42 protein-coding genes and 1 riboswitch are annotated in these 57671 nt (G+C 46.7%); of the genes, 16 read left to right on the forward strand and 26 right to left on the reverse strand.

Going from position 1 to position 57671, the window contains the following annotated elements; all coding sequences use genetic code 11:
- Positions 1-248 precede the first annotated feature (248 nt).
- Positions 249-782, forward strand: a complete 534-nt coding sequence (locus tag JT717_RS05740) for a DUF922 domain-containing protein (protein WP_205509245.1) — start codon at positions 249-251, stop codon at positions 780-782.
- 25 nt (positions 783-807) lie between these two features.
- Here JT717_RS05740 and JT717_RS05745 read toward each other — a convergent pair whose 3' ends face one another.
- Both JT717_RS05745 and trpS read right to left on the reverse strand, forming a co-directional pair.
- Positions 808-1443 (reverse strand): deoxynucleoside kinase, encoded by a 636-nt coding sequence (locus JT717_RS05745; protein WP_205509246.1) that lies wholly within the window; start codon positions 1441-1443, stop codon positions 808-810.
- Positions 1444-1542: 99 nt separating this feature from the next.
- Complete coding sequence (trpS, locus tag JT717_RS05750) at positions 1543-2550, reverse strand: tryptophan--tRNA ligase (protein WP_240347856.1); 1008 nt, start codon at positions 2548-2550, stop codon at positions 1543-1545.
- A gap of 246 nt (positions 2551-2796) precedes the next feature.
- Here trpS and gatC point away from each other — a divergent pair, with 246 nt between their 5' ends.
- The 3 genes from gatC to JT717_RS05765 all read left to right on the forward strand — a co-directional run bounded on the left by gatC (position 2797) and on the right by JT717_RS05765 (position 4710).
- Positions 2797-3093, forward strand: coding sequence for an Asp-tRNA(Asn)/Glu-tRNA(Gln) amidotransferase subunit GatC (gene gatC / locus JT717_RS05755; protein WP_205509247.1), 297 nt, complete (start codon positions 2797-2799; stop codon positions 3091-3093).
- 123 nt (positions 3094-3216) lie between these two features.
- On the forward strand, positions 3217-3918 hold the full coding sequence (locus tag JT717_RS05760) for an ABC transporter ATP-binding protein (protein ID WP_240347857.1): 702 nt from the start codon (positions 3217-3219) through the stop codon (positions 3916-3918).
- Between the two features lie 231 nt (positions 3919-4149).
- On the forward strand, positions 4150-4710 hold the full coding sequence (locus JT717_RS05765; protein ID WP_205509248.1) for a cob(I)yrinic acid a,c-diamide adenosyltransferase: 561 nt from the start codon (positions 4150-4152) through the stop codon (positions 4708-4710).
- Between the two features lie 68 nt (positions 4711-4778).
- Here the strand turns inward: JT717_RS05765 and JT717_RS05770 are convergent, their stop codons facing one another.
- Positions 4779-5432, reverse strand: a complete 654-nt coding sequence (locus JT717_RS05770; protein WP_205509249.1) for an ABC transporter ATP-binding protein — start codon at positions 5430-5432, stop codon at positions 4779-4781.
- A gap of 247 nt (positions 5433-5679) precedes the next feature.
- On the opposite strand from JT717_RS05770, the gene JT717_RS05775 reads away from it, so the two are divergent.
- A complete protein-coding gene (locus JT717_RS05775; RefSeq protein ID WP_014221625.1) occupies positions 5680-5901 on the forward strand; it encodes a DUF2795 domain-containing protein in 222 nt (73 codons plus the stop codon).
- 264 nt (positions 5902-6165) lie between these two features.
- Here JT717_RS05775 and JT717_RS05780 read toward each other — a convergent pair whose 3' ends face one another.
- The 5 genes from JT717_RS05780 to JT717_RS05800 all read right to left on the reverse strand — a co-directional run bounded on the left by JT717_RS05780 (position 6166) and on the right by JT717_RS05800 (position 12955).
- Entirely contained in the window at positions 6166-6978 is an 813-nt protein-coding gene (locus JT717_RS05780; RefSeq protein WP_205509250.1) for an enoyl-ACP reductase FabI, read from the reverse strand.
- Positions 6979-7302: 324 nt separating this feature from the next.
- Positions 7303-8961 carry a DNA repair protein RecN gene (recN, locus tag JT717_RS05785; protein WP_205509251.1) on the reverse strand — a complete coding sequence of 553 codons (1659 nt, stop codon included), beginning with the start codon at positions 8959-8961 and terminating at the stop codon, positions 7303-7305.
- A 155-nt stretch (positions 8962-9116) separates the two neighbouring features.
- The gene (locus JT717_RS05790; RefSeq protein ID WP_205509252.1) at positions 9117-10613 is read right to left on the reverse strand and encodes a tetratricopeptide repeat protein; all 1497 of its coding nucleotides are present in this window, start codon (positions 10611-10613) and stop codon (positions 9117-9119) included.
- A 363-nt stretch (positions 10614-10976) separates the two neighbouring features.
- Positions 10977-11732 (reverse strand): zinc ribbon domain-containing protein, encoded by a 756-nt coding sequence (locus JT717_RS05795; RefSeq protein ID WP_205509253.1) that lies wholly within the window; start codon positions 11730-11732, stop codon positions 10977-10979.
- 122 nt (positions 11733-11854) lie between these two features.
- On the reverse strand, positions 11855-12955 hold the full coding sequence (locus JT717_RS05800) for a Nif3-like dinuclear metal center hexameric protein (protein ID WP_205509254.1): 1101 nt from the start codon (positions 12953-12955) through the stop codon (positions 11855-11857).
- 164 nt (positions 12956-13119) lie between these two features.
- On the opposite strand from JT717_RS05800, the gene JT717_RS05805 reads away from it, so the two are divergent.
- A complete protein-coding gene (locus JT717_RS05805) occupies positions 13120-13695 on the forward strand; it encodes a hypothetical protein (RefSeq protein WP_205509255.1) in 576 nt (191 codons plus the stop codon).
- A 247-nt stretch (positions 13696-13942) separates the two neighbouring features.
- Here JT717_RS05805 and JT717_RS05810 read toward each other — a convergent pair whose 3' ends face one another.
- The 3 genes from JT717_RS05810 to JT717_RS05820 all read right to left on the reverse strand — a co-directional run bounded on the left by JT717_RS05810 (position 13943) and on the right by JT717_RS05820 (position 20211).
- Positions 13943-16432, reverse strand: a complete 2490-nt coding sequence (locus tag JT717_RS05810; protein ID WP_205509256.1) for a hypothetical protein — start codon at positions 16430-16432, stop codon at positions 13943-13945.
- A 281-nt stretch (positions 16433-16713) separates the two neighbouring features.
- Positions 16714-19083 carry a ribonucleoside-diphosphate reductase subunit alpha gene (locus JT717_RS05815; protein WP_205509257.1) on the reverse strand — a complete coding sequence of 790 codons (2370 nt, stop codon included), beginning with the start codon at positions 19081-19083 and terminating at the stop codon, positions 16714-16716.
- 156 nt (positions 19084-19239) lie between these two features.
- On the reverse strand, positions 19240-20211 hold the full coding sequence (locus JT717_RS05820) for a ribonucleoside-diphosphate reductase small subunit (protein WP_205509258.1): 972 nt from the start codon (positions 20209-20211) through the stop codon (positions 19240-19242).
- Positions 20212-20352: 141 nt separating this feature from the next.
- A riboswitch (cobalamin riboswitch) is annotated at positions 20353-20591 on the reverse strand.
- A 258-nt stretch (positions 20592-20849) separates the two neighbouring features.
- Between JT717_RS05820 and JT717_RS05825 the strand changes: the two genes are divergently transcribed.
- The 4 genes from JT717_RS05825 (at position 20850) to JT717_RS05840 (ending at position 28619) form a co-directional block, all read left to right on the forward strand.
- Positions 20850-22358, forward strand: coding sequence for a carboxypeptidase M32 (locus JT717_RS05825; RefSeq protein WP_205509259.1), 1509 nt, complete (start codon positions 20850-20852; stop codon positions 22356-22358).
- 84 nt (positions 22359-22442) lie between these two features.
- Positions 22443-22808 carry a hypothetical protein gene (locus JT717_RS05830; RefSeq protein ID WP_205509260.1) on the forward strand — a complete coding sequence of 122 codons (366 nt, stop codon included), beginning with the start codon at positions 22443-22445 and terminating at the stop codon, positions 22806-22808.
- 336 nt (positions 22809-23144) lie between these two features.
- The gene (locus JT717_RS28725) at positions 23145-27545 is read left to right on the forward strand and encodes a PKD domain-containing protein (RefSeq protein WP_205509261.1); all 4401 of its coding nucleotides are present in this window, start codon (positions 23145-23147) and stop codon (positions 27543-27545) included.
- A 30-nt stretch (positions 27546-27575) separates the two neighbouring features.
- Positions 27576-28619 (forward strand): PorP/SprF family type IX secretion system membrane protein, encoded by a 1044-nt coding sequence (locus JT717_RS05840; RefSeq protein WP_205509262.1) that lies wholly within the window; start codon positions 27576-27578, stop codon positions 28617-28619.
- A 10-nt stretch (positions 28620-28629) separates the two neighbouring features.
- On the opposite strand, the gene JT717_RS05845 is transcribed toward JT717_RS05840, so the two are convergent.
- The 6 genes from JT717_RS05845 to JT717_RS05870 all read right to left on the reverse strand — a co-directional run bounded on the left by JT717_RS05845 (position 28630) and on the right by JT717_RS05870 (position 37482).
- Positions 28630-29865 carry a purple acid phosphatase family protein gene (locus JT717_RS05845; protein WP_205509263.1) on the reverse strand — a complete coding sequence of 412 codons (1236 nt, stop codon included), beginning with the start codon at positions 29863-29865 and terminating at the stop codon, positions 28630-28632.
- Between the two features lie 170 nt (positions 29866-30035).
- Positions 30036-31685, reverse strand: coding sequence for a RagB/SusD family nutrient uptake outer membrane protein (locus tag JT717_RS05850; RefSeq protein WP_205509264.1), 1650 nt, complete (start codon positions 31683-31685; stop codon positions 30036-30038).
- Positions 31686-31724: 39 nt separating this feature from the next.
- Entirely contained in the window at positions 31725-35057 is a 3333-nt protein-coding gene (locus JT717_RS05855; RefSeq protein WP_205509265.1) for a TonB-dependent receptor, read from the reverse strand.
- Positions 35058-35163: 106 nt separating this feature from the next.
- On the reverse strand, positions 35164-36141 hold the full coding sequence (locus JT717_RS05860; protein ID WP_205509266.1) for a FecR family protein: 978 nt from the start codon (positions 36139-36141) through the stop codon (positions 35164-35166).
- Between the two features lie 150 nt (positions 36142-36291).
- Positions 36292-36891: an RNA polymerase sigma factor gene (locus tag JT717_RS05865; RefSeq protein WP_205509267.1), complete on the reverse strand. Its 600-nt coding sequence runs from the start codon at positions 36889-36891 to the stop codon at positions 36292-36294.
- Positions 36892-37002: 111 nt separating this feature from the next.
- A complete protein-coding gene (locus JT717_RS05870) occupies positions 37003-37482 on the reverse strand; it encodes an alpha-amylase family protein (RefSeq protein ID WP_205509268.1) in 480 nt (159 codons plus the stop codon).
- 323 nt (positions 37483-37805) lie between these two features.
- On the opposite strand from JT717_RS05870, the gene JT717_RS05875 reads away from it, so the two are divergent.
- The 3 genes from JT717_RS05875 (at position 37806) to JT717_RS05885 (ending at position 39512) form a co-directional block, all read left to right on the forward strand.
- The gene (locus JT717_RS05875) at positions 37806-38378 is read left to right on the forward strand and encodes a hypothetical protein (protein ID WP_205509269.1); all 573 of its coding nucleotides are present in this window, start codon (positions 37806-37808) and stop codon (positions 38376-38378) included.
- 194 nt (positions 38379-38572) lie between these two features.
- Entirely contained in the window at positions 38573-39028 is a 456-nt protein-coding gene (locus JT717_RS05880) for a peroxiredoxin (protein ID WP_205509270.1), read from the forward strand.
- Between the two features lie 148 nt (positions 39029-39176).
- A complete protein-coding gene (locus tag JT717_RS05885) occupies positions 39177-39512 on the forward strand; it encodes a T9SS type A sorting domain-containing protein (protein ID WP_205509271.1) in 336 nt (111 codons plus the stop codon).
- Between the two features lie 345 nt (positions 39513-39857).
- Here the strand turns inward: JT717_RS05885 and JT717_RS05890 are convergent, their stop codons facing one another.
- The 3 genes from JT717_RS05890 to JT717_RS05900 form a co-directional block, all read right to left on the reverse strand.
- Positions 39858-41030 carry a class I SAM-dependent rRNA methyltransferase gene (locus JT717_RS05890; protein ID WP_205509272.1) on the reverse strand — a complete coding sequence of 391 codons (1173 nt, stop codon included), beginning with the start codon at positions 41028-41030 and terminating at the stop codon, positions 39858-39860.
- Positions 41031-41129: 99 nt separating this feature from the next.
- Positions 41130-42968 (reverse strand): RagB/SusD family nutrient uptake outer membrane protein, encoded by a 1839-nt coding sequence (locus JT717_RS05895; protein ID WP_205509273.1) that lies wholly within the window; start codon positions 42966-42968, stop codon positions 41130-41132.
- An 18-nt stretch (positions 42969-42986) separates the two neighbouring features.
- Positions 42987-46232 (reverse strand): SusC/RagA family TonB-linked outer membrane protein, encoded by a 3246-nt coding sequence (locus JT717_RS05900; RefSeq protein ID WP_205509274.1) that lies wholly within the window; start codon positions 46230-46232, stop codon positions 42987-42989.
- A gap of 842 nt (positions 46233-47074) precedes the next feature.
- On the opposite strand from JT717_RS05900, the gene JT717_RS05905 reads away from it, so the two are divergent.
- Positions 47075-47641 (forward strand): nucleotide exchange factor GrpE, encoded by a 567-nt coding sequence (locus JT717_RS05905; protein ID WP_205509275.1) that lies wholly within the window; start codon positions 47075-47077, stop codon positions 47639-47641.
- Positions 47642-47860: 219 nt separating this feature from the next.
- Positions 47861-49018: a molecular chaperone DnaJ gene (dnaJ, locus tag JT717_RS05910; RefSeq protein ID WP_205509276.1), complete on the forward strand. Its 1158-nt coding sequence runs from the start codon at positions 47861-47863 to the stop codon at positions 49016-49018.
- A gap of 194 nt (positions 49019-49212) precedes the next feature.
- Here the strand turns inward: dnaJ and JT717_RS05915 are convergent, their stop codons facing one another.
- The 5 genes from JT717_RS05915 to JT717_RS05935 all read right to left on the reverse strand — a co-directional run bounded on the left by JT717_RS05915 (position 49213) and on the right by JT717_RS05935 (position 55743).
- Positions 49213-50970: a vWA domain-containing protein gene (locus tag JT717_RS05915; protein ID WP_205509277.1), complete on the reverse strand. Its 1758-nt coding sequence runs from the start codon at positions 50968-50970 to the stop codon at positions 49213-49215.
- Between the two features lie 113 nt (positions 50971-51083).
- The gene (hpt, locus tag JT717_RS05920) at positions 51084-51620 is read right to left on the reverse strand and encodes a hypoxanthine phosphoribosyltransferase (protein WP_205509278.1); all 537 of its coding nucleotides are present in this window, start codon (positions 51618-51620) and stop codon (positions 51084-51086) included.
- Positions 51621-51623: 3 nt separating this feature from the next.
- The gene (locus JT717_RS05925; RefSeq protein ID WP_205509279.1) at positions 51624-52844 is read right to left on the reverse strand and encodes a glucosaminidase domain-containing protein; all 1221 of its coding nucleotides are present in this window, start codon (positions 52842-52844) and stop codon (positions 51624-51626) included.
- Positions 52845-52856: 12 nt separating this feature from the next.
- On the reverse strand, positions 52857-53495 hold the full coding sequence (locus tag JT717_RS05930) for an O-methyltransferase (RefSeq protein WP_205509280.1): 639 nt from the start codon (positions 53493-53495) through the stop codon (positions 52857-52859).
- Positions 53496-54183: 688 nt separating this feature from the next.
- Positions 54184-55743, reverse strand: coding sequence for a sodium:solute symporter (locus tag JT717_RS05935; RefSeq protein WP_205509281.1), 1560 nt, complete (start codon positions 55741-55743; stop codon positions 54184-54186).
- Between the two features lie 262 nt (positions 55744-56005).
- Between JT717_RS05935 and JT717_RS05940 the strand changes: the two genes are divergently transcribed.
- On the forward strand, positions 56006-56545 hold the full coding sequence (locus tag JT717_RS05940; protein WP_205509282.1) for an LOG family protein: 540 nt from the start codon (positions 56006-56008) through the stop codon (positions 56543-56545).
- A 195-nt stretch (positions 56546-56740) separates the two neighbouring features.
- Here JT717_RS05940 and JT717_RS05945 read toward each other — a convergent pair whose 3' ends face one another.
- Positions 56741-57307 (reverse strand): hypothetical protein, encoded by a 567-nt coding sequence (locus JT717_RS05945; RefSeq protein ID WP_205509283.1) that lies wholly within the window; start codon positions 57305-57307, stop codon positions 56741-56743.
- Between the last annotated feature and the right edge of the window lie 364 nt (positions 57308-57671).

Consider the following 57671-nt stretch of genomic DNA (forward strand, 5'->3'; position numbering starts at 1 on the left):
ATATTTTCATCTAATATCAACTTTTTTATTGAAATTAGAACGCTTTTTAACTAAAGCATTACGGTCTCAACGATTACTTTGCCATAGAAAGGGTTGTCTCATAGAATGGGACAACCCTTTACATTTTACACCTTCGCTTTATTTTGATCAATTTTTAGGAAATAGATTCCGCCAATTTGATTTAAGTTGCCATTATATTTATACGCTTTTCCCGGGCCTTGGCCCCATAAACCAGCCGGGAACCAACTATGAGCAAAGCCCTTATTTCATTATTACTCGTGTGGATCGCCGTTATACAATCGAACAACCTGATCCCCTGGAACGCTTCAAGAAAGCTTAGCTGGAGCGATTTTAAAGGCGAACCGGATCCGCATTCCTCCAACGCCGCCCTTACCAGCAGCAATATCAATATTGAGTTTGGTTACAACGAAAAGGGGTTTACCTATTCCATCAAATGCAGCTTTGATAAAAACCGCTCGTGGGTACGTATAAAGAACAACGACGTACTGATACACGAACAGGGCCATTTTGATATTGCAGAAATATATGCCCGCAAGCTGAACCAACTCATGAAGGCTTACCGCTTTGATATAAAAACAGCCAGCCAGGATATTAACCAGCTATATGAGAACGCCATGAAACAGCACCGGCAAACCCAGCTGCTGTATGACCAGGAGACCGACTATTCGCGGAACAAACCAAAACAGGAAGAATGGCTGAAAAAGATCACCAGTGATCTGAACAGCCTGCAACCTTTTGCCAACTACCAGCAGGAAAACTAAGGGATGGACAGAAGAAGAAGAATCCTTAGAACAATCCGTATAACTGGGAATCTATCTTGCGGATAATTTCACCAAGGTGTTCATCGTTTTCAGGGAATTTGTTCTTATCAATATCTATTACCAACAAGGGACCTTCTTTGTAACCGTCGATCCATTTATTATAAAAATCATTCAGGCGTTTCAGGTAATCGAGCCGGATATTCTCCTCGTATTCGCGGCCGCGTTTCTGAATTTGTGCAACCAGGGTAGGCACCGATGCTTTGAGGTATATAAGCAGGTCGGGGGGCTGCACCATTGTTTTTAAGGTTTCGAAGAACATGAAATAGTTATCGAAATCCCGTTTGCTCATCAGGCCCATTTCATGCAGGTTGGGCGCGAAGATATAAGCGTCTTCATAAATGGTTCTGTCCTGAACCACGGTTTCGGTACCCCGAAAAATATCATTCAGCTGTCTAAGCCGGCTATTGAGGAAATAGATCTGCAGGTTAAAACTCCACCTGGGCATGTCTTCATAAAAATCGAACAGATAGGGATTGTGGTCTACATCTTCAAACTGGGGTATCCAGCGATAATGTTTGCTGAGCAGCTCAGTGAGCGTAGTTTTGCCCGCGCCGATATTACCCGCTACAGCAATATGCTTCGGTTTCTTAGTTTTTGCCATTATTTAGAGTTCTATCCCGTTTTACCCCGACTGTGTCGGGACAATCAAAAATTTAAGATATTAATTCTTTCCGGTTTTAAACTGCCTGAACGCTGATTTTTAATAATAATTCAGCCCCATGGCCTCACGTACTACTTTCATGGTAGCCTGTGCGCTGCTCCGGGCTTTTTCGGCGCCCTGGATCATTACTTTTTTCAGGTATTCGGTATCCTGCTGAATGGCTTCGGCTTTTTCGCGTATCGGCGCGATGAACCTTACCATGTCTTCGGCCAGTTGTTTTTTCATATCACCATACCTGATGGTACATGCGTTGTAGTCTTCTTCAAACTTCTGAAGGGTATCCGGCGCACTTACCAGTTTCATCAGTAAAAACAGGTTCTCAATGTAATCGGGTTTGGGCGAGTTCGGTGCTGTGGGGCCAGTATCGGTTTTGGCCTTCATTACCTTTTTGCGTATGAGGTCGTCGGGATCGCTGAGGTATAATGTTGCGTATTGGTTTTCGCTTTTGCTCATTTTACCGGCGCCATCGAGGCTCGGCACTTTTATGAGTTCACCACCATAATTGAAGGCGACCGGTTCGGGAAATACTTCGCTGTAACGGTGATGAAAACGCACTACGATATTGCGGGCCATTTCCAGGTGTTGCTCCTGGTCTTTACCCACGGGTACCAGTTTGGCGCGGTGTAATAATATATCAGCCGCCTGTAAAACCGGGTAGGTCAACAGGCCGGCATTTACGTTCTGTGGATGCTGACGCACCTTGTCTTTAAAAGTGGGGGTCTTTTCCAGTTCACCCACCATCGATAAGGTACTCAGGTACAGGTAGAGCTCAGAAGTTTCATAAACATGGCTCTGGCAGTACAGGGCGCTTTTATCGGGATCGAGGCCACAGGCCAGGTGTTCGGCAAGTACCCGGTGAATATTGGTCTTTAGCTGGGATGTATCGGGATGGGTGGTGAGAGAATGCAGATCGGCCAGCATAAAAAAGCAGGGATATTCATCCTGCATACGCACAAAATTGCGCAAGGCCCCAAAATAGTTACCGAGGTGCAAAAACCCGGTGGGGCGGATGCCGCTCATTACGATTTCTTTCTTAACACTTTGCATAAGGAGGGCGAAGATAAGAAATTCAGAATGAGCTGATGTGCTAATGTGCCAATTTGCTAATGCCGCCCTCACTGTCACCGTCATGGGCTCATTTACAACAAGTTACCATCTTTCCAGGTTCTCAGGACTACGTTCCCGGTTTGCATTTTATCCGTGTGCTGCAAATCCGATTGCCGATCATGTATTCATTAGCACATCAGCAAATTAGCATATTAGCATATTGGCATTTGGCCTATTTTTGTTCGTATGGAAGTAAATGATGCATTGGTACAGAACCTGGCCAACCTGGCCCGCCTGCAGTTCAACGATCAGGAAAAAGAAATAATTAAGAATGATCTGCAACGAATGATTCAATTTGTCGACAAACTGAATGAATTGAATACCGAGGGCGTGGAACCGCTGTTACATATGACAGATGCCATCAATGTGTTGCGCGAAGATGAGGTGAAAGGTTCCATTTCCCGGGAAGAAGCGCTTAAAAATGCACCCGACTCAGATGGTACATTCTTCAAAGTGCCCAAGGTTATAAAAAAACAGGACTGATCAGGCAGAGCGGTCGAATGAGTCAAATGAGTCAAAACAGTCAAATGGGTCAAAGGGTAAAATGAGTCAAAAGGCGCTAAATGATTTATGTGACTGATATGACTGATCATCTAAACTTTTTCTATGAATTCAATCATTCATCTGGAAGGTATTCGTAAGAGCTACCATATGGGTAAACAGGAATTACAGGTGCTGAAAGGCATTGACCTGGATATTTATAATAACGAATATGTAGCCCTCATGGGGCCCTCGGGTTCCGGCAAAAGTACCCTGATGAATATTCTCGGCTGCCTCGATTCGCCATCGGCCGGCCGGTATGTACTGAATGGCCAGGACGTAAGTAAAATGCCCGACGATAACCTGGCCGATGTACGTAATAAGGAAATAGGTTTTGTATTCCAGCAATTTAACCTGCTGCCACGACTCACCGCCCTTGAAAATGTAGCTTTACCGCTCGTTTATGCCGGCATTTCGCGCAAACAACGCAATGACATGGCGATGGATGTGATAAAAAAGGTTGGGCTCGAAGAAAGAAGCCATCACAAACCCAATGAGCTATCGGGCGGTCAATGCCAGCGGGTGGCCATTGCCCGGGCCCTGGTCAATAATCCTTCCCTCATTCTGGCCGATGAGCCCACCGGCAACCTCGACACCAAAACTTCCAAAGAGATCATGGAAATCTTCAGCCAGATACAGGCGGCCGGTAATACCGTAGTGCTGGTAACCCATGAAGAAGATATTGCCAATTACGCAAAAAGGATCGTGCGCTTGCGCGACGGCCTGATCGAAAGCGATAAATTGCGCGAAGAACTGGTGATTGCTTAGGTAGTTGCCGGTTACCGGGTACCAGTTACCGGATACCAGTTGCCGGTTACCCCGGGTACCAGTTACCGGTTACAGGTCGCCAATTACCAGCTCACTGGTTGCCCGTTGCCGCGAATAATACCGGCGCCCAAACAAGCCCCCGGCAAGCGGTATCCCGTAACCGGAAGCTGTTTGTCCATTGACCATTTATTAGCAAATCAGCGCATTAGCAAATTAGCACATTGACCAATCATGGCTCAAAAAATATACACTAAAACCGGAGATAAGGGTTCTACCTCATTGATCGGCGGAACAAAAGTTCCCAAATCGCATTTGCGTATTGAAGCGTATGGAACCGTTGATGAACTAAGCTCATGGATCGGCCTCTGCCGTGACCTGCTTACCGATGAAGCCGCCAGATCGCTTTTACAGGAAGTGCAGGACCGCCTCTTTACCATGAATGCTTCGCTGGCCTGCGACCCCATGAAGGAACCCAAAATGCGCATACCCGACTTGCGGGAAGAAGATATCACCTTGCTGGAAAAAGAAATGGACCGCATGAACGAGCTCATTCCGCCCATGAAAAGTTTTATATTACCCGGTGGTCACCCGGTGCTTTCCCAATTGCATATAACCCGCTGCGTTTGCCGCCGGGCCGAACGATGCTGTGTCCGGCTCGATCAGGAAAGCCTGGAAGTAGATGCCGTTATCTTGAAATACCTGAACCGCCTCAGCGATTATTTGTTTGTGCTGGCCCGTTATACCGGCCACCAAATGAATGTGGAAGAGATTGCGTGGAAAGCAAGGATCTGATTAACTAATTTGCTAATGTGCTGATGTGCTAATGGAAAAAATCAGCACATTAGCTAATCAGCACATCATCACATTACGATCTTCCCGTCTTTCATATGCAGGATCCGGTCGCTCATTTGCGCCAGCTCTTCGTTGTGCGTGACTATTAAAAAAGTTTGATTGAATTGTTGCCGCAGGGTAAAGAACAGCTGGTGCAGCTCCCGGGCATTGGCCGAATCGAGGTTTCCCGTTGGTTCATCGGCAAAAATAATGGCCGGTTTATTGATCAGGGCGCGCGCTACAGCTACCCGTTGCTGCTCGCCACCCGATAATGCATTTGGTTTATTATCGATGCGTTCCCCCAATCCCAACATTTGTAAAAGCGATAAAGCATGCTCCTCCACTTCCTTCTTGCGGCGCCCGGCCATCCAGCCGGGAATACAAACATTTTCCAAAGCCGTAAACTCAGGCAACAGATGGTGGAACTGAAACACAAAGCCCACACGTCGATTACGAAAAGCGGCCATTTGCTTCTCGTTCAGGAAATCGATGCGTTGGGTTCCCACCCTTACCTCTCCTTTATCAGGCTTATCGAGTGTGCCCAGGATGTGCAACAACGTACTCTTGCCAGAACCAGACGGACCTACAATAGAGGCAATTTCGCCCTGTTTTATTTCCAGGTCAACCCCTTTCAAAACCCATAACTGGCCATAATATTTTTGAATATTTGTCGCTGTTAACATGTGTCGTGAATTACTAATATAGCCGTCAAGATACTACAAACCATTGGCTTCCCGTTCATAGTGCCCGTTTGGGGAAACTTTTTAAGAAAACCTTCCATTATCTTTCAAAGATAGATTTGGTTTTTTCGTTAGGAAGGTTACTTTTGCGAAAAATTGAGGGGTAAATGGGGACAGGAACTACAGCATTTTCTCCGACCCTGAATTCAGTAACTGTTCATGGATTTAAAACTTTAAACAGGCTAATCACATGTTTTGGACATTAGAACTTGCATCCTATCTCGAAGATGCACCGTGGCCTGCCACTAAAGATGAGCTGATTGACTACGCGATCCGTAGCGGTGCACCCATTGAAGTGGTAGAAAATCTTCAGGAACTGGAAGATGAAGGAGAGATATATGAAGGTATAGAAGACATCTGGCCGGACTATCCAAGCCAGGATGATTTCTTCTTCAATGAAGATGAGTATTAAAAGCCCATGGCTAAAAAATAGTGAAACCGGTCGCATTACAGCGGGCGGTTTTTTTGTTTCCGGTTGCAGGTTACAAGTTACCGAGCAAAAGCTTCATAGACTTATATGAGCTGTCATTAAGCGATCAGCTTTCCGTATCTAAATGCAAAAAGGCGAGGCACGCCGGTCAGGAGTGCCCCACCTTTAAGATAATTTTTTACTTATCACCTCTGTTAACTTTATCAACTTGTCGACGCAGTAACCCCTCATTTTCTCAACCAACCCTTACTTCTCCATCTGCTCAATAACAGCCTGCGTTACGCCGGTGAAAGAGAAACCTCCATCATGGAAGAGATTCTGCATGGTAACCATTTTGGTAAGATCGCTGAATAAGGTAACACAATAATCGGCACACTGATCGGCTGTTGCATTGCCCAGCGGACTCATTTTTTCGGCATAGGAAATAAAACCATCAAAACCTTTAACGCCGCTGCCAGCTGTGGTTTTCGTAGGTGACTGTGATACTGTATTTATGCGCACTTTCTTTTTAACGCCATAGTGGTAACCGAAATTACGGGCTACACCTTCCAGCAATGCTTTCGCATCTGCCATTTCGTTATAATCAGGGAATACGCGTTGCGCAGCAATATAAGTAAGGGCCACTACGCTGCCCCAATCGCTAATGGCATCCAGATCCCAGGCTGTACGCAGCACGCGGTGCAGCGACATAGCCGATATATCGAGGGTCTTTTGATTAAAGCCGTAATCTATTTCTGTATAATGTTTGTTCTTGCGCACGTTCAGGCTCATGCCAATAGAATGCAGAATGAAGTCTACCTGGCCGCCAAAATGCTTCATGGCCTCTTCAAACAATTTCTTCAGATCGTCCATGCTGGTTACATCAGCACCAATTACCGGCGCATTCACCGCTTCCGCCAGTTTGTTGATCTCCCCCATCCGCAAAGCCACCGGTGCATTGGTTAAAACCAGTTGTGCGCCTTCTTCATGACAACGCAAAGCCGTTCTCCAGGCAATTGACTTTTCGTCCAAAGCACCAAATATGATTCCTTTCTTTCCTTTAAGCAGGTTATATGCCATTGAATTTTGTTTTTTAAATTAGAAGGCGCAAAATAACATCATTTTGTCTTCCCGTTAAAAATAACCGGTTACTGCACCTTCCAAATATATTTTAAAAGTATCCAACTTATTATAAATGTATATAAAAATGCCGCCGCCACTATGACAATCAAAAACGCCACAAACCGGTAGATCGATTGCCTGGGTTGTATCAACCGCAACAGATACCTGTTTATAAAATAGGCAGGTATGCCTGCCATGACCAGGTAAAAAACGAAATTCAGATTAAACATATAAACAGAGCGCCGCGGGATTATCGAATTATCACATTATCACATTATCACATTAGTTCATCACCATTTCCCGCGCATTCTCCAATGCAGCGGCAGTGGGCTTTTCGCCACTGAGCATCTTCGCAATGGCCGTAATGCGCTCGTCCTGCGACAGCAACCTGATATTGGTTTTAATAGCGCTGCCCTTGCTTTCTTTATGCACGTAATAATGGGCATCGGCCTTGCCGGCAATTTGCGGCTGGTGGGTAATGCTGAACACCTGCCGTTGGCGGGCCAGGTCTTTCATAATAACACCCACCTGCCGGGCCGCTTCACCCGAAATACCGGTATCAATTTCATCAAAGATGAGTGTGGGCAGGTCGAGCGACTGCGCCACCAGCGATTTAATACATAACATCAGGCGGCTTAATTCACCACCCGAAGCCACTTTACGAATGGGCTCGTAGCGATTGCTTTTATTGGCATCAAATAAGAATTCAATATCGTCGATACCCGTTACCTGCAGGTTCGCTAAAGGCGAAACCGCTACCTGCAGACGGGCATTGGGCATTCCCACCTGGGCCAGTAATTTGTTCACTTTATCCTGCAATGGCTTTACCTGTTTAACGCGGTTAGCCGTTAGCTTCGCCGCCAGGTCGGTAGCCTTTTGTAATAACTGCTGTACCGCTTTTTCCCGGCTTTGTATGGCCTCATCGATATTCAGAACGGCTTGTAATTTTTGTTCAAGATCATCTTTAATGGCCAGCAATTCGTGCGTGGTATGTACGCCATGTTTCTTCAGCAGTTTATAGCCAATGGAAATGCGGTCGTTCAGCTGTTCAATCTTTTGCGGATCATACTGTACCTGGTCGTTTATGCGCTCTACTTCGTCGGCAATATCCTGCAGTTCGATTTGCGCGGATACCAAGCGTTGCACTAAAGCCGGCAAGGCCGTATGATGATCGGTAAAAGCGCTCAATTGATTACTCAGCGTTTTCAATTGTTGCACCAAGGGCGCCTCGCCTTCACTTAATTCATACCCTACTTTGCTCAGTGCTGTTTTGATGCCTTCCGCATTGCTGAGCAGGCGGAGCGCAGCATCAGCGTCTTCGAGCTCATTTTCTTTGAGGCCCGCCTCCTGCAGCTCATCAAATAAGAATTTATTGTAATCATATTCTTTCGTGAACTGATCTTTCTGTTGCAGTAAGGTGGTCAATGCCTGTTGGGCCTGCTGCCACTGCTGATAGGCGGCCTGGTATTGCTGTAATACATCTGCATGACCGGCCAGTGCATCGAGCACCTGGCGCTGAAAATCACTTTCCCCCAATTCCAGCGTATCGAACTGGCGGTGCAGGTCAACCAGCATGGAGCTTAACCGGCGCAATTGTTCCAGGTTCACCGGCGTATCATTTACAAATGCCCGCGATTTACCATTGCTGCCAATCTCGCGGCGAATGACCAGCTCTTCTTCCACATCGAGATCCTGCTCACGTAAAAATGCCTTCACCCCTTTCTTCTCTCCTATGGCAAAAATGCCTTCAACAAAGCATTTCTTATCGCGGCTTTGCAATACCGATGTATCTACGCGGTCACCCAGGATCAATGACAGCGCGCCCATGAGAATGGATTTACCGGCGCCGGTTTCTCCCGTGATGATATTCAGCTTTTGCGAGAATTCGATCTCTATCTCGTCAATAATAGCGTAATTCTGTATGAATAGTTTTTTAAGCACGTTTCAATTTTGAGCGTAACAAATATAATTGGCGGCGGGCATTAATTATAATGCGATTTTCCCCAATCACCAATTGGCAGTTTCCAGTTGGCAGTTGGCAGTTGGCAATAACTGCCAATTGCCCGTTCTTCTCCAAACTGCATTGACACTTCAGGCTATTCATTTTTACACCTTGCAATTCCGGCTTTGGCCCTTTGATCGAGGCTGTTCTTAAAATCATGGTCCTTCATGCTCATACATCTTTCGAACCATTCGATGGCGTTTTGCTTTTCACCCCGCTTTTCGAAGATATACCCGATCTGTAATGCCGCCCGGGCTGCAAAATGCTCCTTACGTTGTTCACCAAGCCCGATGGCCTGCTGGTAAAAGGTGATGGCCACACTGTCATTCTCTACATCATCGTAAAGGCGGCCGGCCCGGTATGCGAATTCCAGTTTTTCTTCCGGCAAGGAAAAACTCGCGGTATTTTTTCCATGTAACAAGGCAAGGGCCTGGCGATAATAACCGCCATCGTTCAATAAACGGGCCTGCAATAATATCTTGTTAGGCCATACACTGGTATTGGCTTCTTTTTGCGCCTGCTTATCTGCCTCCGTATCGGTACTGCCACTGTTAAGTATTTTCTGCCGGAAGGCCTTGGCTTTGGCCATATCGCCCTGCAGGTAGTAATGCCAGCTTAACTTTTGTAAAACATCTTTTACATAGAAGCGGCCTTTGAAGGTGGCTATAAATCGTTCCAGGTATAAAGCAGCGGCCGGATCAAGGTGATGCACCTTCGCATAACCCATTTCCATATCCCATAGGGGCATAACCAAATAGGCCGGAGCGGGATTTTTGTTCAAAATGATCTGTTCGGCGATCTCTGCCTGCTGATTACTTAGGTGCAGATTGACTGCCAGGTAAGTAAACAAATGGTGGTTCACCAGGTCGAGCTGCTGCTGTTCTATAAACTTAAATACACCTACGCGGTCGTTCTCGATATAGAACTTCAGGTAACAATAATAGAATATCGCTTCCTCGCGGAACAGCAAGGCCCACTCGTCTTTCGCCTGTAAAAAGTTATTGATGCGGGCCATGCCTTTTTTGATACTGCCATTGATACCCATTAAACTGCTCAACCACTTATAACCCTCAGGAATAGTGCCCGCCGCTACCTGCATAGCGCCAGCATATAATGCATTCGGGGTAAAATGAGGGAAGGACCTCATATTAGTTTTCACCTGCAGGAAAGAACGGCGGAACTCCCAGCCTGCATCCCAGTTATTGCCAAATTTTATTCGCACGGCGGCCCATTGAAAATGGATTACGGAGCGGGTGAATAACAGGAAAGGCGAACTTTCCGGTCCCTCATTCAACAGCTTGAGCCTTGCTTCCCTGTTGGGCAGACGCTTTTTATATTCTTCCGGGTCTTCATTGAAGAAGAGTGTAAAGAAATCAATATAATTTTCGAGGAAATAAGGAATGAGGTTATTGGGGTGCTGTGCTTTTTCGGCATTCAGCAATTGTTGCCCGCTGCCCAATTTCAACTGGATGATCTCATGATAAGCCTGGCGGCAGCGCTCGTTAAAATCAAATACTTTCTGTGCCCTGGCAGGCACATACGATAAAACCAATAATAAGACCGCCAACGAGGTTGGCCTCAGCCGATTCATGGCGCAATATAAGCAGTTAAAGGCAGAAGGCATAGCTAAAGGCAACCAGGCAAAAGGCAATTGGCAATACCCCAAAAGGCAATAGGCAATAAACACAAAAGGCAAAAGGGCAATAGGCAATACCCACAATTGGCAATAGGCAATAACCGCAATTGGCAAAAAGCAATACCCCAACAAGCCGGCAAGGCCACCTAGGCAAAAGGCAAAAGCAACAGCCTGCAGCAACTGCGGGACAAAGAAGGCTTAGCCCTGCGCGCAGGCACAGCCTCGCCCATTGCAGGCGTAGCAGCGTGCGCGGCACAATCATAAAAACAAAAGCCTCCCGGATTGAACCAGGAGGCTGCTCAGTATTTTGATGATATTTTACTTTACATCTACGCTATCGAACAGGTCGCGGTCAACCAGGATGCGGCCGCAGTTCTCGCATACGATGATCTTTTTACGCTGGCGGATCTCGCTCTGGCGTTGCGGAGGAATAGCGTTAAAGCAACCACCGCAGGCATCGCGCTCAACCGGTACTACACCCAGGCCGTTCCGGTAGTTCTTACGGATGCGATCGTATGATAACAACAGGCGCTCTTCTACTTTCTCGCGGGCTTCTGAAGCCTGTTTATTAAAGTGCTTTTCTTCTTTCTCGGTGGTAGCAATGATCTTTTCCAGCTCCCCTTTTTTAGTGCTTAATACACCTTCTTTGGTAGCGATGTTCTTTTTGGCTTTATCCAGCACTACCACTTTCTCGGCTATCTCTTCATTGGCATCGCGAATATGTTTTTCAGCCAGCTTGATCTCCAGCTGCTGCATTTCAATTTCTTTATTGATGGCCTCGAACTCGCGGCTGTTCTTTACATTCTCACTTTGCTTTTCATATTTCTTGATCAGGGCTTCAGCTTCCTTGATCGCGTTCTTCTTCTGGTTGATAAACTCCTGTATGCCGTTGATCTCTTCTTCGATCCGAACCTGGCGGGCATGTAAACCCTGAATCTCATCTTCCAGGTCGCTCACTTCCATCGGCAACTCCCCTTTCAGGATCTGGATCTCGTCGATCTTCGATTCAACCTTCTGCAATGCAACGAGTGAGCTTAATTTTTCTTCTACAGAGTAATCTTTAACGTTAGCCATAAAGAATTTATAGTTTGTTGTTTTAACCCGCCCCTCACCTGTTTGGATGGGCTGAAGTTTGTCCCCGGCTTTCCATCTCCGATGCCACTTATCTTGCGACGCTCCCTTCAGCGATCAGTTCTCTAATCAACAAAATAATGCACAGGATTGGTTTTTAAAGCCGTTTTAAGGACGGCAAAGGTAGGAAATTTTTCCTGCAAAATCCCAGCGAGTAAATCTATGGTAAATTGCTCACTTTCGAAATGCCCGATATCAGCAATTATAAGCCGGCCATTGGCATCGAAAAATTCATGGTATTTCATATCGCCGGTGATATAGACATCGGCTCCTGCGGCTAATGCTTTGGAAACCAGGAAACTACCTGCTCCCCCGCATAATGCTATCTTTTTTACCGGGCGTCCGCGCAGGGCGGTGTGCCTGATCAGCGGCAGGCCAAAAGCCTGTTTTACCTGTTTCAAAAAAGCCATTTCCGGCAGGGCTTCCGGTAATTCGCCGATCAGGCCTGACCCGATGCCGGCATGCGTATTGGCCAGGTTTACAATATCATAGGCCACTTCCTCGTAGGGATGCGCTGTTCGCAAAGCCCTGACCAGGGCTGTTTGCAGGTAAGCAGGGAATATAACCTCTATCTTCTCTTCCTGCTCATAATGCCGCTCGCCCGGCTGGCCAACAAATGGATTGGTGCCTTCGCCGCCTTTAAAAGTTCCGGTGCCAGTTACTCCGAAACTGCACTCATTATAATTTCCGATATGTCCGGCTCCTGCTTCAAACAGGGCCGAGCGTACATCTTCCAGCTGGGCAGGCGGCACAAAAGTGTACAGTTTTTTGAGCGTCGCTTCCCTGGGCGCCAGGATCTTCCGGTAAACCAGGCCGAGTTTATCGGCCATCATCCCGTTTACGCCGGATATTACATTATCGAGATTGGTATGAATAGCATAGATCGCTATATCATTTTTTATAGCTGTTATAATGGTTTTTTCCACATAGTTTTTCCCGGTTATCTTTTTCAGGCCTCCGAAAATGATGGGGTGATGTGCCACTACGAGGTTACAACCGCGTTGAACGGCTTCCAGGATCACTTCCTCGGTTGCATCAAGCGTGCACAGGGCGCCCGAGCAGGTCCAGCCGGCATCACCCGTGAGCAGACCGGCATTATCATAACTTTCCTGTAAGGAAGGCGGTGCTATCGATTCGAGCAAGGCAATGATATCTGCAATTTTCATCTCAAATGATTGTAGCCAAAGATAGTCGATCACAATGTCAATTAGGTGCTCATCTAAAACCCGGATCTCTGTTAATAAAAGATTTTCCTGACATCAAGGCATGTTAATTGCAAGGGATTTGGTACTTTAAATGAACTATTGACACTAACCTATAACCTAACTATATGCGGGGAACATGGATAATTTTATTGATCATGGTCATTGCCGGTATCGGCATGTATTTTTGGTTCAATCGCAAACCCAAAACGGCCAATCACGATACCATCGTATTCAAGAACACCCCTGATTCCATTATTAAAAAGCTGAAAATATACATGGCTGATGATCCCAAAGAAGTGATGTATATCGACAGTGTATGGATGCACGCTGATTCAACTCCATTAAAAGAGGTATTGAATGGTGTTGAGCAGGACACCATGAGCAAGCAATATTCCAAGGCCACCCTGTTCATTACCTACGGTAACCATTCTTTTTATGACCTGGAGCTAACAAAGCCCAATCCTAAAATAGCTTATAACATTAGTTTCGAGATTGAACCCATGACAGATAGTGATACGCTGATCATCGACGGGCTCATTACGCCTCAGGAAGGCGATGCCATCCATTTTGCCAGTCCGATGATGGATATGTACTCCAAATTTGTGATTACCTATAATCATAAGCTTCCGCAGGAGCCGGTCGATTCAACGGCCATTCGCGGGCATGATCCCAATAAGACGATAACTATTTTAAAGAATTAACCAGTTGCCAGCAGCCAGTTACCGGTTACCGGTTGCCAGTTACCAGTTACCGGTTGCCAGTTGCCGGTTGCCCGTTGAGCTGCCAGCTGCCAGCTGCCAGTTACCGGTTACCTGTTACCGGTTGCCCAGCTCCCAACTTGCCCATTGCCAACTGTGAACTGCTAACTGCGAACTGCGAACTGTGAACTGTGAACAAAAAAGCCCCCGTTAAAAACGAGGGCCATTATTCCGTTGCTCAGCATCCCTATTACTCGATGAGCTTCTCCACCCTGGTCAGCTGACCGTCTTCATTCATCCCCTCAAGAATGATCCGCAGGCGTTTCGACACATCATTATTATAGAAATGCAGGGTTATTTTATGATTGTTCTTGTCGGTAAGAATATAGGGCGCCCAGTATAAGGTAGAACGAATATCAGGCAGATCGGCATTGGTCACTTCCTTACTGTAATCGGGCGAATAGAACTCTTTCGGCGTTGCATAACCCGTTAAGCGGGTCTTATCAAGACCTGCTATATTGGAATTGGAAGAAGTAACATCGCCGCCTTTTTTGGTGTAAATGGCAATCGCCCCGCCTGAACCACCGCCCACAGCGCCAAAGAAGGGCGGCCGGAAGGCTTTTACATAAGCGATATCGGCAACTGGAATGTTCTCTATCGCCGACACATCCACCGGCATTTCATTCAGGTATAATGCAGGTCTTGCGCCACGCCATTGCAACTGCGTTCCACCACCGCCGGTAGTGATCTGCAAACCGGCCACCCTGCCCTGCAGGTACGTAAAGATGTTCATAGCGCCCATGGCCGACATATCTTCGGTGAGATCAAAGGTAGTAGCATCGCCGCCCGAGAACAAGCCACTGGTATAGCGTTCATCCATTTGCTGTTGTTTGGTCTTTGTCTTTGCCTTTACCGTTACCGTCTCCAGCACCCTTACCTTTTTCTCCAGTTCCGGCCTTAGGCGGTCTGCTTCTGATGCAAAGAATTTTCCCCGGTTCAACAGGCTTGTATCCAGGGGCATGGGCACACGCCAGGCAGAATCGGGTTTGATGGCGGCAGCGCTTTTCAGCGTACCATTGCTGAAATTAACAATGGCCTTACTAGCCAGGTGTTTACTGTTATTGAACTGGTAGAACACACTTACCGTATCAAAGAATACCAATCCATCCTGTTTAAACTTACCGCTTGAATCCATCGATAAAAAGAACAACTGGCGGGAAGAATCCTTTGCCTGCAGGAAAACGTTGATCTGGGTGTTCTTAGGCACCTGGCTTGGCAATACCCCCGTTAAGGTAGCATTCAGTGATAGATAATTCTCCTGGGGAAATTTGATCGTTGGCAGTTTGCCAGCCGCCAACTCATCCCATTTAAACCGGCGCCAGCCATTGGTAAGCATTACCAGGTCGAGGTGCGAACGCACCGTATCATCATTCCCCGTGAAATAATAATAAGGATTATGAATATAACCGCGCAGGTCGCCGCTCAACAGCAAATGCGACACAATGTTATCGGCATCGGGGTCGGCTTTGCTTAATGCTGCATCGGTTATGGAAATACTCAGGTTCGATTTTAGCGTATCCGGCACATCTATTACGAGCGTGTTCTTGCCCCGCCTTTCGGTATTCTTAACTACAGGTACTACCCGCGTGGTAAAGAAATAATCTTCCTTATTTACAAATGCAATACGTTCCGCCATGGGTTTCCAGTTGGCATCGAACAAGGTCAATTGCAACATACCGGTGGGAATACCCTCGAGCGGAATGGAGCCGCTGACCATGAAATTCTGCTGCAAATTCAAGCGCGCCTTATATACCACCTGTGAATTGAAATAACCGAGCAGGTACAAGGTCTTTAAGTTATCAGGGGCATCCTGCGGTCGTTTTATAATGAACGCCTCGCGGTTACCCGTAGGGGCACATTGCAGTACTACCCCCATGGGTTTCGCTTCCGGTAAGGGTGTTTTATGGGATTGCTTCTTTTCATCTGTCCACTCCGCATAATATGTTTTTCCGGCCTGGGGCTCAATGGTAAAACGACCCATGCCATCATGCACGGTTCCAAAACTGGCCACGGTTGCCCCTGATGCATCTTTAACAGAACCCTGTGCCGATACCGGCAATCCATAGGCATCGGTTACTTTAACGGCAACGACCGATTCAATGCCTGTGATCAGATCACCACCTTCAGGGAAGAAACGTAATGTAACGGCTGCCGGAAGACTGCTGGCGCCGCCGGCAGCAGCAGTTTGCTTAGCGGCCGTTTGTTTAACCGTGCTTGTACCGGTTGCGCCAGCTGGGGGGCTGGCCGTTGTTTTATTCAATATGCGGATGGTTTTGCTGAACAAAAAGCTGGTATCAAAATTCAGCATCCAGGTAGTGTAAGCCCTGAAAACGATCGTCGGCGGTAAATTGGCCGGCAGGTCAAAATGCCCTGCAGAGGTTCCTTCATAAATGGGTAATACCTTCTGCTGTAAAACCTTGCCTGACTGATCAACCAGCTCGGCATAAAAATTCCTGCTGATCGGGGATGGCATGATGCCGGCAAATAAATAGGACTTGAACCAAATGGTTTCGCCGGTATTATAAGCAGGTTTATCAAAGTGAACATATATCTTTTCCTGCGGATATCTTTCTCCATACAGGTTCACCATGGAATCGATCTGTTGTGCATAGCCGGCCCCTGCACCGGTGATCAATAAGACCAAAGCAATCAGGGATCTATAAATTCGGTTGCAATTCATGGGGCAATTTAACTTTTAACAAATTAATGGCTTTCATAGCTTAAAATTGGTAAAAATTTGTCTATGAATTGTTAAAGAAACCTACATATTAACATTTAAACCCATCCCAAACAGCTTTTCGATAATGATTAATGCTTTAAGCTTAAAAACCATGAGTTGCAGGTTACAGGCTTCCCGGTTACTTTCAAAGAGCAATCATCATCTGCAATCAAGCAGTGCAAAGCAAAGGGACTAACCTTTTTTGGCCAGTCCCTTTCAGATATAGTAGGTTAGCGTGAAGACTATGAGCTGCAGGTAACACAACCTTCTTCCATGGTGCACACCTGGCCGGTTATTATTTCGTCATTGCTTTCGCCTGATTTTGGCACTACTGGCTCCATCTGGCGGCTGCCCTGTTTTTCAACAGTGAACTGAACTGCCTGGGCCGCTGCCTGGGTACGCAGATAATACATACCCGTTTTTAAACCCACTTTCCAGGCATAAAAGTGCATCGAGGTGAGTTTGGCCACCGTTGGATTATCAACAAAGAGGTTAAGCGATTGCGACTGGCAAATAAAGGCGCCGCGATCAGCCGCCATATCGATCAAATGACGCTGTTTGATCTCCCATACGGTTTTGTACAAAGCCTTGATCTCGGCCGGGATCTCACTGATCTGCTGAATGGAACCATTTGCTGCAATGATCTTATTCTTCATGGTATCGTTCCATAAGCCCAGTTGTACCAGGTCTTTCAGCAGGTGTTTGTTTACGATGATGAACTCGCCGCTTAATACCCGGCGTACGTAAATGTTGGAAGTATAGGGTTCGAAACATTCGTTGTTGCCCAGGATCTGGGAAGTAGAAGCCGTGGGCATGGGTGCTACCAGCAAGGAGTTGCGAACACCATGTTTCATTACTTCTGCCCGCAATGTATCCCAGTCATGACGGTTCGAAGGCTGTACATTCCACAGATCGAACTGGAACAGTCCTTTCGATAAAGGAGAGCCGGCGAAGGTCTCATAGGGTCCCTGTTCGATGGCCATATCTTTGCTGGCTGTCATGGCGGCAAAATAAATGGTCTCAAAGATGTTCTTGTTCAACACCTTTGCCAGTTCGCTTTCAAAAGGCAAACGCAGGAGGATGAACACGTCGGCCAGACCTTGTACGCCTAAACCAATCGGGCGGTGACGCAGGTTCGAACGTTTTGCTTCCTCGATCGGATAATAGTTATTATCGATAATGCGGTTGAGGTTACGGGTTACCTGGTAGGTTACTTCGTATAATTTATCGAAATCGAATTTTCCCTCATTCACAAAGCGGGGCAATGCCAGCGATGCCAGGTTACAAACAGCTACTTCATCGGCGCTGGTATATTCCAGGATCTCTGTACACAGGTTGCTGCTCTTGATCGTTCCCAGGTTCTGCTGGTTGCTCTTCCGGTTGGCGGCATCTTTATACAGCATATAAGGAGTGCCGGTTTCGATCTGTGCTTCCAGGATGGCAAACCACAGGTCCTGGGCTTTGATCACTTTGCGGGCGCGGCCTTCCTGCTCATAGCGTTGGTACAAAGCCTCAAATTCATCGCCGAAAGTATCACTCAGTCCGGGCGCTTCATTCGGACAAAACAGGCTCCAGTCGCCGTTCTGCTCAACGCGTTTCATGAACAGGTCGCTGATCCATAAGGCATAGAACAGGTCACGGGCGCGCAGTTCTTCCTTGCCATGATTCTTACGCAGGTCAAGGAAACTTTCGATATCGGCATGCCAGGGTTCCAGGTAAATAGCAAATGCGCCTTTGCGTTTGCCACCGCCCTGGTCAACATAACGCGCTGTATCGTTGAATACCCGCAGCATGGGAATGATCCCATTGCTGGTGCCATTGGTGCCGCCGATATAGCTACCGGTTGCCCGCACATTATGGATTGACAAGCCTATGCCGCCGGCGCTTTGTGAGATCTTGGCAGTTTGCTTCAGCGTGTCGTAAATGCCATCGATGCTGTCGTCTTTCATGGTAAGCAAAAAGCAGGATGACATTTGCGGCTTGGGCGTACCTGCATTGAATAAAGTTGGCGTAGCATGGGTGAACCAACGCTCGCTCATTAAGTTATAGGTCTTAATGGCGCTTTCAATATCTTCTTTATGAATACCTATCGACACGCGCATATACATATGCTGCGGGCGTTCTGCTATAACACCGTCGATGCGCAGCAGGTATGATTTCTCCAGGGTTTTAAAGCCGAAGTAGTCGAACCCGAAATCGCGGTCATAAATGATCGAGCTATCGAGCAGCTCTGCATTGGCTTCAATGATCTCCATTATGTCATCGGCCAGCAGGGGCATTTTACGGCCGGTAGCCGAATCGGTATACTGATGCAGTTTGCGCATGGTGGCAGAGAAAGATTTCTCTGTGTTCTTATGCAGGTTGCTTACGGCAATACGGGATGCCAGCAGGGCATAGTCGGGGTGTTTGGTAGTTAATGAGGCAGCCGTTTCTGCAGCCAGGTTATCCAGCTCGGTAGTGGTAACCCCATCATAAATGCCTTCAATAACTTTTTTTGTTACCTCAATCACATCCACCAGCGGGCTCAATCCATACGACAGCTTCTGAATGCGCGCGGTGATCTTATCAAACTTTACTGTTTCTTTTTTCCCATTCCTTTTAATTACGTTCATGCTAATGGAGTTTTATTGTGCTATCAAATTGATTTCTGATTTCGAGATTTCTGATTTCGAGATTTTGAGATTTTGAGATGGCTAAATTTTAGAGACTAAGAAAAGATCTCGAAATTCCGAATCCCTAAATCCCCAGATCCCGAAATCCCAAAATCCCTAAAAGTCTTCGTCCAGGGAGAACTGTTGCGAATCTTTATTCGCCATTACACCGGCTTTACGGTAATCCCCTACCCGCTTTTCGAAGAAATTGGTTTTCCCCTGCAGCGAGATCATCTCCATAAAGTCGAAGGGATTGGCGGCGTTGAACATTTTGGGATAACCCAGTTCACTCAGCCATCTGTCGGCAACGAATTCAATATACTGTTGCATCAGGCGGGCGTTCATGCCTATCAGGTCAACCGGTAATGCTTCCGTGATAAATTCTTTTTCAATACGTACGGCATCGCCAATGATGCTGTACACCTGTTCCTGCGATAACTTATTATTCAGCATACTGTACAGCAGGCAGGCGAATTCACAATGCAAACCTTCATCACGGCTGATCAGTTCATTACTGAATGTAAGGCCCGGCATCAATCCTCTTTTCTTTAACCAGAAGATAGAACAGAAACTTCCGCTGAAGAAGATCCCTTCCACTGCTGCAAAAGCTACTAAACGTTCGGCGAAGTTCCCTTGTTCGATCCAACGCAGGGCCCATTCGGCTTTTTTCTTTACAGCGGGCACCGTATCTATTGCGTGGAACAAGCGGTCTTTTTCGTTGGGATCTTTTACGTAGGTATCTATCAGTAATGCATAGGTCTCTGAGTGAATATTCTCCATCATGATCTGAAAACCATAAAAGCAACGGGCTTCGGGCAACTGAACTTCGCTCATGAAATTCACCGCCAGGTTCTCGTTCACGATACCATCACTTGCTGCAAAAAACGCCAGTACGTGCGAAATAAAATGACGCTCGCCATCATTGAGGGCCGCCCAGTCTTTCAGATCACCACTGAGATCGATCTCTTCTGCGGTCCAGAAACTGGCCTCATGCTTTTTATACATTTCCCAGATCGCGGGATATTTAATTGGAAGAATAACAAAACGGTCCTTGTTTTCCTGTAACAACACTTCATTTTCGTACTGCATGTAAAATAGTTAGTAAGTTTAAATAATGCGGCACGACAGCAGATAGCAACCCCAGCGATCCCGGCATTCGCCGGGACCCCAATAACTTAGCTTGTGATAGCTGAAGCTTATATCATTTGCCTGTACCTTATCGGGAAAGTTCCAAACATATCTGTAACGGCAGGTCTCCTGGCTTGTTGATTTGCTGAGTACCTTCCCACCGATGCGGCTTTCACCGGTCATCAGCAGTGGTTTTTGTAGGATCAGCTTGGTGACCTAATAACTCTCCATTCACCCAACTTACAGTTGCCCGTCAGCCCGTGATTTTCACACGGTTCCCTTTTAAGCTGCCTGATCTTGTATGATGTTTTTCAGTCAGCACCGTAACAATTATCAGTAAGAACCTGTACGAAAGTAATATGCGGGCGATAGAATCAATAAAACAGTTTTTCACAGGTGTTAATAGATTTATGTTCAGGATTAAATGTATTTGAAAATCAATATACAACAGGCAATAAGCAATAGACAAAAGTTCGCGGATTATAGGAAAGCCTGAAAATTGGCAATCATTGCCAATTGCATATTGTCCATTGTTTATTGTCTATTGCCAATTGTTTTACCGATTTTCGCAACCTGAATTACTATTAAACTTTTGGGGTATGACAAACACGGCGAATAAAGGTTTATACGAAGAATATATAAAGAGCATGCAAACAATTGCCGACCTGCGCTACGCAGCTGCGGTATTGCAATGGGACCAGGAAACATATCTTCCGCCCAAAGGCGCCCCTGTGCGTGGTCAGCAGATCGCCACCCTTTCTGAAATAGCCCATAAATATTTTACCGACGAAAAACTGGGTGCGCAGTTACAGCAGTTACTGGCAGGCGATCAATTATCACCAGAGCAAAAAAGAAATGTAGAACTTACCTGGCAGGATTATTCCAAACAGAAGAAATTCACTTCTTCTTTTGTTCGCACCATGGCCGAAGCGGTGAATAAAAGTTTCCATAGCTGGATGGAAGCCCGGAAAGCCAATGATTTTTCGCTTTTCGCCAATGACCTGGGCCGGCTGATAGAATTGAAGAAACAGGAAGCCGATCTGCTGGGTTATGAAAAGCACCCGTATAACGCATTGTTGGACGATCACGACAAAGGCGCCACTGTTCAGTTACTCGATGGCGTATTTGCCGCCATTCAGCAACCGCTGAAAGATCTGTTGGGAAAAATTGCTGCCCAGCCTGCTGTTGATGACAGCTTCCTGCGCCAGCATTTTGATAAAGACAAACAATGGCAGTTTGGCCTGCAGGTAGTAAAAGAACTGGGCTATGATATGGAAGCCGGCCGCCAGGATATTTCTGAACATCCTTTCACTACCAATTTCAACAGCCAGGATGTACGCATTACCACGCGCATCGATGAAAATGATCTCAGCAATATGGTCTGGAGCTGTATTCATGAAGCGGGCCACGCGTTGTATGAGCAGGGATTACCGCTGAACGCCTATGGTCTACCGCTGGGTGAACCTGCTTCTTATACTATCCATGAATCGCAAAGCCGTTTGTGGGAAAACCACGTAGGCCGCAGCCGCGCATTCTGTGAACGCTGGTTGCCGGTATTACAGCAGTATTTTCCGCAACAGTTGGGCAAGGTTTCTGTGGAACAGTTCTATAAAGGTATTAATAAGGTACAGCCTTCGCTCATCCGTACCGAAGCGGATGAGCTTACCTACCATTTTCATATCATGATCAGGTATGAGCTGGAAAAACTGCTCATCGAAGGCGCCATGGGCGTAAAAGAGATCCCCGCTTACTGGAATGACCAATACCGGCAATGGATGGGAGTTGAGGTGCCCGGCGACAAAATGGGCTGCCTGCAGGACGTGCACTGGAGCCATGGAAGTTTTGGCTATTTCCCTACGTACAGCCTCGGCAGCTTCTATGCAGCTCAATTCTATGCTTGTGCTAATCAGTCAATTACAGATCTGAATGAGCAAATAAAAGCAGGCAATAATGCACCATTGCTGCAATGGCTAAGGGAGGCGGTACACGTAAAAGGGCGGCGCTTCACCAGCGAGGAATTGTGCAAAGATATATGCGGAGAAACCCTAAATATTAAATATTTTACAGGGTATTTACTTGACAAATACAAAGATATTTGCAAATTTTAATATCCGTAACCAGACCCAGTTGGAACCATGTACAAATTAAAACCTCTGATGCTCACAGGGTATATATTCGCCCTGTTCATTACTATGTCTTGTAAAAAAGTGCTTGAGAAAAAAGCACAGGACATGGTAATGGATGCCATGACCAGTGGAGAATGGATCGTTGAACAGTATATAGAGGGCAATAACAATATTTCGAATCAGTTCCTGAACTATTCTTTTAAGTTTTACGAAAATGGCACGGTGACCGGAACCATAAACAGTACCAGCACCGAAGGCAGCTGGGTAGGCAATGTGTCGGATTATACGATCACTTCAGATTTTCCGTCGGCTACCGATCCGCTGAAAAAACTGAATGGGGTGTGGAAACTGAAAGACACTGACTGGGATTATGTGAAAGCGCAAATGACAACGCCTGATGGAGTAAATGTACTCACATTGCGTAAAAAATAAAACCGGAACACCTTATCCCCAACGACGCTTATATTTTTTTCGTATCATAAGTTAACCAGGTTAATAAACAACAACCTCACTCCTTTTAACCGACAACTTATCAACGGATAAGCTTCACCCTGAATATCCTATTTAATACTTCAGACTAGGATCCGAATTCCCCAGATTAACCTATTACCCCAGTTGGTTAAGAACTGATCTATTGTGTTATGCAAAACCATGTACGTACGTTATAGCCTGTTCAATGGTTATAATGTACCGGGAACAAGGTTTGCATAGTTCGTTATTCTATGCTTGTGGGTAAGGCAGCCTATAAACCATAAAACAGTTTTGCACTTGAGTAAATTTGACCTTGCACCTTGTGATAACCGGATGCACCTGCCGGTATGGCTCCGTTCTGTGAACCAAACGTTTACCAGATCGTGGTTTTGCTTACTATTTAGCCTGTTATTCTCCCTTTACGGATATGCGCAACCCATGGTAGCGGACTTTAGCGCCAACACCACCTCAGGGTGCTCACCGCTGGCGATTGCCTTTAAAGACTTAACCACAGGTAGTCCCAAGTTTTGGAACTGGGATTTCGGTAATGGCACTTTATCAAATGCGCAAAATCCGGTGGTAACTTATTCGCAACCTGGCACCTACACTGTTAAGCTGGTTGTTCGCAATGCCGATGGCACTACTGGAATTACAAAAACAGATTTCATTACTATTTACCCATCACCGCAGGCATCTTTTGTTACTAATTTCACTACCGGGTGTGTACCAGTAACTGTACAATTCACAGATCGCAGTACTTCTACGGCTGGCAATATTGTGTCGTGGCAATGGAATTTTGGTGATGGAGCTACCAGCACAGAGCAAAGTCCTTCTCATACCTATACGAATACCGGCTTTTACAATGTTTCACTTACAGTTACGAGCAGCACAGGCTGCCGATCTGTTTATAGCGTAAACAGATTGATACGCATCGTTTCCGGCGTTAAGGCAGAATTCGATAACAGCAAACCGGAATCCTGCCAGGCGCCCTATAATAATATAACGTTCAAGAATCTATCCAGCGGCCCGGGCAATATGACCTTTCAGTGGGACCTTGGCAACGGCAGCAATTCAACCGATCCCAATCCAACCACCTCTTACGCCACAGCCGCCACCTATAACGTAACGCTTACAGCTACCAGTGAATTTGGTTGTTCGGGCACTATTACAAAACCCGTCACTTTCGGTGGTCCAACCACCGCTATAAAAGGGCCTGATACTGTTTGCCAGAATGCAACAGCACTTTTTGTAAATGATGGTTCTGCAGCACCGCAAAAAAGCGTTTGGGATTTCGGCAATGGCATACAAAAGACCGGCAAAGACGAAAGCTTTACCTACACAGCGTTAGGTGACTTTACAGTAAAGCTAACCAATACATATGCAGGTTGTATAGATTCAGCGATTAAAAAGGTACATGTACGATCGACGCCGGTTGTAGATTTTAAAGTATTGAATGGGGTCGCTTGTAAACCTCCATTGAATGTGACTTTTGAAGATGCTTCACCAACGCCAATTGTAAAATGGGTATGGGATTTTGGCGACGGTGGAAGTGGCACAGGATCGCCTGTGAATCATATGTATAATGCAGCCGGCGATTTTACTGTAAAAGGCACGTTTACCGATGCTAATGGTTGCGAAGTAGCAATTTCGAAACAGGCGGTGATAAAGATCGAAGCACCCACGGTGAAGATCAACAATGTTCCGGCCGGTGGTTGTGTCCCCTACACCTATACGCCCGTCGCTACTGTTACCGCATTGGATGGGATTGCTACCTATTCCTGGGATTTTGGCGATGGCACTGTAATCACGGGAACAAATCCAAGCCCATCGCATACCTATACCTCCACTGGCGCTTACGACATAAAACTAACCATTACCACTACCGGTGGTTGTACGGTAACGGCTACCGAAAGAGATGGGGTAAAAGTTGGCACCCCGCCTGCAACCAACTTCAGTATGTCGGCCACCGATGTTTGTGCTTCTGAAATAGTATCATTTACTGACCTCACCCCCCAACCCGTAGATGATTGGTTCTGGCAATTCGGTGACGGCGGTACATCTACCCAGAAAAATCCAACGCATTTATTTACCGACTCGGGTACTTTTGTCGTTAAATTAACTGCATTCAATAACCGCTGCCCCTTTCAGGGCGCCGGCCAGCAGATCCATATAAAACCCCCGATAGCCCGCTTTTCGCCTCGCCCTAATTGTAACAATTTGGATGTTAACTTTATCAACCTTTCAAAAACCGACCCGTCGTATGGTGCCATCAGCTATTCGTGGAACTTTGGCGATGGAACCACTTCTACAGACCCTAATCCCACCCATACATTTCCGGCATACGGAACATACCCGGTTACCCTTACTGTAACCAACGGTTCATGTACACATACATTTGCCGAAACGGTAAAATTGATTAAGGAACAGGCAGCATTCACAAATGTCTCTCCCATTTGCAGAGGCGGCGATTTTAGTATTATCTCTTCCAATTCAGCTCAGCTAATTTCCCAATATGAATGGTCAATCGACGGAGCACCTTACGTAGCAGGCCCTGCGCATTATAGGGCCAATATAGGCGTTTTAGGCTGGCATAGCATCGGGCTGGTTATTACAGATATCAACGGCTGTACTGATACACTGGTAAAATCGAACGCAGTGAATGTAACCGCGCCGGTTACCAATTTTACGGCAGCTTCAGCCGGTGGCTGTAAAGATGTAACGATCACCTTCAATGATAATTCATCATCTCCCTTGAGTACATTGGTAAAATGGACCTTCGATTTTGGGGATGGTAAAAGAGAATCGTTCACAAATGCACCTTTCACTCACCCATACACAGATACAGGCCTATTTGTTCCGAAGCTGATAGTAGAAGATGCCATGGGCTGTACAGATTCAGTAGAACTGGCTGACACGCTGTTCATTGCAACACTTGTTACCGATTTCACGTCGGATTATGACACCATTTGTCCATCATCGAGTGTACAGTTCACCGATGCTTCCGTTGGCGCCGGCTTAACCTATTTCTGGGATTTTGGCAATGGAAGCACCTCCACCCAGCAGAACCCATCATTAAGTTATGGAGGCAACAATGCTGCCTATACCGTTAAACTGGTGATCACCGACCGCGGCGGCTGTAAAGATTCAATAACCCGTAGCAATTATATCACTACTTTAAAGCCTATCCCTGCCTTTGATATTCGCGATACGCTTACTATTTGTCCGCCCATCGAAAGCAAATTCTTCTTCAAAGGTGAACATTACGAATCCTTTGAATGGAACTTCGGGGACGGCTCTACCTCTACCCTGCAGGATCCTACGCATTTCTATAATGCTTATGGCGACTTTACGGCCTGGCTGATCTTAACGGGGTATGGCGGCTGCAAAGATTCAGTCAGCGCGAACGTGCATGTGTATGATCCTGGAACTGCTACCCAGTTTAATTACAGTCCGCTGGATGCCTGCAATGAATTACTGGTTGATTTCACCCTGAAGCCAATTCCTGATATGAAATTTGCCGTTCATTTTGGCGATGGCACCCTGGATTCTTCCATGGCCACCACCTACCAGCATTTTTATAAATCACCGGCTTTCTACAGCCCTTCTGTTCAATATTTAGATAACCAGGGTTGTATCGCCGGCGTAAGCGGCCCGCCCATCCGGGTCATCGGGGCTGAGCCATTCTTTGGTGTCGACAGGAAAAAATTCTGTGATTCCGGTATCGTATACTTTACGAATTATACCATTGGTAATGATCCCGTGGTAAGCCGCACCTGGAATTTTGGCGATGGCTCCCCCACTACTTCCGACCAGGACCCTGCGCACTTTTTCCGTCGGCCGGGCACCTTCATAGTTTCACAAAACGTAACTACCCAGCAGGGATGTTCCAAAACCATTACCGACACCATACGGGTCTATCGCACCCCCGATCCATATATAGTAGGCGATAGCATTGGCTGTATCAATGCCACGCTCAACCTGCGAGGTATGCTGCGGGTGCCCGATACTGCCATTACCTGGAAGTGGACACCCGGCAACCAGTCAACCAAAGACATTTCGGTGAGTTTCCCGAACAGCGGCGACTATACCATGTTCCTGCAGGCCACGAACTCCTTTGGTTGTACAGACAGCGCCCGCAAAGAGCTCTTCGTGCCGCCTTTACCGTCTGTTACCGTGAACGACAACCCGGTAATACCGGTAACAACCGGTGTCATACTGCCCGTTACATATGGGCATGAGGTAGAGAACTTCACCTGGTCACCGGCCAAGAACCTGAGCTGTACGCGTTGTCCCACGCCCTATGCCAATCCGAAATTTACCACTACCTATAATGTGAAAGTGGAAGACCACTATGGTTGTACTAATTCAGCCGATGTTACCGTAACGGTAGTGTGTAACGGATTGAACTATTTTGTACCCAATACTTTCTCACCCAACGGCGATGGCGTGAACGATATTTTCGCCCCCCGGGGTGTTGGCCTCACGCGTGTAAACAGCATGCGCATTTTCAATCGCTGGGGTGAAATGGTGTATGAAAGAATGAATTTTATGGCAAATGACCGTACCCCGACTGGCGGCTGGGATGGAACCTATAAAGGCAAACCAGCCAGTGCCGATGTATATGTATATATCATCGAGTTTGTTTGTGAAAATGCTGCGATCGTACCTGTTAAAGGCAATGTGGCATTAGTACGGTAATTAAAAACATTAACATTAAATTTCCCGATCATGATCACCGGCCGTAACTGCAAACGAATTTTTGCCGGCATTATAGTGTCCCTATCCATGTTGCAGGCAACAGGACAGGATATACATTTTTCACAATTTTTCGAAGCGCCCCTTTTACGCAATCCATCACTGGCCGGCATTTATACCGGCGACTACCGGATCCAGGGCGTTTACCGCGATCAGTGGAACAGTATCACCAATGCATACAGAACAGGCTCATTGAATGCTGAACTCAAAATGCCCGTAGGCGTCGGTAACGATTTTATCACCACCGGTATCCAGGCTGTATTTGACAAAGCCGGTACCGTGGGCTTAACCACCACGCATATTCTGCCTGCGCTCAACTACCATAAATCGTTGAGCGATGAAAAGACCATGTACCTCTCGCTGGGTTTTATGGGCGGATTGATCCGCAAAAGCATTGACGTTACCAAGATGACTACCGATAACCAGTACTCGGGTGGCGGTTATGATGGCAGTTTGCCCACGGGCGAAAATTTCCTGACACCCAATTACAGTACCTGGGACGCCAGTGTGGGCATGAGCTTTAATACCACCTTTGGCGAAGAGCAGGCAAACAGTATGTTTGTAGGTTTCGCTTACCACCATTTGAACCGCCCGAAAAATTCCTTCTATCGCAACCGCAGTATTGAACTAAGCCCCAAGTATGTTGGTTCGGTGGGCGTCAAATGGCGGATGGATGATGTTTCAGCGGTGACCCTGCAGGCCGATCATTCCGTACAGGCAAATTATTCAGAGACCATCGGTGGCGCCCTGTACTCCTACAACCTGGGCAGCGACCTCGATGGCAATCCCCTGTATACACTGAGCGGCGGTTTGTTCCTGCGCTGGAAAGATGCACTGGTACCTGTGATCAAGATCGAATGGGGCAACCTGTCTACGGCCCTGAGTTATGACGTGAACGTATCACCGCTCAAAACCGCCAGTATGGGCCGGGGCGGTTTCGAATTGTCCCTGAGCTATATCGGCTTCCTGCACCGCGATAACAGCAGCGAGTATAAAATGTTATGCCCGAAATTTTAGTAATCGCTTTTTATTTCGATACCATATAATTTCCGACCTCCTTACCGCTATCATCGAGCATGGTAAGCCGTAAGTTACGGGCATCGGCATGCAGCCTTATAAGGGTTCTCTGTCCTTCTTTAGGACCACCGCCGATTACAATGGGATACTGGTGTTGTTCTTTTACCGGTGGATGCACCCCGTATTTATGGGTATGCCCGCTGATGCACATATCGATGCGATACTTGTTAAAGAGCGGATTGAATAATTCGCGGCAATGCATGGTGCCATGCCAGTCGCCCGAATAAAAAGGCGGAATATGCATCAGCACTACTTTAAAGCTTGCTTTTTTAAAAGGGCGGCTTTGCATCACTTCCGACAACCATTGCTGTTGTTCGCGGCGATAGGCGTCAAAATCAACTATACCGGCATACACGGGCGTATCATCTGTTTTATCCTCGCCTGTATCCAACACGGTAAAATGCACCGGTCCCCAGCTGAATGTATAAAATTGATTGCCTTGCGGATTGCAGAAATAATGATGCAGGTCGCGGCTGAACTTTCCCCTTGTTTCATGGTTTCCCCGCACATACATAAAAGGTTTTGCACTGGCGAAACTGCTGATGCAGGGTTGCAGCATATGATCAACGATCTGCTGCTCGCTGGTTTGATAATCGAAGATATCGCCGTTAAAAAATACAAAGTCATAAGGTTCTTCGCCATTCATTTGCACCAGGTGGGGAATGGAATGCGGCCTGTCGTGAATGTCGTTCAGAATTAAACAACGCATGGCTTTCCCGTTCTCTGCCGGGGTAGTAAAAGAATACACCTCACTTTCCAGCGTATTGCCATAAGTAAGCTTATAAGGTTCGAAGCCAGTAATTTCTTTTGAGACCACGCGGTAGTAATAGGTCGTTCCTGGTTTCAGGTTGTTCAACCGGATGCGGTTTACCCGGTTGTACGCATCTACCAGGCCATTGGTAACGCTGTGCGCCTTTTGTCCCAGCGAACTGGTTTCACCATATTCAACCCAGCTATAAGATAGCAGATTGGTAATGAACATGACGACCATTGACCCCGGTGCAGCATATTGCAGGTAAGGGCTGGCGGTAAATATATGTCCGGCCGAGGGATTGGCAGCTGTCAGCAGCGGCGATCTTGCCTGCAATGTGGCAGGCAGTAAACTTCCTGCCAGTGTTGCGCCACCCAGGCCGGTAAGCGATTGTATAAAATGGCGGCGGCTATTACTTGTTGGTTGTTGGTGCATATAAGGTGAATATTGGCTTCGCTATAAAAATACGCAGGCATCGTATATTAAATGTTACGCAAACGTTTGCTCAAATTACAGACGCATGAAAACACAGCAGGGTTACACCCACTGCGTTTTCATGAAAACTTTTATAAAAAAGATCAAATAGTTCTGCGACACCAGGACACTCAATAATCCGGATTCTGGGTTAACGCCTTATCTTTTTCCCGCTCTTTTTGCGGAATGGGAAAGAGGTCGAATGCAGGCCGGTATACCCGGTTCTCTAACAGGAATTTTTCGTACTTAAACAGGTTGCCGCTTTTGGTGATGCGCATGCCATAGGCAGTAGTGCCTTCCTGGGTACCAATGCGCCAGCGCCGCAAGTCCCAGAAGCGATGGGCTTCAAAGGCCAGTTCTACCCGGCGTTCATGGCGGATGCGTTGACGCATTTCTTCTTTCGATAAGCCGGCAGGCAAGGGCGGCATTTTTACGTTCTTACGGTCGCGTACCTGGTTCACCGCATCATACACCGTTTGGTCAGGCGCGCCCAATGCTTCATTCTGCGCTTCTGCATAATTCAACAGCGCCTCGGCATAACGCATGAATACCCAGTAATGGCTGCCAGGTTTATACGATGTGATCAGGGTGGCATTTTCATCGAGCAGTTTGGCCACATAATAACCGGTTTTCGTAGCCGCATTGTTGTAATTCAATCCATCTACACCACTTCCCACATAGGTATTAATGGTGGCGCCTGCCCATTTACGGCCGTTATAAATGATCGACTGATGAAAGCGGGGATCGCGGCCAACATAGGGGTTGGCAGGATCGTAGCCTGAACCCGGATCAGTGATATACTTACCATTGCTCATTTCATATTCATCAACCATGTTTTGCAGAGGCTGCAGGTTGCCCCATCCCCCGCCCTGGCTGGGCGGCTGGGTATGGCGCACCCAGTCATCGCTTACCACCTTCCAAACCTGGTTCACAGTGCTTTGAAAGATCACCTCCGGCGAAGTACGGGTATGAAAAAGGGTTTTATAATTGTCATCCAGGCGATATACATTCAGCTCCATCACCGCTCTGGCAGCATCGGCCGCCTGCTGCCATTTGTCCAGCTTGTTCTCCGGGTTATGCAAGAGACTGGCTGCATATAATAACAAACGCGACTTCAGCATTAAAGCAGCGCCCCTGGTAGCCCGGCCAAGGTGTTCGCTACTATGTACAAGCGGTAATAAAGCGGCCGCACTGTCACAATCCCTTACGATGAATTCAACCACTTCATCTTCACTATTACGGGGTATTTGCAGGTCCTCATCTATCGTGAGCGGTTTTTCGATCAGCGGCACGCCCCCGTATCGTTTGTACAACTCTTCGTAAAAGAAGGCCCGTAAAAACAGCGCTTCCCCTTTCATCCGGTATTTACCGGCTTCCTGCCTGGCATCGTTCACCGGCAATGCATCAATATTTTGCAGGAAAATATTCGCTTTCCTGATATTCTGGTAAGACTTAGCCCAGATATCTATAGGATTATTCGTAGGTGAAATAAGGCCACTCGTAAAGTTAATAGTGCCATAATTAAAGGTATAGGGGCATTTGGCTTCATCACAGGCGGCCGCATACGTAAATGAATATACCGGCATCCAGTCTCCCGCACCGATACCGGTGGCATATATATTGGCCAGAAAAGCATCTGTCTGTACATAATCATTGAACAATTCCTTTTCGGTTATTCCGCCCGATTCCGCTTTATCGAGGTAGGAATTCACTTTTTTACAGGCTGTCATGCCGGTAAGCACCAGGCAGCCAAGCATCCATATATATTTTCTGTATCGCATTGCTGTAGTTTGATGTTAATTGTATTGATTGCTTACAACTTAAAAATCTGCAGACACTCCGAAATTCACTACCCGCAGCTGCGGATAAAAGAAACCTTTACCACTGGGCGCCTCGGGATCAAAACTGCCATTGCCCATGCGGTCCCAGGTATACAGGTTCATGCCGTTGGCATATAACCGTAATGATGAAATACCGGTGAACCTGCCGATCTGCAGTTTTTTGAAAGTATACCCGATCTCAATATTCTTTAACCGCAGGTAGGTGGCATCCTTCAAAAAGAACGATGAATTTTCCTGGTGATTATTGGTGTTTTGACCATAGTGTAATGCCGGATAGCTGGCCGTGGCAGCTGTTTCTGGCGTCCACCGGCCCAGGTGCTGCTCCATGACTTTTGCGCCATTATAAAATTCCCAGGCGCCTTCATGACTAAAACGTACGGTGTAATTACCTGCTCCCTGGAACAGTACGCTTACATCGAAGTTCTTCCAGCTTACGCTGCCGGAAAAGCCGTGCAAGAATTCGGGTACGGTACTTTTACCGATCGGTCCTTTATCATTGTTATCGATGACATTATCCTCATTCAGGTCTTTGTATTTCAGATCGCCGGGGATCAGGTTGCCGAACTGGCGCGGACTGTTCGCTATTTCTTCTTTACTGTTAAAGAAACCGATGGCCGTGAAACCGAACTCCTGTCCGATCGGGTGCCCCGTCGTGCGCAGGTAATCATAGGGGTAACTGATCTCGTCTCTGAACAATACTTTGTTCCTTGCGAAAGAACCGTTTGCCCGCAGCGAATACATCACATTACCAATACGGTTGTTATGCGTGAGCTCGAGGTCAATGCCCCGGTTTACAATCACGCCCATATTGGCCGGCGTCAGGTTGCCGGGACTTACTCCTAAAAGATCAGGGATGATGCCGCGGGTGATAAGGATATCATTGCGCTTTTCGCGGAAGACATCTACAGTAAGGTTCAACAGGCTGTTCCATAATCTTGCTTCCAGGCCAATATTCAGCTTACGCGCTTTTTCCCAGGTAACATCAGGGTTCGACATAGCGCCTTCCTGGCGGCCGGGGATAGCCGTTAACTGGTCGGTGCCAAAACTATAACCGGGGCCGCTTACGTATTCTGAAATGAACAGCCAGCGCCGGTTGCCCAGCTGATGATTACCGGTCAACCCATAGGATGCTCTAAGTTTCAGAAAATCGAGCACGGCATTATTTTGCAGGAAAGCTTCTTTAGAGATCACCCAACCGGCAGACACCGCGGGAAAAAAGCCATAGCGCCTGTCTTTTGCAAAATTGTCGGTGCCATTGTAGCCTGCATTTAATTCCCCAAAATATTTATTGTTCAAATTCCAGGTTACTCTCGCCACCAGTCCCTGCGTTACATAGGGGATGGTTCCGCCTATTACCTGTTGCTGGCGGTTGGCCAGCAGCAGGGCCGTAATATTATGCTTGCCGAAACTGCGTTCATAATTCACAGAAAGATCCAGCCAGGTACTGCGGTTCTGGGTAAACTCGCTTTCAGGCGCTTTGAGCGGTGCATCGGCGCCGGAGAACGAATAACTCGATGTATCATAGTAATCGCCACTGCCTTTATACAATGCCGTTCTCATTTCCTTGCTCCTGATAAAAGCGGCCCTGGAATAGCCGTCGAAAGAAAAGTTTCCCTTGACAAACAAACCAGGCGTTACAAAATCGAGTTTCCGGATAGCCGTGAACATCCCTGATAAAGAGGAATTGAAATACTGCCTGTATCCCGTTGTGTTCACCAGCGCAAAGGGATTGCCGCGGGTGGTACCACCATAAAAACCATTCGGATATTGTATGGGGTAGGCATTCGGTGGGGTTTTTCCCAGGTAATTAAATATCACATCGGTGTTTATATTCGGCGTGTTCTGGTCTTCAATTGCGCCAAACAAACTAAGTCCTACTGAAAAATCCCTGTCAAAGTCTATATCGATATTGGAGCGGAAATTATACCGGCGATATTTCAGATTGGCATCGTACTGATCATTTTTTGCTGCTTTATACAAGCCGTTCTGCTGGGTATAGCCTGCGTTCACAAAATATTTCACCATGGGTGAACCACCACTGATATTGAAATTGGCCCTGGTCATTTGTGCCGGTTTCAGCATTTCATGCATCCAGTCAACATTCGGATATTTATAGGGGTCTGAACCGGATGCATAAGCCTCCAGGGCTTCCTCTGAATAAGGCAGCAGCGTTCCATTTGGATTATCGTTCTTATACGCCTCATTGGCCAGCAACGCAAAATGATAGGAATCGAGGTATTTCGGAATGCGGGTTGCGGACTGAACAGAACTTTGCACACTGGTATTGATCCTGGGTTTGCCTGCTGTGCCCCGCCGCGTTTTTACAATAATTACGCCGTTAGCGCCTTTTACGCCATACAAGGCCGTAGCCGATGCATCTTTCAGAATGGTGATACTTTCTACTTCATTCGGGTCAAGTACCGACAGATCAACCAGGTTGGGATCTTTTTCAACCCCATCGATGGTCAAGAGCGGCGCCGTGCTGTTGAAGGTAGCCCTGCCCCTGATATACATCTCGGGATTATCAGCGCCCGGCTCGCCGGAACGTTGCACCGATATCAAACCCGGTAAGCGACCGGTCAATGCATTGGCAATATTTGCGGCCGGACTCTGTTTGATCTCTTTCGTGCTAAGGGAGGCGATGGCGCCCGTTTGGGCGATCTTCTTCTGCGTTTGACCAAAGCCCAGGACCACCACTTCGCCCATTGCGCCTGTACGCTTTAGGGCTATGGCGAAGTTTGTACGGGCGCCAACCGGTTCGCGAACAGATTCATAACCGGTATATGTAAAAAGCAGGTTATCGCCGGGTTGCGCTTCAATAACAAAGGACCCGTCTTCTTTACTCATAACGCCCTTCATGGTACGCTGTACTAATATGTTCACACCAGGTAAAGCTTCTTTTGTTTCCGCATCGGTAATAATGCCCGTTATGAATACACCAGTTGGTTTTTTTACGGCAGGCGCCGCCGGTACCGGCCGGGTGATCACAATATAACCGCTGAACTCTTTAAATGAGAGGGCGGTGTTCTTAAATAACTGCTTACATACATTTTCAAGAGGCTCATTGGTAAAAGACATTCTGGGCACCTTGAATGATTGTACATCGTCCTGCGTATAAGCGAAATTGATGCCGGTACTTTTCTGTAACTGTTGCAGCGCTTTGTCGAGCGACTGCTCGTGGAAACTAATGGTCACTTTTGATTGCAAGACGGTTTGCGCCTGAGCGGCTACACCAAATACCATAGAAAATACCAACGTAAGCAGCCAGTGATGGTAACCTAAACAGCGCTGTTCAGGAATCTTTTTTTTCATAATTTCGAAACTTGTTTTTTAGTAGTAAATAGTTGCTACCATTAGCAGGATACAGGGGCCTAATCCTGTGTCCTGTTTGTTTTAGCGGCAGCCCAATAACTGTGAACTAGTATAATGACCAGGTAACGGAATCTATTTTTTTATATTGATGACGATCCAATAATGCCAGCACCTCTATTACCTCCTGTACTGGCGTATTTCTCCCTAACTTAATGTTGTAATGCTGCGCTGCTACCGCCCCGCTACCGGTTTGCAGGTGGATGCCGTATAACTGCTCCATCGCCAGCTGCAGTTCGCTGAACGGGGCGTTGTTCAACTGCAGTTCGTTCTCTTTCCAAACGGCTGCCAGCCAGCGGGGCACCGTGCTTTTGGTATATGCGCCTGTAGTTGCTTTTACACTGATCTGTTTACCCGGCAGTAATATATCGAGTTGTTTTTGCTGGTGGCTTACGGCTACTTTACCGGTAGCCACAGTGACCTTTACCGTTTCACCCGCCGGCCCGGTTTGCACACTGAAAGAGGTGCCCAGTACCTGAGTTTGTACGGGTCCGTTTTCAACAATGAAAGGATGGGCAGGGTCTTTTTGCACCTCGAAGAACGCTTCGCCCGCAATAAGTTCTACCCTACGGGTGGCCTGCTTGTACATTTGGGTATCTACCACCAGGCGGCTATTCGCTTTTAACCACACGACGCTGTGATCGGGCAAAACGTAGCGGGTGGTTTTACCGGCAGGAACTGAAATGATCACTGATTGCGCAAGCTGTTTGCTGGAGCTGGATGGTGGCGGCGCCAATAACCACCAAGCCGCGAACGCGATTATAACGGCCGCAGCGGCCGCCCAATATAACCAGCGATAAACAGCCCACCGTTGAGGCGCCTGCTGGTAACCAGGCCAGGTAGCCGCTTCCTGCAAGATGGCCTTTTCCATGGCTTCGGGCATGAGTTCGGCAACAGGTTCCTGCCATATGCCCTGCAGATATTCATCAAACGCTTGCGGGTTTTGATCAATCCATTGCTGCACCCGGGCTGCTTCGTCAGCAGAACATTCCCCTTTTAGAAATTTCTCCAGTAAATGTTTGTCCATGCAAATAACAGTAAAGCTGTATTTACCTGCTATCACGAACGAACTGAGCAGAACCGGTAAGGGGAAGGCAAGTTTTTTTAGTTATTTGTTATTAAGTTCATGAGCTATCTGCCCTTCTACTGATCCCTGAACAACGGAAAGATTCAATAACTAACTAATATCCATTTCTTTTCGCAGGAATTTCAACGACAACCCGATCTGCTTTTCAACGGTGGCGGGCGAGATGCCTAATTGGTCGGCTACTATTTTGGGTGAGAGTCCTTCCTGTTTAACCAGGGTGAAGATTTCTTTTCGCCTGGCCGGCAACAGGTCGATGGAGGATTGTAGTTGCTGCAAGCGCTCTTTATAATGTATAAGATGTTCAGGCGGAGCTATCGCATCCGGCGGGGTGTTATCCTGTTGCAGCTGGCTGATCAATTGCCGCTGCCTTGTTTTTTTCCGCAGGTGGTCGATAACGGCATTGCGGGCATAGGTGAACAGCAAGGGCAGTACGTCGCTGCTATCATCCACGGTAGCTATCTTTTGCCAGAGCCGTGCGTAGCAGTTCTGAATAATGTCTTTGGCGTCTGTTTCGTGCCGTGTAAGCTTCCAAACAAAATGGTAGAGCCGGTCTTTCGTTGCTACGAATATGCGGTTGAATTTTTTGGCCAGGTCTGCACCTGCCTCAACCGTTTGGGTAGCAGGCCCTGAAACTTCCTGCTCGGCTACAGCCAATTTCCATAACGCGGTATCGTTTAGTGGGAGTTCCATGTTTTACAAAGTCGACGCAAAGAAAACCAACCAATGTTATACAATTATTAAGTGGTATGGTAAAGCAATGCTCTGTTCGTTTTGCTAATTCCGCCCCTTTTGTTATAGCGGTTAAAATGGTTCATCATTTCGCCCGCGATTACAATAATCATACTTGAGGTAGGCGATTCCACATTTCGATAAAGTTTTGGGGTTGCGTTCCTCAAAATTATAAATGCCTGTTACACCATCGCAGGCCGGTAATGCAGTACGGGAATAGATTCCCGTTTTTTGTACTTTACTATGTATCACATCAGCGAGCGATTGTGAACGAGGGGTAAAACAAAGGGGGCGGGCCTGCAATTCATTCCCTGGCTTGCGGCCATCTGCCCAAAGATGATAAAGCACTATATATTGATAACCAGCCCCGGCCATTTCTGAAGGCAGCAAGCCACCGGCTATTTTCCCGATCAGCTTAACTGATAATCCTTCCTGCAATAAGTTTCGGCCAGTCATTCCCATTGCCGGAGTGAAGGCAACGCTTGCCTGCACTTTTACGAATAGCGTTAAGAAGGAAATGCAGCTGGCGTTGGCAGGCTTTTGCTGGATCATACAATCAGGATTTGCGGGTGATGCTCGTTAAACAGCTATGATTTAGAGGGCTTTCAACCAAATATAATTAACTGCTGCGCAAAACAAACACGCAAACGTTTGTTGGAATTTAGAAATTATCTGTCATGCAAACAGTACAAACCCTGTTTCCGGGTACACTTATTGTAATACAGATGGTAGCTATTTCTTCTCCTGCGAACCCTTTTCCTTTTTGTGCAACCAATTGTAATCTCCAATATCATCCTGCCCCCGAAAACGGATCCCATACATTTTTTCGAGTTCGGTAATTATTATTCGCTGATAAAATCTTAAATTTAATAAACATGAGAATCCCGGCAGCGATACAGACATCCCGTCGTCCGCAGCAACCAAACGGACTGGCTTTAACAATGATCATGGCCATTGTTGCCCTTAGTTTTTCTCCTACTGCGTTTACCCAAAGCAGGTATGACTGGCGAACGAATATCGATCAGGTGATCCATGAAACCGACAGCATTTCCCTCAAAACGCAACGTACTTTTTACCTGAATAAAATTCTGCGGAAAGACGAACCGCTGAAGGAAACCTGGTATTATACCACGCACAATAATAATATCATTGTTTTTGAAGTTCGCTACCGGATTGATTCCCTGGAATATACTGAGACCTATTATATGAACCGCGGCCGGTTGATCTGTATGGAGCTGTATGAAACAGATTTTCTTTCTTATTACGAAGATGAAATTAAACATGGCGAAGTATTTTTTTTCGACCACGACATGCTGATACAATATGTTACCGTTGGCAACGGACTGACGGATTTGTCGTTCCGCGATCCGCAATACGAACCATTGCGAAGGTTCTATAAACGGTACATTGAACTTCAGAAGAACATACTTTCGCTGGCGACAAACTGAAAAACGTAATGTGCTGATCAACTGATTAGCTGATGTGCTAATTTGTGGCGTTCCGGTTTACATCACATTATTCGAAAGAACCAACCACCAAAACAAGATTCAATGCGCTAATTGACTACCTTGCAGCGGGTTGGGAAATCATTGTATTTCCATCAGCACATTAGCAAATTAGCACATCAGCAAATTATCACATTATGCATTCAGCACCCGACTTTACCCTATACGATTCCGCAAAAAATCCCGTAAGTCTGCACGATTTCAAAGGCAAAAAAGTAGTGTTGTTATTTTACCCCCTGGCCTTTAGCAGCGTTTGCACCAAAGAGCTTTGTTACGTACGTGATAACATGAGCTTATTTAATAATATGGATGCACAGGTATTGGGCATTAGTGTAGACTCATTATACACGCTGGCAAAGTTCAGGGAAGAGCAGGGTTTTAACTTTCCCCTGTTAAGCGATTTTAATAAAGAGGTATCTAAATTGTATAACGCCTTGTACGACGAATTTAGTTATAACATGAAAGGGGTTTCAAAACGAGCCTCGTTTGTGATTGACCGGCAGGGAATGGTCCGTTATGAACAAGTGCTGGAAAAGGCTGGAGAACTGCCCGATTTCGAGGCTATCCAGAAAACTTTGACGGCAATTGATTGATTATAATCAATTAAAATAGTATTAAAAACTTGTTTGTGAACAAATATGTAAGCGGATTCCCCTATAATCAGCAGGTTTATTGCTAAAGGAGTTGTAATTTTGGCTAAAAGGGAATATCTTGTTCAATCACTGTAAAATATCATCGTGCATGAAGATTTTTTACGCATTGTCCATCATCCTTTTATCGGCCTTACAAGTGAAAAGCCAGGAAAGAGCTCCCGGAGGAGAACCTGCGCCCACTATTGTAAAGTTCTACCCTAACCCTGCCACTTCGTTTATCACATTTGATTTTCAACGCGGCTACGATAAATCGCTCAACCTGCAGATATTTAATTTTATCGGCAAAAAAGTACAGGAGATCACGAACGTTTCACCAAAAACCACGGTTAACCTCAACGATTTTTACCGCGGCATTTATATTTTCCAGTTGAAAGACAAGAACGGTAAAGTGGTTGATTCCGGAAAATTCCAGGTTTCCAAGTAAGAACGAACTCTAATGTTATAATAAAGGGCCGGCGATACGCCGGCCCTTCTCTTTTCAATAATTATATCCCTGCTAAGCTAAGGTCTTGGAAGACAGGATCGATGAACCTAAATGCCACTGCCACAGCTTGTGGGGTAAGCCTCCGGTAAGAGTTTGAAATGGTACGCTAAAAACTATTAACGACCCATTTCAAACTATTAATGACCCATTTCAAACTATTAATCATACACCACAAACTCCTGGAGCCCTGTTTCGAGCTCGAAACCATACGCCACAAACCCTTCCGGTACTAAGTCCAGCCACAGATCATTTGTTTTCGGCTTTCCTGTTGTCAGGCGTCCTTTTTTACAGCACCTGCACGATCAAAAACTTCAAATAATGGGTATTCTCCCATTCCCATACGATCGGGTGATCGGCCGACTGGGTGAGAAAACTGACCTGGCGTATTTTTCTGCGCGCGTCTTTGGCTGCCAATTGAATGATCTCGAGGAACAGATCAGGCTGCACCAGATTGGTACAACTGGAAGTGACCAGGAAACCACCCGGTTTTACCAGTTTCATGCCGCGCAGGTTTATCTCTTTATAGCCGGTTATCGCTTTCTGAATATTGTCCCTTGTTTTTGTAAAGGAGGGCGGGTCAAGCATGACCACATCGTACTGCTTTCCCTCGCGCGCCCACGCTTTCAACACATCAAACGCATTCATACATTCAAACCGGCAGATCTTGTCGACCCCGTTCAGGGCCGCATTGCGGTTCGCCTGATCAACGGCGTTCTGGGAAATATCCAGTCCCAGCACCGATTTGGCGCCATAATGGGCTGCATGGATCTCAAAAGTGCCGGTATAGGTAAAAGCGCCCAATACATCGGCGCCTTTCACGATATGTTGAATAGCACGGCGGTTATCCTGCTGGTCGAGAAAGTAGCCGGTCTTTTGACCGTTCTCGATATCCACATGGAACTTCAAACCATTCTCCCGGATAATGATCTTCGTATCAAAGGGGGCCGACAGAAACCCTTTTTGCTGGGGCAATCCTTCCAGCTCCCGCACCGGCACATCATTACGTTCATAAATGCCTTTGGGCTTGAAGATCTTTTCCAGTGCGGCAACAATGGCCGGTTTCCAGACATCAATGCCCAGGGCCAGGGTTTGTATAACAAAGTAATCATTGAACTTATCGATGATCAACTGCGGCAGGGAATCCGCTTCGCCAAAAATAAGCCGGCAATTCTCTACATAACCCAGTTGCTGCCGGTATTGCCAGGCTTCGAGCAGGCGGTTATAGAAGAAATCTTCATTTACCACTTCCTCTTTCCTGCGGGTAAGCAGGCGCACCAGGATCTGGGAACGGGGGTTGATATAGCCCTTGCCGATAAATTTTTTATCATGGCTGTACACCTCAACCGTATCGCCGGGATTCACGCCTTCGGGAGCCTCATGCACTTCATTCGCGAAGATCCAGGGATGCCCATTGGCTACCCGCTGACTGATCTTCTTTTTTAATACTACCTGATTCATTCGCGCAAAAGTAACACTTTTTGGCCCGGCCGGAAACGAAGAAGCCGCCCTGTTAAAACAGGACGGCCTTATATAGCCTATCTTCTTTTGTGCGGAAGATCAATACCCAATATTCTGCTTCAGGTTGATCTTTCCGGTTGCATTCTCAATATCTATCTGCTGTTGCGGGATGGGGTAATATTCATTCTTTTTAGGCGTGAACGCAGCCTGCTGGTTGATCTTGAAGATCGTAGGGCGTTGTTTCTCTGCGGTGGCAAAGGCGTTCAATTCAGGCGCCATCACCGTTCCCGTGCCATTATCCCAGCGGGCCAGGTCAAAGAAACGATGGCCTTCCATCGCCAGCTCCAGCTTTCTTTCAAAACGAATGGCCTTTAACGCAAAACTCTTATTGCCGAATGCACCTGCGGGATACAAGCCGATCTTGTAATTGTCGGCCGGCGTTGTCCTGGTGATATACCTGCCACTGCCGGCGTCGTAATCGCTGTTTCTGTACACCCAGCCGTTCACATCAGCCGCCCGTGAACGAACAAAGTTAACATAGGCAAGCGCTTTGTCGGCACTGCCCACCTCAATTTCACATTCCGCTGCCCACAGTAATACATCGGCAAAACGAATGAGGTTTACGTTGTTGGCAGTGATCTGTGTGGGCCCCCAAAAGCTGGTTTCGGTTGAGGATAACAGGTTTTGCTGTGCTTTGGCATAGGCATTCTTTTTCGGACTGAAATATCCATTGGTGGCCTGATCGCGGATCCAGGTGTTCTGCGGCGTTGGCCCCCAGTCGAGATAAGGAATGCCCGGGCGGCCCATGGTCCAGTCGATCCGCGGATCGAGTGTACCCGCATAAGGTGCGCTTGGGTCGCTGACATTCGGCGCATTGTTAAAATCATCGAAGAGCGGCAATCCATCAGCATTGGTTTTATAAGAATTGGCCAATGACATGGTGGGATTATTAAAACCACAACATCCACCGGGCCCTGCACTGTTAGGGAAGTTCAGGGCATCGCCATGGTTACCATTGGTTCCCGAACCATCGTTTACCGAAGCCTGGTAGGCAAAAATAGATTCTGCACTGTTATCAGTAGCCGCATTAAAGTTGTCTTCAAAATTTACCAGCCTGTACGGCTTGCCATTGGCTGTTTGTCCGTTGCCGGAACCGCCATACGCGGCCGGAATGATCTTATCGAACTGCGCTTTTGCCTGCGCATATTTATGCTGATACAAATAGATCTTTCCCAGGTAAGCAATGGCGGCCGACTTGTTGGCCCTTCCTGCCTGCGGCTGGGTTTCCGGCAGATTGTCTACCGCAAACTGCAGATCGGCTTCTATTTTGGGCCAGATATTTATAAAATTACCGGCGTCATCGATATTGGGTACATTGGTATTTTTTGCAGCAGTGGTGATCGTTTCATCTACAAAAGGCACATTGTTCCACATTTTCTTTACTTCAAAATGAAAATGGCCGCGCAGAAAACGTGCTTCGCCCTCCATTACTTTTTTCTCTGTGTCTGTCATATCGGTCACCTTGGGCAATACCCGCAGTACTTCATTGGCACGTTGAGCGCCATCATACATGGCCTGCCATTTTTGGTTAAAATAAGGGTTGTTGGTATTATAGGCCCAGGTCTCAATTTGTACAATATCGCCCTGGTCGCTAGGCGTAGAACCTTTGTAAGAATCGCCACCGGCGACACTGCCGAATACCCAGTTCGATGGACCGGAAGCCCAGTTGTTACCAGCCGCTCCACCCATGCCGCCAATCATATGATAGGCGCCAATAAGCAATCCGCTTGCACCTGCCCGGTTTGTTAACTGATCAGGGTTAAAGGCGCCCAATGGATCTTTGTCGAGAAAATTTTTGCTGCAGGAAGCAATGATCAGTAACAGCGTCATTAATGAGATCGCTGCTGTAGATCTATTTGGAAAAGGATTTCGTTTCATTTTGCTTTGATTTCAGTGTTAAAAAGACAGGTTTACACCCACGTTGTAATTCTTCTGATTGGAGGGATAGTTACCAAAGTCGATCCCGAAGTTGGTATTATCGCGGAGGTTCGATGTGGTTAACTCAGGATCGAGGCCGGTATATTTTGTAATGGTGAACAGGTTGGCGGCCTGCACGTATACCCTGAGCCGTTCAATGCCCAGCTTTTTGATCCTGGCTGTTGGAATATTATAACCCAGTACCATCGACTTACAACGCAGGAAGGAACCATCTTCCAGGTAATAGGAGCTGAACTGTGTGGTGGTACTGAAGTTAGCGCCCCGTTCGAGCCGGGGCACTTTGGCATTCAGCTTCGTGGGCGTCCATGAATTGTAAACCGCATCTTTACTGATAGCACCATCGAAAACCTGGGGGAAATCAGTCCAGTAACGAACATAGTTGATCACATCATTCCCAACCGATGTATAAAAGAAAGCTGAGAAATCAAATCCTTTATAAGAAGCGTCGATGTTCAAACCGGCGGTGAATTTGGGATTGGGGTTACCAAAAAATACGCGGTCATCGGCATCTATTTTACCATCGCTATTGGCATCCTGGAACTTCAGCCGGCCGGGCGCAGCTGCTTCCTGCACGGGCGACTTGCTTACGTCGTCGGCACTTTGGAACAGCCCTATCACTTTATATCCATAGAATGCACCCAATGCCTGGCCTGGTTGCAAACGCGAGAAAGCACCAAAGCGATTGGAACCTGTACTTACCTGGTCGTAATACTTGATACCTTCGGGCAAACTTTTCACTTCATTCTTATAGGAGGTGAAGGTACCGGTAATATCGAACCTGAACTCATCGATGTTACCATGATAGGTAGCCGCAATATCAATACCCGTGTTCTGAATATTGCCTGCATTCACAAAGGCCGCAGTAGCGCCACCGCCGGTTGCCGGCGCCAGTGGGCGGAAGAGCAGTCCACTAATGGCTTTCTTATACCATTCAAATGAAAGCGATAATTTATTATCCAGCGCAACCGCATCGAAACCTATGTTGGTAATAATATCTTCTTCCCAGGTAGTGGCCCTGTTACCATTCTGGCTGGCATAGATACCGAGTGCAGAAGTATTATTGGCGCCGTTTATATCATAATAGGAATTCGCAGCGATCTGGCTGTAGAGATCGAATGCATTGGTGGGGTTGATATTACTGATGGAACCCAGCTTGCCCCAGCCGCCGCGTAATTTCAACTCATTTAACCAGCCGATGGTGCCAAAAAATGATTCGCGGGAAATGCGCCAGCCTGCGGTCACGCTCGGGAATACACCCCAGCGCTGGCTTTCATCAAAGACCGAAGAGCCATCCCGGCGCAGGGTACCGCTCAGCAAATACTTATCATCAAAGTTATAATCGACCCGGCCGAACTGTGAATACAGGGCAGTTTGTACGGGTGTGGCTGGATTGTTACCATCGATGCCAATGCCGTTATTGATGCTCAGGTTACCTGTTACCTGGCCGCTGGGGGGACCGAACAACAAGGTCCACAAGCTGGGACTCACGGTAAGGTTTCCGGCATTGGTCAGGGGGTAATTGGTGCGTTGCCCGAAAAAGCCCCGTTGGTAATTTTCTATAGCTTCGGTTCCCACCAACACTTTCAGGTTGTGATTGCCGAAAGTATTGTTGTAGGTTAAAGTGTTTGTCCATGTCCAGCTGCTATTGTACATCGAGAACTCGGTAAAGCTGTTGGGATTTTTATTGTTCTCGGCATTTTCGTAGGAAGTATAATTAAAGATGTGCCAGTAGCGGTTATCGAAGAAACCACCGAAGCTGGTGCGGGCAGTAAAATGTTTTAACAGATCAACTTCTGCAAACACGTTACCCTGCACCTGCCAGTCATTATCCTTGTTATTGGCGGTGCGTTTCAAATTGGCTACGGGGTTCTGCGCATTGCCCAGGCCTTGTGAGCCGGTTCCGGCAAAATTGCCCATGATATCATACACGGGGATCAGCGGGCTTTCTCGATAGCTATGCGAAATGGGATTGCCTTCATTCTGGTTACCGTTGGTCAATCCCGGGTTCTGCCGGTAGAACACATAGGCATTTTCTCCAATGCGGATCTTGTTGTTCAAATTAAAGGTGGTGTTGATGCGGGCCGAATACCTTTTTAAATAAGTTTCTATCAGGGTACCCTGCTGATCGAAATAGCCGACCGACAAAAAGAAGGTCGATCGGTCGTTGCCCGATGATACCGCCAGGTTATGACTGGTGATGGGCGCAGGTTTGAAGATCTCATGAAACCAGTCGGTGCCCTGTTTGTTTGTTTTGGTGATCTGGTTCTCGTACAGTTTGTACGTGGAAGGATCGGTGTTTGGATCACCTTCCATGGCAGCAGTAGGTGTAATATAATCAGGAATGACCGGTGTTTGCCCGGTGCCCAACTGTTTATGCCCGGGTGTGAGGCCGCTGTTGATATAGCCCTGCTGGATGGCATTGGCGGTTTCCTGGGTGTTGGCAATATTGAACCCGTCTTTCAATGGCCTTTGTGTACCATAATAGGCATCGTAGTTCACGCGTACTTTGCCTGTTCTGCCCCGCCTGGTGGTAATGACAATTACGCCATTGGAGCCACGCACGCCGTATATCGCAGCAGCGCCGGCATCTTTCAATACCTGAATAGACTCAATGTCGTTCACGTTCAGGTCGTGCATGGTACCTTGTGTACCGTCGATGATCACCAGCGGATCTGTTGAGCCTACCGAGGTGATGCCGCGCACCCTGATATTACTGTTACTGCCAGGCATACCCGAGGTAACCACGGTTACGCCCGCGGCCTGGCCTTGTAAAGCCTTTTCAGGGGTACCGGTGGGGATCTGCCGCATGTTATCTACCTCCACCACGGCCACAGAACCGGTTATATCTTTTTTCCGCTGGGCGGTATAACCGGTGATGACGACCTCGTTCAGGTTGGAGGTAGTTGTTTTTAAAGAAACGGTCAGCGTAAGATTATTGCCTACCGGCAATTCCCTTGACTCGAAGCCAACGGAAGAGAAGACCAACACTGCAGCAGTATTGGGAACGCCGATAGAAAATGAACCTTCTGCATTGGTTTGTGTAGCAACGTTTGAGCCTTTCACCGTTACTGTAGCGCCTGTAATGGGCTGATTGTTGGAGTCAGTTACTTTGCCCGAAATGGTTTTTAATTGGGCAAGCATCGTTGTGGCCGGTAATAGCAATAGAATGGCTAGCCACAACCTAACAGTTAGCTTTGAGGGCATAATGATGATTTTTGTGTAATGTTTGGTTGTGAAAATGTGTAAACTAAATATACCTATTAATCGAGTTCGCTGATGTAAAAAATCACGCTTTCCGGGAGCCGTTAGTTACAGAAAAGAGCCATCAGTTTTTTAATATGTTTTAGGTGTTGAGAATTAATCTGTATAACGTAACGTATATCAGTAAGCTGTTTTTTGTTATCAAAGAACCCGGATTAAAAATATTTTATTTAGAGAAAGAAGCGAACCTAAATGCTGCAACCGGTGAAAAAAAGGTTAGTATCTGTTAAAGATGTATTGTGCTATAGATTGTTTTGCATGAAGCACAATACATAGCTGCATGTTGAATGTGAAAGCAAGCGTATTTCTAACTTAATGTTTTTGGCCCGCACTGGGGGCTCCGGGTTCAGGCCTCTGACCTCCGGCTTCCTGCTTCTGCTTCCTGCTTCAGACTTCCGGTTTCAGGCTACCGACTTCGGATTTTGTTCATCAAACATTTTACTTTATACTTCTGACTTCCGGCTGCCAGCCTCCAACTTCCGGTTGCCGGACTGTATCTTTGCACCCCGCTCGGGTGTGCCAATTTTTTGTGAGTGCGGCAACAGCGGCAGGAACCGGTCTTTTTCTCACCTGCCGGGTTGGAAATAAGACATTTTGGCTTGCCCGGGCGCACTGGCAAAATAATTGACACATATGTGTTTACCAGTGAAAAATGGTATTTTTAGCGCTGTTCAACGGGCAGCGCCCTGTTTGACGTAAAAAAGCCTTCTGACGACAGTTGGGAAGGCCGCTTTTGACCGTCATTATTTCAGTTTAGAAAGCGAAAAAACTTGTAAGCGATAGTTATGGCAGATAACGAAAAAAACACCGTGAACCGTGAAAACGGTACCAATGCAGAAATGGACACTAATACCGAGGAAACCGTCAGTGGGTCATCACAAGTTAACGAACCGGTTGCCAGCGAAGATGAAACGGAGAAATTGAAAGCTGAGATCACAGAGCTGAAAGACAAGTACTTGAGACAGGTTGCCGAGTTTGAGAATTTCAAAAGACGCACTGCCAAGGAACGGATAGAAATGATACAGACCGCCGGCAAAGAGGTGATCACTTCCCTGCTGGAAGTGCTGGATGACTGTGACCGGGCTGAAAAGCAATTGCAGGCCAGTGACAATCAGCCCCTGAAAGAAGGGATTCAACTGGTATTTAATAAGTTGAGAGCTACGATGCAGGGCAAGGGCGTAAAACCCATGCAAACCATTGGAACAGATTTCAACCCCGATCAGCATGAAGCGATCACTGAGATCCCGGCTCCGAGCGAAGAGCTGAAAGGCAAGGTGGTTGATGAAGTGCAGAAAGGGTATTATATGAATGATAAAATTATAAGATTCGCGAAAGTGGTAGTGGGGAAATAATGAGATAATTCGATAATGTGATAATTTGATAATGCGTTTATGCGATTCCTCGTGAACGCCGGGCGGAAAACCTGAAATTTTCAGAGCAGTTGCACAGAGACCCATTATCAAATTATCGAATCATCACATTATAACATTGGTTCGGAATCAGCACATTAGCACATTGTTTACCCGAATTATCACATTAGCAAATCAGCACATCAGCACATTATATTTTATATGTCGACTAAAAGAGATTATTACGAAATATTAGGGGTTGCCAAAGGCGCTTCTGCGGATGAAATTAAAAAAGCATACCGCAAGGTAGCCATGCAATATCACCCTGACCGTAACCCGGGCGATAAAGCCGCCGAAGAAAAGTTCAAGGAGGCTGCCGAAGCGTACGAGGTATTGAGCGACGCCGACAAGCGGGCTCAGTATGATCGCTTTGGCCATGCCGGCGTACAGGGCAATGGTCGCGGCTATAGTGGAGCTTCGAATATGGAAGATATCTTCAGCCAGTTTGGAGATATTTTCGGCGATGATATTTTCGGTAGCTTTTTTGGCGGCGGTGGCGGCAGAAGAGGCGGTCAGCGGATGCGCGGCGTTCGCGGCAGCAACCTGCGCATAAAGATCAAACTCACCTACGAAGAAATTGCGAAAGGCGTTACCAAACAGGTTAAAGTAAAAAAACATGTACCCTGTAACACCTGTCATGGCAGCGGCGCAAAGGATAATGGCAGCGTTCAAACCTGTAGCACCTGCGGTGGCAGCGGACAGGTTCGGCGAGTTTCCAATACTTTCCTGGGCCAGATGCAAACAGTTACTACCTGTCCGGCCTGTAACGGGGAAGGTACTACCATAACCGCCAAATGCGGCAGCTGTAAAGGAGAAGGCAGGGTGTATGGCGAAGAAACGGTTACGCTCGATATTCCGGCCGGTGTACAGGAAGGAATGCAGCTTAGCCTGGGCGGCCGGGGTAATGCCGGCGAACGCGGCGGTCCTCCCGGCGATCTCATTGTTTTAATTGAAGAAGAACAACATAAAGAATTGCATCGCGATGGATTGAATGTGGCCTATGAGCTGCATATCTCCTTCCCCGATGCCTGCTTTGGAACTTCCGTGGAAGTGCCTACAATTGATGGTAAAGCACGCATTAAAATACCGGCGGGCACGCAAAGCGGAAAGATCTTCCGGTTGAAAGGCAAAGGCTTTCCCGGTGTGAACTCTTATGAAAAAGGGGATCAGTTGATCTATGTAAATGTGTGGACGCCGCAGAATCTCACGGCCGATGAAAAAGCCATGCTGGAGAAAATGAATGGCTCACCCAATTTCAAACCACAACCTGAAAAGTCGGATAAGAGCTTTTTTGATAAGGTGCGGGAAATGTTCAGCTAATGTGCTGATGTGCTAATTAGCTAATGTGCTAATGGAACTACTGTGCGGCATGCCGGCAAAATTCCGTTAGCACATTTTGTTTTGTATTTAATTAGCCCATCGCTTGCGTGTATTTCATTAGCATATCAGCACATCAGCTAATCAGCACATCGCTTGCGTGTATTTCATTAGCACATCAGCACATCAGCTAATTATCACATTATCTTTCTTTTCTTCCTCTCCCTCCCATAGATCTTCTTCGCCTTCTCTATTATCGAAACAAACTCCTGCTGAATAGCGTCCTGCGGGTCGGCTGATTCCGACGCCAGTTTTATTACTTCCGGCCAACTATAAGTGCGGGCATATTTTGAATCTTTCAGTAAAGCAGCGAACATCGACACCGCAGCTGCAAAGCGGTACGTAGCCGGCAAACTGTTGAATGGTGTAACGATGTACGGACAGCGATAGGTTGTGAAGCGATGTACCGTATCGTTCGGCAGTTCATAGCGAACCTTTATATGGGCCAGCTTGCCCTTGTCTGTTGCCGGACTTGTCACCGGGTAAACGGGATCTATTTCAAATAAAGCGACCACAGAGTGCCCTGAGCCTACTTCTCCCCCATCGAGCTCACTGACCGAATCAACCAATGCCTTCCATTTATTGTCGAAACCCAATAAGCGGTAATGTTTAACCAGCTCGGCATTGAATTCAATATTCAAAAAAGCATTGTCGGCCACACTATACAGGGTTTGCGTCAATTCTTTTACCAGCACCTTTTCCGCTTCCCGTTCATTGTCGAGGTAAGCGAAATTGCCATTCCCTTTTTTTGCCAGCACTTCCAGTTTCGAATCTTTATAATTGCCCATACCCACGCCCAGGCAGGTTAAGTAAATACCCGATTGCTGGTGCAGGGTGATCAGCTTTTCCAGCTCATCATCGCTGGTTTGTCCTACATTGAAATCGCCATCGGTAGCCAGGATCACGCGGTTATTGCCGCCCTTTATGAACTGGCTTTTCGCCAGGTTATAAGCCGTTCTGATACCGGATTCGCCGGGTGTTGATCCGCCCGGATACAGCTCTTCAATAGATTTGCGGATCTTCTCTTTTTCTTTTCCAGAAGTGGGTTGTAGCCAAACGCCGATGGAACTGCCATACACAACGATTGAAATGGTATCCTTATCGCGCAGGTTATTCACCAGTAAAGTAAAAGCCGATTTCAACAGCGGCAGGCGGTTAGGCATATCCATGGAGCCGGAAACATCTATGAGGAAAACCAGGTTGCTGGGTGGTATCTTCTGCGGATCGAGCTTGCGTGCCGATACATGGAGGGCAAGCAGCTGGTTGGCCTTGTTCCAGGGACATTCTGAAATATAGGAACTGAACCCAAAAACACTATCGGGGGGCGGTGGCTGGTATTTGAAATTGAAATAGTTCAACAGTTCCTCGGTACGAACCGCATCGGGCGGAACCGTTGTGTTCATATTTAAAAAACGGCGCACATTGCTGTACGATGCCTTGTCGGTATTGATCGCAAATCCTGTTTCCGGGTATTTATCCGCCTGTACAAAATCATTTTCCAGTAACGAGTTATAAGTTTCAGACCCTACCGTCCAGTTACGGCGGTCGCCGGGTTTTAAGTTCCGGGTAAATGATAAGAGGCGGTTCTTTTGCAGGTTGGCCGAAGTGTATAATGTTTTTAAAACAAGCGAGTGGTATTTGGCGGTTTCCAGTTTTACCGACAATGCCTGGTAGCCATCGAGGGAAATGGTAATGGAGTCGATCCTTTTGGTAGTCATGATGCCGAAAGAGCCGCTGCTGCCGGAGGAATATACATAGCCGGTGGAATGAAGCACAATACGTGCATTCGACAAAAGATTATTCTTTTCGTCCCTGATCTCCCCACGTAAATAATACTGCGCATGCGCGGTGATTATACACAGGAAAGAGGTTAATATGGCGATAGCAGCTTTCAATATGTTGATGAAGCTTAACCGTGACCAAGTAACAGGGTAACCAGTTAACACTGCCTTTGTGGGGGCAGGCTTTGTCAACCAGTCAACTTATTAACTATAGTAACATATCAACTCTACTCGATCAATTTAAAAATTTCAGGGATATTTCTACCTAATCCGTCATAATCCAGGCCGTATCCAACTACGAATTTGTTGGGAATAGAAAATCCAAGGTAATCGATGGTAATGGGAAATACCGTTGCTTCGGGTTTGTGCAGCAGGGCTACAATCTTTAACGAGGCAGGTTGCTGGTGGTGCAACTGGGGCAAAAATTCGCTCAGCGTTTTACCGGTGTCTACTATATCTTCTACGATCACCACATCCCGGCCAAACAGGTCCATGTCGAGGCCGATAGCAGTGATCACATGACCCGTAGATTTAGTTCCCTTATAAGAAGCCAGCTTTATAAAACAGATCTCTGCATCAATGGCAAGCTCCTTAAACAGGTCGGCCGCAAACATAAATGAGCCGTTCAGAATTGCGATGAACAATGGCTTTCTACCGGTATAGTCTTTATTCAGTTTTCCAGCTATCTCTTTTATCCGGTCAGCGATCTTTTCAGCACTAATGTATGGTTCAAATTGTTTGTCGTGTACACGCATCTCGCCCATAAGTCAGTTTTTGTAAATAACCAGTTCCTGTCCGGTTTTCAGGTCATTACCAGTCAGTTTATTCCACTCTTTGAGTTGTTCTACTGTAATACTATACTTTTTCGCGATACTATACAAAGTTTCTTTTTCCCTTACAATATGCAGGCTGGCGGTTACAGCCGATGAATTGGCAGGGGTGATCTGGTCTGGCGTCACAACCGGCAGCTGGGGAGTTGCTGCTGCCATCACTTCCGTTGCCAGTTTGGGTCTTTCCGGGGCTTTCGACTGCAAATAGAGCTTCTCGCCTACGGCTGGCTCGGGTTGGTCCTGTAAATGATTGTTACTAATGAGGTTCTCGAGCCTGATGCCTTCCGCCTGGCTAATGCTGTAGAGGGTTTCGCCGGGTTTTACTTCATGAAACTCAACCTCGCCCGATTTGCGTTTCCGCTGCAGGAAGATCAGTTGATCCTCGGCCAGCACATCATCATCTTCTTCGGTCAATTCATTGAAATCGAGCAGGTGCTTTAAAGCAATATCATATTGTTTGGCAATACCCAGTAAGGACGTGCCTGCTTTTGCAAAAATGACCTTGGTGCGGTTGATCTTGAATTCGCCGATCGGATAGCTCACTACGGGTTTGGCAGTGGGCAGCTTGATCTCCCGGATGGCCACGCCATTACTGATGCTCACCGGCTTGCCGCCGCCTGCCAGCACTTCATCCTGGGGCGATAATTTACCCATTGCTATGAGCGTGTACTGCTGCAGGTTGTAGTCTTCTATAAATTTGATGATTATCTGCGCATATTTCGGATTGGTGGCATAACCGGCTTTTTTTAAGCCATGGGCCCATTTCGTGTAATCGGTAGGATCATATTCAAACAAAAACGCATAACGGGGGCCATTACGCAGAAAATCGGAGTGATCCACATAGGACTCATCCGCTTTGGAATAACTTCTGAAACATTCACCACGGGCATCGTCATCGTGGTATACTTTCTCGCCCTTCCACTCTGACCGGCACTTGATCCCAAAATGGTTATTGGATCTTTGCACCAGGTCGCTTTTACCCGCCATACTCTCATGAATGCCCTGTGCCAGGGTGATAGAGGCCGGCACACCGCTGCGTTGCATTTCGCGGATCGCTGTTTCCTTATACGTATTGATGTAATCGATTATGTCGCTGCTGCGCTGTGCCTTAAGGCCCTGCACGGCGAAAATGGACAATACAACCAGTAATCGTTTCAACGGTTTTCTTTTTTATTTTTTACGAATCATGAGTAACCCATCCCGGATAGTTAGCAACACCTTGTCGACCCGAACATCCTCCTGCACAAATTCATTGAACGCCTGGATAGCTTTCGCATTCTTGCCCGTTATCGGTTGCTGAAGCACCTGACCGTGGAAAAGTACATTATCCGCTAAAATCAAGCCGCCTGGCCGTACCAACGGCAAAACCAACTGGTAATATTGGGTATAATTTACCTTATCTGCGTCAATAAATACCAGGTCCCAGGTTTCGTTCAACCCGGGGATAATGCTTAACGCGTTACCTACATGCAAAATTATCTTACCTGCGTCAATTGACCTATTGAAATTTGCCCGGGCTACAGAAGCATCCTCATCCCGAAGCTCAATTGTATGTATTTTTCCATCTTTTAACAAGCCCTTAGCAAGGCAAAGGGCGCTATAACCGGTAAAAGTTCCTATTTCGAGGATGCGCCGGGGCTGCATGAGGCAGCTGATCATCTCCAGCAACTTGCCCTGTACATGACCGCTTAACATATGGGCATGGGCATGCGATGCCCAGGTAGCGGCCGATATTTCCTGCAAAAGGGCATCTTCCGGCGATGTATACTGACTGGCATAGGCTTCGGCTTTCGGATCGATGATTTCCAAGATTGATGATTTACCTGCAAAGATAGTAAGTGACGGGAAGTGTGACAGGCAACCGGGTACAAGTTGCAGGGTGCAGGTTACAAGTTACAGGGTGCTGTTTTATGGGAAATGGTAGGTTCAGCGTGGGAAGAAGCCAGGGCTAGGGTGAAAGACACAAGTTGCAGGTTGCAGGTTACATGTTACAGGGTACAGTTTTATGGGAAATGGTAGGTTCAGCGTGGGAAGAAGCCAGGGTGGGTGTGAAAGACCGGGATCAAAGGCGGGTTTAAAAAAGGTAAAACATGGCAGAAAGCTGTATTTCATTAGCACATCAGCACATTAGCAAATCAGCATATTAGCAGATCAGCATATTGTGCTTGGTTAGTCATCAGTCGGGAGTCAGAAATCCATTCACCTTCAAAAATGGCCTCCCGACCTCTGACTAAACACTCCAGCTATCGTAAATATTATTGGGCAGATCTGATTCTTTCAAGAATGTTATATACGTTGTACTTTGAACACCATCTTCGTCTACTGAACAACGGTAATTGTAATGGTAGCTATAAAACGGAGGAAATAAAGTTTTAGTTTATAAGCAGTTTACTTTTTTAAAGTACAAGATCGCCATGAAATTTTTATTACCCAACTTACAATAAACAAAAAAGCCATCCGCAGTTGGCGGATGGCCTTCGTTATTTATATATTGAAGTTACAGTTGAACCTTTTCTGCTGATATTATATTGCCTGCAGGCTTTTTTGAAATACTTAATAAACCAAGATAGGTCAGCGTCCCGTTTATGATCAACAGCTCGATACCTACCTGGTAGCCGTTGAACAATTTGGCTGAATACTGATGGATAAGATAGGTGGCCACGGGCGCTGCCAGGCAAATGATGGTGATCAGACTGCTTTGTGGCAATGCTCTTTTACTAAGTATGCCGAATGCAAAAAGTCCCAATAACGGACCGTAAGTGTACCCTGCCAGTGTAAGTATTTTGTCGATGATACTACGGTTGCCTATCCAGTAAAATATCATAATACATATTAGAAAGATAACCGTAAATGACAGATGCACGGTAAGCCTGATCTTTTTCTGTTGCTTTTCGGTAAGGTCATCGCGGCGTTTCAGTCCCAGCATATCTATACAAAATGAAGAGGTCAATGCAGTTAAGGCCCCATCTGCACTCGGGAACAGGGCGCTGATCAATGCGATGATGAAAATGATCGATATGGCCTGCGGCATCATTTGCAACGCTACCGTAGGGAAAAGCGTATCTCCTATAATGTTTTGATTATTGGCAACCAGTTGCCATTGGGTGCCTCCGTTGGTGGTCACCTGCGTATATTCAGCCCCATGGTTCAGGGCATAAAGGTATAAGAGCCCTCCCAGCAACAGGAACAAAAAGTTTACGCCGGCACTTACCAGGTTAAAGGTGATCATGTTCTTCTGCGAATCTTTAAGGTTCTTTACACTGATATTCTTCTGCATCATTTCCTGGTCGAGCCCGAACATGCTGATGGTGATAAAAGCACCGCCAATAATCTGCTTCACAAAGAATCCACCACTCTTGGGGTCGGTATTGAAAATAGTAGCATAGCCTTTATCGGTCAGTGTACGCATGGCTTCACCTACCGACAGGTTCATATTGTTCAGAATATACACTACGGTTATTATCAGTCCGGCCAGCATGAGGGTCGTTTGCAGGGTATCGGTGTATACAATGGTCTTCACACCGCCTTCAAAGGTATACAGCAGGATCATCAATAAAATAATAAGCGCCGTAACAATGAAAGGAATGCCAAAGGTTTTCAGAATAAATTCCTGCAATACAAAGATCACCAGGTATAAACGGGCGGTAGCGCCCACCGTGCGGGAAATGATAAAGAACAAGGCGCCTGTTTTATAAGCAATGGTGCCAAAGCGCTTTTGCAAATAATTGTAAATAGAAGTAAGGTTCATGCGGTAATACAGCGGTAATAGTACAAAGGCCACTACGAGGTAGCCGATAATATAACCAAGCACCACCTGGAAATAGGCAAATCCCTTATGGGCGTTGCCCGCAAAATCACCTACCGTACCCGGTACGGAAACAAATGTAACACCACTCAGCGAAGTTCCCACCATACCAAAGGCTACCAGCATCCAGTTAGAGCTGCGGTTACCAATAAAGAATGAATCATTGTTTGAATTACGGGAAGTAAGCCAGGCAACAACCAGCAACAAAACGAAATAACCGATAACAAATGAGAACAACAGGGATGCAGACATAATTAATCGATAATTAAACGGTTCTGTAAAGTCGGATAGGGTCAATGGTGTAAAGGCTTGAAAGCAGACGGTTTACAGCGTTTTTTACAGGCTGCGGCCAACTTCCCTGCCCCGGGTGAAGGGCGCCGCATGCAACGATCTTCCTTTCAAACTGAAGGTCTGAAGATAGCAAAATTGTGTTTTACTATTGCTGATAATCCATTTATCTTAGCCGCTGACAGGCATTTTTTAACAATCGACGCCTGCACTAAAATCAGCCAGCATGAAGATAGAATCGGTAGTAGTTTTTTGCGGATCGAAGACCGGACAGAACCCCATCTTTATGAAACATGCAGCAGAACTCGGCAAACTCATCGCTTTGCTGAACCTGCGCTTGGTGTATGGTGGTGGCAAATCGGGATTGATGGGCGCCATTGCAGATGCTGTGCTGGCCCATGGCGGTAAAGTGATGGGCGTAATTCCGAAAATACTTATTGAGTGGGAAAATCAGCATGAAGGACTGACGGAGCTGTTTGTGGTGCCTGATATGCATACCCGAAAAAAGATGATGTATGAGATGTGCGATGCCGCCATTGTTATGCCCGGCGGCTTTGGCACCCTCGATGAACTCTTTGAAATGCTCACCTGGAATCAGCTTAAGATCCATGATAAAAAGATCTACGTATTAAATACCGAAGGCTTTTACACCCACCTTAAGCTGCATTTGCAACATCTGCTGAAAGAAGGCTTCCTGTATGAGCTGCCGGAAGAAAGGATCATCTTCTGCGACACACCGGTGGAGATCTTTAATAAAATTGGATGATCGCGTTCTTTAACGTGTTTTGATAGAAGTGTTAACTATACAGATCGATAGAGCAATGTGCTAATTTGCTAATGTGATAATGTGCTAATGTTTTCTGTGCATCAGGTTAACACACTACACCTCTATTACTCAGAAAATGTCCGGCGAAGATATGTATCAGCACATTAGCTAATTAGCACATCAGCACATTATAAATTAAAACCCGAGATTATATCCGAAGTTAAAAAAGGCGCGGTTGCCGTAGGGACTGCGTTCGTTCTGCAAGAGATCGTATTGGGCCATTACGATGAATGCACCGCGGCCGGCAGGTATGGCGGCGCCTATGCCTCCCAGTAAAGAGGGCACGATCTTATCATCCAGCTTAACATCAGGCCTGCCATCGTCAAACTTGTATTTCACCCAGGTAAAATTGGCTTCAGGCTGCACCTGTAAAAAAATATAATCTATAGGATATACCCGGCCGAAGATATTCAAACCCGCCACCCCAAATTGTTCTTTATAACCTTCCCACTGGTACTTGTAGCTTGAATAGATGAAATTAACGCCTGCACCGGCCGCCAGGTAGCGGTTGAACCGGTAACCAATTTGCGGCGACACATTTACTAAGGTAGACACACTTCCAAAACCGAGGCCGAAATTACCTCCAAAGAACAGCTTACTTTTATCAAAACCTTTTTTCACCGGCTCCTCCTCTTCATCCTGGGCAAAAGCCGCCACACTAACAAGGGCAAATAAGCAGGCAGTCAATAAATATTTCTTCATAGTGATCATTTAAGATGCAAATTAGGAAATCCCGACTTTGGCCGGGACAAGTTGTAAAAAAGCAAATGTGAAAATGTGCCGATGAGAAAATGAGCAAATGGCCTTAGGTTCCGCAGGAATAAAAGGCTGCATCCCAGCATAGCTACTTTTAATTTTCACATTTTCAAACTACCTCAATTTGCATCTTTTCCGATTTACTTAATGTTAAAAGGTTGATAATAGCAGAAAATACTATGTGATAATTAATCAGTTAGGCGCTTTTAGCGTTGGAACAGCAGCGTCTGTGGATAAATACTGACGAGAATCACTCCTTTATCTAATAAGCACTTAAAGAGCACCTTACAACTGGTTAATTAAAAACATG

It is taken from the genome of Longitalea arenae (genome assembly GCF_016924755.1).
In the GTDB taxonomy this organism is placed as follows: domain Bacteria; phylum Bacteroidota; class Bacteroidia; order Chitinophagales; family Chitinophagaceae; genus Niastella; species Niastella arenae.

Bases quoted from the DNA above. Each gene is read 5' to 3' on its own strand.
- JT717_RS05740 (WP_205509245.1), top strand. From the start codon at position 249: ATGAGCAAAGCCCTTATTTCATTATTACTCGTGTGGATCGCCGTTATA.
- JT717_RS05745 (WP_205509246.1), bottom strand. From the start codon at position 1,443: ATGGCAAAAACTAAGAAACCGAAGCATATTGCTGTAGCGGGTAATATC.
- trpS (WP_240347856.1), bottom strand. From the start codon at position 2,550: ATGCAAAGTGTTAAGAAAGAAATCGTAATGAGCGGCATCCGCCCCACC.
- gatC (WP_205509247.1), top strand. From the start codon at position 2,797: ATGGAAGTAAATGATGCATTGGTACAGAACCTGGCCAACCTGGCCCGC.
- JT717_RS05760 (WP_240347857.1), top strand. From the start codon at position 3,217: ATGAATTCAATCATTCATCTGGAAGGTATTCGTAAGAGCTACCATATG.
- JT717_RS05765 (WP_205509248.1), top strand. From the start codon at position 4,150: ATGGCTCAAAAAATATACACTAAAACCGGAGATAAGGGTTCTACCTCA.
- JT717_RS05770 (WP_205509249.1), bottom strand. From the start codon at position 5,432: ATGTTAACAGCGACAAATATTCAAAAATATTATGGCCAGTTATGGGTT.
- JT717_RS05775 (WP_014221625.1), top strand. From the start codon at position 5,680: ATGTTTTGGACATTAGAACTTGCATCCTATCTCGAAGATGCACCGTGG.
- JT717_RS05780 (WP_205509250.1), bottom strand. From the start codon at position 6,978: ATGGCATATAACCTGCTTAAAGGAAAGAAAGGAATCATATTTGGTGCT.
- JT717_RS05790 (WP_205509252.1), bottom strand. From the start codon at position 10,613: ATGAATCGGCTGAGGCCAACCTCGTTGGCGGTCTTATTATTGGTTTTA.
- JT717_RS05795 (WP_205509253.1), bottom strand. From the start codon at position 11,732: ATGGCTAACGTTAAAGATTACTCTGTAGAAGAAAAATTAAGCTCACTC.
- JT717_RS05800 (WP_205509254.1), bottom strand. From the start codon at position 12,955: ATGAAAATTGCAGATATCATTGCCTTGCTCGAATCGATAGCACCGCCT.
- JT717_RS05805 (WP_205509255.1), top strand. From the start codon at position 13,120: ATGCGGGGAACATGGATAATTTTATTGATCATGGTCATTGCCGGTATC.
- JT717_RS05810 (WP_205509256.1), bottom strand. From the start codon at position 16,432: ATGAATTGCAACCGAATTTATAGATCCCTGATTGCTTTGGTCTTATTG.
- JT717_RS05815 (WP_205509257.1), bottom strand. From the start codon at position 19,083: ATGAACGTAATTAAAAGGAATGGGAAAAAAGAAACAGTAAAGTTTGAT.
- JT717_RS05820 (WP_205509258.1), bottom strand. From the start codon at position 20,211: ATGCAGTACGAAAATGAAGTGTTGTTACAGGAAAACAAGGACCGTTTT.
- JT717_RS05825 (WP_205509259.1), top strand. From the start codon at position 20,850: ATGACAAACACGGCGAATAAAGGTTTATACGAAGAATATATAAAGAGC.
- JT717_RS05830 (WP_205509260.1), top strand. From the start codon at position 22,443: ATGTCTTGTAAAAAAGTGCTTGAGAAAAAAGCACAGGACATGGTAATG.
- JT717_RS05840 (WP_205509262.1), top strand. From the start codon at position 27,576: ATGATCACCGGCCGTAACTGCAAACGAATTTTTGCCGGCATTATAGTG.
- JT717_RS05845 (WP_205509263.1), bottom strand. From the start codon at position 29,865: ATGCACCAACAACCAACAAGTAATAGCCGCCGCCATTTTATACAATCG.
- JT717_RS05850 (WP_205509264.1), bottom strand. From the start codon at position 31,685: ATGCGATACAGAAAATATATATGGATGCTTGGCTGCCTGGTGCTTACC.
- JT717_RS05855 (WP_205509265.1), bottom strand. From the start codon at position 35,057: ATGAAAAAAAAGATTCCTGAACAGCGCTGTTTAGGTTACCATCACTGG.
- JT717_RS05860 (WP_205509266.1), bottom strand. From the start codon at position 36,141: ATGGACAAACATTTACTGGAGAAATTTCTAAAAGGGGAATGTTCTGCT.
- JT717_RS05865 (WP_205509267.1), bottom strand. From the start codon at position 36,891: ATGGAACTCCCACTAAACGATACCGCGTTATGGAAATTGGCTGTAGCC.
- JT717_RS05870 (WP_205509268.1), bottom strand. From the start codon at position 37,482: ATGATCCAGCAAAAGCCTGCCAACGCCAGCTGCATTTCCTTCTTAACG.
- JT717_RS05875 (WP_205509269.1), top strand. From the start codon at position 37,806: ATGAGAATCCCGGCAGCGATACAGACATCCCGTCGTCCGCAGCAACCA.
- JT717_RS05880 (WP_205509270.1), top strand. From the start codon at position 38,573: ATGCATTCAGCACCCGACTTTACCCTATACGATTCCGCAAAAAATCCC.
- JT717_RS05885 (WP_205509271.1), top strand. From the start codon at position 39,177: ATGAAGATTTTTTACGCATTGTCCATCATCCTTTTATCGGCCTTACAA.
- JT717_RS05890 (WP_205509272.1), bottom strand. From the start codon at position 41,030: ATGAATCAGGTAGTATTAAAAAAGAAGATCAGTCAGCGGGTAGCCAAT.
- JT717_RS05895 (WP_205509273.1), bottom strand. From the start codon at position 42,968: ATGAAACGAAATCCTTTTCCAAATAGATCTACAGCAGCGATCTCATTA.
- JT717_RS05900 (WP_205509274.1), bottom strand. From the start codon at position 46,232: ATGCCCTCAAAGCTAACTGTTAGGTTGTGGCTAGCCATTCTATTGCTA.
- JT717_RS05905 (WP_205509275.1), top strand. From the start codon at position 47,075: ATGGCAGATAACGAAAAAAACACCGTGAACCGTGAAAACGGTACCAAT.
- dnaJ (WP_205509276.1), top strand. From the start codon at position 47,861: ATGTCGACTAAAAGAGATTATTACGAAATATTAGGGGTTGCCAAAGGC.
- hpt (WP_205509278.1), bottom strand. From the start codon at position 51,620: ATGGGCGAGATGCGTGTACACGACAAACAATTTGAACCATACATTAGT.
- JT717_RS05935 (WP_205509281.1), bottom strand. From the start codon at position 55,743: ATGTCTGCATCCCTGTTGTTCTCATTTGTTATCGGTTATTTCGTTTTG.
- JT717_RS05940 (WP_205509282.1), top strand. From the start codon at position 56,006: ATGAAGATAGAATCGGTAGTAGTTTTTTGCGGATCGAAGACCGGACAG.
- JT717_RS05945 (WP_205509283.1), bottom strand. From the start codon at position 57,307: ATGAAGAAATATTTATTGACTGCCTGCTTATTTGCCCTTGTTAGTGTG.